48 protein-coding genes (1 of these 48 running past the window's edge) are annotated in these 57,671 nt (G+C 51.4%); 40 read left to right on the top strand and 8 right to left on the bottom strand.

Features of this window, described 5'->3' with window-relative positions; genetic code table 11:
• The 9 genes from DS743_RS07395 to DS743_RS07355 all read left to right on the top strand — a co-directional run.
• Positions 1–454, top strand: partial view of a LacI family DNA-binding transcriptional regulator gene (locus DS743_RS07395; RefSeq protein WP_002877817.1) — the end only. It extends 506 nt beyond the left edge of the window; the window shows 454 of its 960 coding nt (coding positions 507–960); its start codon lies off the left edge, out of view; the stop codon is at positions 452–454.
• A 118-nt stretch (positions 455–572) separates the two neighbouring features.
• Positions 573–2,228 (top strand): alpha-glucosidase, encoded by a 1,656-nt coding sequence (locus DS743_RS07390; protein ID WP_002877818.1) that lies wholly within the window; start codon positions 573–575, stop codon positions 2,226–2,228.
• 61 nt (positions 2,229–2,289) lie between these two features.
• Entirely contained in the window at positions 2,290–3,993 is a 1,704-nt protein-coding gene (locus DS743_RS07385) for a glycoside hydrolase family 13 protein (RefSeq protein ID WP_035184022.1), read from the top strand.
• Between the two features lie 93 nt (positions 3,994–4,086).
• Positions 4,087–6,363, top strand: a complete 2,277-nt coding sequence (locus DS743_RS07380; protein ID WP_035184020.1) for a glycoside hydrolase family 65 protein — start codon at positions 4,087–4,089, stop codon at positions 6,361–6,363.
• On the top strand, positions 6,348–7,013 hold the full coding sequence (gene pgmB / locus DS743_RS07375) for a beta-phosphoglucomutase (protein WP_003616652.1): 666 nt from the start codon (positions 6,348–6,350) through the stop codon (positions 7,011–7,013). Before DS743_RS07380 ends, pgmB begins: the two co-directional genes overlap by 16 nt.
• Before the next feature lie 10 nt (positions 7,014–7,023).
• Complete coding sequence (locus DS743_RS07370; RefSeq protein WP_003616654.1) at positions 7,024–8,130, top strand: ABC transporter ATP-binding protein; 1,107 nt, start codon at positions 7,024–7,026, stop codon at positions 8,128–8,130.
• A gap of 109 nt (positions 8,131–8,239) precedes the next feature.
• Entirely contained in the window at positions 8,240–9,457 is a 1,218-nt protein-coding gene (locus tag DS743_RS07365) for an extracellular solute-binding protein (protein WP_013438987.1), read from the top strand.
• A gap of 53 nt (positions 9,458–9,510) precedes the next feature.
• Positions 9,511–10,869 carry a carbohydrate ABC transporter permease gene (locus tag DS743_RS07360; protein WP_035184017.1) on the top strand — a complete coding sequence of 453 codons (1,359 nt, stop codon included), beginning with the start codon at positions 9,511–9,513 and terminating at the stop codon, positions 10,867–10,869.
• A gap of 2 nt (positions 10,870–10,871) precedes the next feature.
• On the top strand, positions 10,872–11,729 hold the full coding sequence (locus tag DS743_RS07355) for a sugar ABC transporter permease (RefSeq protein WP_013438989.1): 858 nt from the start codon (positions 10,872–10,874) through the stop codon (positions 11,727–11,729).
• Between the two features lie 151 nt (positions 11,730–11,880).
• Here the strand turns inward: DS743_RS07355 and DS743_RS07350 are convergent, their stop codons facing one another.
• A complete protein-coding gene (locus tag DS743_RS07350; protein WP_072544259.1) occupies positions 11,881–14,886 on the bottom strand; it encodes a glycoside hydrolase family 31 family protein in 3,006 nt (1,001 codons plus the stop codon).
• Positions 14,887–15,432: 546 nt separating this feature from the next.
• Between DS743_RS07350 and nagA the strand changes: the two genes are divergently transcribed.
• From nagA to DS743_RS07310, 8 genes are all read left to right on the top strand, one after another.
• The gene (gene nagA, locus DS743_RS07345) at positions 15,433–16,581 is read left to right on the top strand and encodes an N-acetylglucosamine-6-phosphate deacetylase (protein ID WP_035184011.1); all 1,149 of its coding nucleotides are present in this window, start codon (positions 15,433–15,435) and stop codon (positions 16,579–16,581) included.
• 137 nt (positions 16,582–16,718) lie between these two features.
• Complete coding sequence (locus DS743_RS07340; protein ID WP_225209097.1) at positions 16,719–17,594, top strand: hypothetical protein; 876 nt, start codon at positions 16,719–16,721, stop codon at positions 17,592–17,594.
• Positions 17,595–17,604: 10 nt separating this feature from the next.
• On the top strand, positions 17,605–18,051 hold the full coding sequence (locus tag DS743_RS07335; protein WP_035174904.1) for a hypothetical protein: 447 nt from the start codon (positions 17,605–17,607) through the stop codon (positions 18,049–18,051).
• Between the two features lie 137 nt (positions 18,052–18,188).
• On the top strand, positions 18,189–18,644 hold the full coding sequence (locus tag DS743_RS07330; protein WP_003611647.1) for a lactococcin 972 family bacteriocin: 456 nt from the start codon (positions 18,189–18,191) through the stop codon (positions 18,642–18,644).
• A 69-nt stretch (positions 18,645–18,713) separates the two neighbouring features.
• The gene (locus tag DS743_RS07325; RefSeq protein WP_003611650.1) at positions 18,714–19,340 is read left to right on the top strand and encodes an ATP-binding cassette domain-containing protein; all 627 of its coding nucleotides are present in this window, start codon (positions 18,714–18,716) and stop codon (positions 19,338–19,340) included.
• A 344-nt stretch (positions 19,341–19,684) separates the two neighbouring features.
• Positions 19,685–20,851, top strand: a complete 1,167-nt coding sequence (locus DS743_RS07320; protein WP_148129896.1) for a hypothetical protein — start codon at positions 19,685–19,687, stop codon at positions 20,849–20,851.
• Between the two features lie 7 nt (positions 20,852–20,858).
• Positions 20,859–21,578: a LytR/AlgR family response regulator transcription factor gene (locus DS743_RS07315; protein WP_003611663.1), complete on the top strand. Its 720-nt coding sequence runs from the start codon at positions 20,859–20,861 to the stop codon at positions 21,576–21,578.
• A gap of 13 nt (positions 21,579–21,591) precedes the next feature.
• Entirely contained in the window at positions 21,592–22,878 is a 1,287-nt protein-coding gene (locus tag DS743_RS07310; RefSeq protein WP_003611697.1) for a GHKL domain-containing protein, read from the top strand.
• Positions 22,879–22,941: 63 nt separating this feature from the next.
• Here DS743_RS07310 and DS743_RS07305 read toward each other — a convergent pair whose 3' ends face one another.
• Entirely contained in the window at positions 22,942–23,415 is a 474-nt protein-coding gene (locus DS743_RS07305; RefSeq protein ID WP_035184009.1) for a nucleoside 2-deoxyribosyltransferase, read from the bottom strand.
• Between the two features lie 172 nt (positions 23,416–23,587).
• Here DS743_RS07305 and DS743_RS07300 point away from each other — a divergent pair, with 172 nt between their 5' ends.
• Positions 23,588–24,067 carry a PTS sugar transporter subunit IIA gene (locus DS743_RS07300; RefSeq protein ID WP_035183996.1) on the top strand — a complete coding sequence of 160 codons (480 nt, stop codon included), beginning with the start codon at positions 23,588–23,590 and terminating at the stop codon, positions 24,065–24,067.
• Positions 24,068–24,108: 41 nt separating this feature from the next.
• Here the strand turns inward: DS743_RS07300 and tnpA are convergent, their stop codons facing one another.
• Positions 24,109–24,564 carry an IS200/IS605 family transposase gene (gene tnpA / locus DS743_RS07295; protein WP_003611630.1) on the bottom strand — a complete coding sequence of 152 codons (456 nt, stop codon included), beginning with the start codon at positions 24,562–24,564 and terminating at the stop codon, positions 24,109–24,111.
• A gap of 124 nt (positions 24,565–24,688) precedes the next feature.
• Between tnpA and DS743_RS07290 the strand changes: the two genes are divergently transcribed.
• Positions 24,689–25,978 (top strand): RNA-guided endonuclease InsQ/TnpB family protein, encoded by a 1,290-nt coding sequence (locus tag DS743_RS07290; RefSeq protein ID WP_035174909.1) that lies wholly within the window; start codon positions 24,689–24,691, stop codon positions 25,976–25,978.
• Positions 25,979–26,143: 165 nt separating this feature from the next.
• Here the strand turns inward: DS743_RS07290 and DS743_RS07285 are convergent, their stop codons facing one another.
• Complete coding sequence (locus tag DS743_RS07285) at positions 26,144–26,941, bottom strand: tyrosine-protein phosphatase (RefSeq protein WP_035183993.1); 798 nt, start codon at positions 26,939–26,941, stop codon at positions 26,144–26,146.
• 196 nt (positions 26,942–27,137) lie between these two features.
• On the opposite strand from DS743_RS07285, the gene DS743_RS07280 reads away from it, so the two are divergent.
• The 5 genes from DS743_RS07280 (at position 27,138) to phnE (DS743_RS07260) (ending at position 31,476) form a co-directional block, all read left to right on the top strand.
• Positions 27,138–27,611, top strand: coding sequence for a universal stress protein (locus DS743_RS07280; RefSeq protein ID WP_003611675.1), 474 nt, complete (start codon positions 27,138–27,140; stop codon positions 27,609–27,611).
• A 420-nt stretch (positions 27,612–28,031) separates the two neighbouring features.
• On the top strand, positions 28,032–28,973 hold the full coding sequence (locus DS743_RS07275; protein ID WP_035183991.1) for a phosphate/phosphite/phosphonate ABC transporter substrate-binding protein: 942 nt from the start codon (positions 28,032–28,034) through the stop codon (positions 28,971–28,973).
• A 117-nt stretch (positions 28,974–29,090) separates the two neighbouring features.
• Positions 29,091–29,861, top strand: coding sequence for a phosphonate ABC transporter ATP-binding protein (gene phnC, locus DS743_RS07270; protein WP_002877846.1), 771 nt, complete (start codon positions 29,091–29,093; stop codon positions 29,859–29,861).
• A 2-nt stretch (positions 29,862–29,863) separates the two neighbouring features.
• Positions 29,864–30,664, top strand: a complete 801-nt coding sequence (phnE, locus tag DS743_RS07265; RefSeq protein WP_003616679.1) for a phosphonate ABC transporter, permease protein PhnE — start codon at positions 29,864–29,866, stop codon at positions 30,662–30,664.
• The gene (gene phnE / locus DS743_RS07260; protein ID WP_141372465.1) at positions 30,664–31,476 is read left to right on the top strand and encodes a phosphonate ABC transporter, permease protein PhnE; all 813 of its coding nucleotides are present in this window, start codon (positions 30,664–30,666) and stop codon (positions 31,474–31,476) included. Before phnE (DS743_RS07265) ends, phnE (DS743_RS07260) begins: the two co-directional genes overlap by 1 nt.
• A 255-nt stretch (positions 31,477–31,731) precedes the next feature.
• Here the strand turns inward: phnE (DS743_RS07260) and DS743_RS07255 are convergent, their stop codons facing one another.
• A complete protein-coding gene (locus DS743_RS07255; protein ID WP_035183986.1) occupies positions 31,732–33,357 on the bottom strand; it encodes a peptide ABC transporter substrate-binding protein in 1,626 nt (541 codons plus the stop codon).
• 251 nt (positions 33,358–33,608) lie between these two features.
• On the opposite strand from DS743_RS07255, the gene DS743_RS07250 reads away from it, so the two are divergent.
• The 11 genes from DS743_RS07250 (at position 33,609) to DS743_RS07200 (ending at position 47,875) form a co-directional block, all read left to right on the top strand.
• A complete protein-coding gene (locus tag DS743_RS07250) occupies positions 33,609–34,094 on the top strand; it encodes a hypothetical protein (protein WP_003614491.1) in 486 nt (161 codons plus the stop codon).
• A 57-nt stretch (positions 34,095–34,151) separates the two neighbouring features.
• Complete coding sequence (locus DS743_RS07245) at positions 34,152–35,552, top strand: metallophosphoesterase family protein (protein WP_141372463.1); 1,401 nt, start codon at positions 34,152–34,154, stop codon at positions 35,550–35,552.
• A gap of 96 nt (positions 35,553–35,648) precedes the next feature.
• Positions 35,649–37,598 carry an asparagine synthase (glutamine-hydrolyzing) gene (gene asnB / locus DS743_RS07240; RefSeq protein ID WP_035183983.1) on the top strand — a complete coding sequence of 650 codons (1,950 nt, stop codon included), beginning with the start codon at positions 35,649–35,651 and terminating at the stop codon, positions 37,596–37,598.
• A gap of 33 nt (positions 37,599–37,631) precedes the next feature.
• On the top strand, positions 37,632–38,891 hold the full coding sequence (locus DS743_RS07235) for a carboxylate--amine ligase (protein WP_035183980.1): 1,260 nt from the start codon (positions 37,632–37,634) through the stop codon (positions 38,889–38,891).
• 365 nt (positions 38,892–39,256) lie between these two features.
• Complete coding sequence (gene nrdD, locus DS743_RS07230) at positions 39,257–41,467, top strand: anaerobic ribonucleoside-triphosphate reductase (RefSeq protein ID WP_035183978.1); 2,211 nt, start codon at positions 39,257–39,259, stop codon at positions 41,465–41,467.
• A gap of 71 nt (positions 41,468–41,538) precedes the next feature.
• Complete coding sequence (nrdG, locus tag DS743_RS07225) at positions 41,539–42,261, top strand: anaerobic ribonucleoside-triphosphate reductase activating protein (protein ID WP_003614463.1); 723 nt, start codon at positions 41,539–41,541, stop codon at positions 42,259–42,261.
• Positions 42,262–42,279: 18 nt separating this feature from the next.
• Entirely contained in the window at positions 42,280–42,837 is a 558-nt protein-coding gene (locus tag DS743_RS07220; protein ID WP_002877862.1) for an iron-sulfur cluster assembly protein, read from the top strand.
• Positions 42,837–44,153, top strand: a complete 1,317-nt coding sequence (locus DS743_RS07215; RefSeq protein WP_035183975.1) for a DUF438 domain-containing protein — start codon at positions 42,837–42,839, stop codon at positions 44,151–44,153. The genes DS743_RS07220 and DS743_RS07215 overlap by 1 nt, the downstream gene beginning before the upstream one ends.
• 99 nt (positions 44,154–44,252) lie before the next feature.
• Positions 44,253–45,473 carry an MDR family MFS transporter gene (locus DS743_RS07210; RefSeq protein WP_035183972.1) on the top strand — a complete coding sequence of 407 codons (1,221 nt, stop codon included), beginning with the start codon at positions 44,253–44,255 and terminating at the stop codon, positions 45,471–45,473.
• Between the two features lie 86 nt (positions 45,474–45,559).
• The gene (locus DS743_RS07205) at positions 45,560–45,898 is read left to right on the top strand and encodes a hypothetical protein (protein WP_002877868.1); all 339 of its coding nucleotides are present in this window, start codon (positions 45,560–45,562) and stop codon (positions 45,896–45,898) included.
• 24 nt (positions 45,899–45,922) lie between these two features.
• On the top strand, positions 45,923–47,875 hold the full coding sequence (locus DS743_RS07200; RefSeq protein ID WP_035183969.1) for a M13 family metallopeptidase: 1,953 nt from the start codon (positions 45,923–45,925) through the stop codon (positions 47,873–47,875).
• A 333-nt stretch (positions 47,876–48,208) separates the two neighbouring features.
• On the opposite strand, the gene DS743_RS07195 is transcribed toward DS743_RS07200, so the two are convergent.
• From DS743_RS07195 to DS743_RS07185, 3 genes are all read right to left on the bottom strand, one after another.
• Positions 48,209–50,230: a KUP/HAK/KT family potassium transporter gene (locus DS743_RS07195; protein ID WP_035183966.1), complete on the bottom strand. Its 2,022-nt coding sequence runs from the start codon at positions 50,228–50,230 to the stop codon at positions 48,209–48,211.
• 150 nt (positions 50,231–50,380) lie between these two features.
• Positions 50,381–50,794 (bottom strand): hypothetical protein, encoded by a 414-nt coding sequence (locus DS743_RS07190; protein ID WP_003614494.1) that lies wholly within the window; start codon positions 50,792–50,794, stop codon positions 50,381–50,383.
• 116 nt (positions 50,795–50,910) lie between these two features.
• The gene (locus DS743_RS07185; protein WP_035183963.1) at positions 50,911–51,858 is read right to left on the bottom strand and encodes a YfgM family protein; all 948 of its coding nucleotides are present in this window, start codon (positions 51,856–51,858) and stop codon (positions 50,911–50,913) included.
• A gap of 213 nt (positions 51,859–52,071) precedes the next feature.
• On the opposite strand from DS743_RS07185, the gene DS743_RS07180 reads away from it, so the two are divergent.
• From DS743_RS07180 to DS743_RS07160, 5 genes are all read left to right on the top strand, one after another.
• Complete coding sequence (locus tag DS743_RS07180) at positions 52,072–52,281, top strand: DUF1659 domain-containing protein (RefSeq protein WP_002877879.1); 210 nt, start codon at positions 52,072–52,074, stop codon at positions 52,279–52,281.
• Between the two features lie 59 nt (positions 52,282–52,340).
• Positions 52,341–52,577 carry a DUF2922 domain-containing protein gene (locus DS743_RS07175; RefSeq protein ID WP_003614496.1) on the top strand — a complete coding sequence of 79 codons (237 nt, stop codon included), beginning with the start codon at positions 52,341–52,343 and terminating at the stop codon, positions 52,575–52,577.
• 270 nt (positions 52,578–52,847) lie between these two features.
• Complete coding sequence (locus DS743_RS07170; RefSeq protein ID WP_035183960.1) at positions 52,848–54,050, top strand: glucosaminidase domain-containing protein; 1,203 nt, start codon at positions 52,848–52,850, stop codon at positions 54,048–54,050.
• A 20-nt stretch (positions 54,051–54,070) separates the two neighbouring features.
• A complete protein-coding gene (locus DS743_RS07165) occupies positions 54,071–55,609 on the top strand; it encodes an SLAP domain-containing protein (RefSeq protein WP_035183958.1) in 1,539 nt (512 codons plus the stop codon).
• Positions 55,610–55,720: 111 nt separating this feature from the next.
• Positions 55,721–57,559, top strand: a complete 1,839-nt coding sequence (locus DS743_RS07160; protein WP_035183955.1) for a monovalent cation:proton antiporter family protein — start codon at positions 55,721–55,723, stop codon at positions 57,557–57,559.
• Positions 57,560–57,671 lie beyond the last annotated feature (112 nt).

Here is a 57,671-nt window from a genome sequence, read left to right as displayed (position 1 = left end):
GAATGTGGTCTTTATCGGCATCGATGTCCGTGAGGCTTTTGAATTTTCCAGAGAAGCTGGTTATGTCAACACCATGCAGCAAAATAAGAAGATTCCCAGCGTCTTCCGGGTGGAAAACAGCTTAGCCGCGGCCCGGGAATTTATCCAGGACCACTTGGGCGAATTTCCCAAGAACACCTGCTTTGCCTGTGCCAGCGACCGGATTGCCATGGGGGTCATCCAGGCCCTGGTGGAGGCGGAAGCCAAGATTCCGGAAGACTTTGGCGTGATCGGCTATGACGGGGTCCTTTTAGACAGGGTGTCATCGCCGACGATCACGACCGTCAAGCAAAACCTCTGGCTGATCGGTGAGAAGCTGGCGGAACTAATTTTAAGAAAAATTGCCCAAAACGGCGCGCCGCAAGGGGAGGTCTTTATCGAACCGACCTTGAGCGAGGCCGAATCAACCAAATAGCAGCTGAAGCATCCTCAGGGATGCTTTTTTGCTTGGCTTTTGTTACCGATAACAGGCAGGCCAGTCTTGTAAGCGCTAACCCTCATATGGTTAAATTTTTACTGGAGGAAAAAGAAACATGACTAAGCAGGATGCATGGCAAAAGAAGGCCATTATTTACCAGATTTACCCGAAATCATTTCAAGACAGCAACGGCGACGGCATCGGCGACTTAAACGGTGTCCGCCAGCGGATCCCTTACTTAAAGCAGCTGGGCATCACCGCCGTTTGGCTGAATCCGATCTACCAGTCACCGGGCATTGACAACGGCTATGACGTCAGCGACTACTACAAGATTGACCCGGTCATGGGGACCATGGCAGACTTTGAAGCACTTGTCACCGATTTGCACCAGGCCGGGATCAAGCTGATCATGGACTTCGTCTTAAACCACACGTCTGACCAGCACCCTTGGTTCAAGGCCGCGGTCAGTGACCCGGCCAGCCCTTACCGGGACTACTACATTTTTGCCGGTAAAAACGGTGTCCGGCCGAACAATTGGGGCAGCTTCTTTGGCGGCAGCTGCTGGGCAGCAGACCCGGCCGGAACGGGCCAGTCTTATTTCCACCTTTTTGCCAAGGAAATGCCGGATTTGAACTGGAAGAATCCGGCTGTCCGCGAGGAAATGTTCAAGGCGGCTGAGTTCTGGCTCAAGAAGGGGGTCGATGGCCTGCGCCTGGATGCCTTCATCCACATCGCCAAGGCCGACCTGCGCCAGTCCTACCCAAGTGAGGACGATAAGCCGATTATTGCGGAAGACTTTTTCGCCAACCGGCCGGAAGTGCAGGAATGGCTGGCGCCTTTCTGTGCCCGCCTGCGGGAAGAATTTCCGGACCTCCTGCTTTTGGGGGAAGCAGCCAGCGCCAGCATCAACCTGGCGGTCGACTACACCGATCCTAAGCGAAATTTGATGGACTCAGTCATTACCTTCCGCTACTTTACGGAAAAAGAAGATTCCGTTAACCCGGACTTCAGCGGCCAATACCAACCAAAAGAGTTTGACTGGCTGGCCTTTAAGCAAAACCAAACCGTCTGGCAGCAGACCTTGTCAGCCGCGCCGACCCTGTACTGGAGCAACCATGACATGGCCCGCCTGGCCACCCGGGTCGCCAAGACCCCGGTCCAGCAGCGGTCTTTGGCCATGGCCATGTACCTGGAGCGGGGGATCCCGGTGATTTACTACGGGGAAGAATTAGGCCTGCACAATCTAGAATTTGATAATGCAGACCAGTTTGCCGATGAGACGGTGGCTGACTTCGTTAAGGAAGCTGGCGAGGCCGGGGTAGACGAAAAGACGGCCCTGGAAATGGCCAGCCAGACCCACAAATTGCCGGCCCGGGGGCCAATGCCTTGGGACGACAGCCAGTATGGCGGCTTTAGCACTGCTGAGCCTTGGCTGACGGGCAGAAGCCGGGACAAGGTCAGCGTGGCCAGCGAAGACGCGGACCCAGCCAGCATGCTCAACTTCTACCGGCAGCTGTTGAAATTGAAGCAGACGCCTTTGTTTACCAAGGGCAGCTACTACCTGCTGGATACCAAAGCAGACCTCCTGGTCTACCAGCGGGATTTAGGGGATGACCGGGCTTTAGTGGTCGTTTCCCTCAGCGCCAAGAAGGAGCACTTGACCCTGCCAGAAGAACTGACTCCGGTCTTAACCGCCGGCAGCATCAACCTGCAGGGCAAGGAACTGACACTGATGCCTTTTGCCGGGGTAGTTTTGCAAAAGAAAAAATAAGCAATAAAACAAGCAACAAGTAATAACCAACGTGATGATTTTTTAGCGAGGAAACAGAAAAATGCAAACAGCAGCAGTTAGACACAGACCTGAAAGCGAAGATTGCTACCTGGTGACGACGGAGACCATGAAGCTGCGCCTGCACACGGGCCGCGACGTCAAGGCAGTCTACGTTCACTATTGCGACGTCCACGAACCCTTGACCAACTTGAAAAAGCAGGCCATGGACCTGGCCGGCCACGGCCAAGTAAACGACTACTGGGAAACGACGGTGACCTTGCCTTTGCACCGGGCCCAGTACGTCTTTGAAATTCACGGTGAAGACGGCGAGGAATGGGTTTATGGTGACCGGGGCTTCAGAAAGAACGAAAAGGAAAGCTACGAGGACCCGAACAACTACTTCAAGCTCCCTTACTTCCACGCGGTCGACATGACCAAGAGCCCAGACTGGGTCAAGGAAACGGTTTGGTACCAGATCTTCCCGGAACGCTTTGCCAACGGGGACAAGAGCAATGACCCGGAGGGCGTTAAAGACTGGAATCCAAGCGACCACCCAGGCCGGGAAGACTACTACGGCGGTGACCTGCAAGGGGTGCTGGACCACTTGGACTACTTGCAGGACTTGGGAATTAATGGCCTGTACTTCTGCCCGATCTTCAAGGCCAGCTCCAACCACAAGTACGACACGATCGACTACCTGGAAATCGACCCGGACTTTGGGGACAAGCAGCTTTTTGCCCGCTTGGTCAACGAAGCCCACGCCCGGGGGATGAAGGTCATGCTGGACGCGGTCTTCAACCACATGGGCGACTCCTCCATGCAGTGGCAGGATGTCGTGAAAAACGGCCCTAATTCCCGCTTTGCCAACTGGTTCCACATCAACCGCTTCCCGGTTGAACCGTATGATCCAGCCGATCCAAGCTACGAGACTTTTGCCTTTGAAAAGCACATGCCGAAATTGAATACCGCCAACCCGGAAGTCGTGGACTACCTTTTGACGATCGCGACCTACTGGGTCAAGGAATTCGATATCGATGCCTGGCGGCTTGACGTGGCTGACGAAGTCGACCACCAATTCTGGAAGAAGTTCAAGGCCGCTGTTACGGCCATTAAGCCGGACTTCTACGTCCTGGGCGAATCCTGGCACTCCAGCCAGTCCTGGCTGAACGGGGATGAATTCTCCGGTACCATGAACTACCCATTCACCGGCCAGGTTGCTGACCACTTCCTTAAGGGGACGCAGGACGCCAAGACCATGACCGAATTATTGACTGACCAGCTCTTCTTATACAGAGAGCAGAGCAATTCAGCCATGCTGAACGTTTTGGACTCCCATGACACTGCCCGGATCAAGACGGTAGCCGGTGAAGATGAAGACAAGGCCCTGCAGGCTCTGGCCTTCACCTTCATGCAAACCGGTTCTCCGTGCATCTACTACGGGACGGAAATGGGCATGAGCGGGGACAACGACCCTGACTGCCGCAAGCCAATGGACTGGAGCCAGGCAGGCAGTCCGGTCTGGCAGGCAGTTCAAGCGATCATCGCCTTCCGCCGCCAGCACTGGGAAAGCCTGAGCAAGGGGCAGACCTGGCTGGAAGTTGAAGAAAACGGTTTGATCCATGTTAAGCGGACCGGCAAGGAAACGATCGAAGGCTGGTTCAACACGACTGGGCAAGCCGTCAGCTTAAGCGCGGAAGCCGCTTTGAGCCGGGGCTATGAAGCCGGCCAGCTGGCAAGCAAGGGCTATGTTCTGAGTGTGAAATAGAAGCTGTTAACGGTAACATAAAAACAAAGCTTGTTAGCGTTTGCATGTTAGCTGATAATGATTACAGAATGATTTGAGCGAGGAAGAACAGTGATGAAAAGAATTTTTGAAATTGATCCCTGGAAATTGACCAGTCATACCTTTTCAAAAGAAGACAAGCGTCTTCAAGAAAGCATGACTTCAATTGGCAACGAATACATGGGCCTGCGCGGCAACTTTGAAGAAGGTTACAGCGGCGACAGCCTGCAAGGCACCTACTACGCCGGCGTCTGGTTTCCGGACAAGACCCGGGTCGGCTGGTGGAAGAACGGTTACCCGGACTACTTCGGCAAGACTTTGAACGCCCCAAGCTTCATTGACCTTCCAGTGACCATCAACGGCCACAAGCTGGACCTGGCAACTGATAAAATCAGTGACTTCAGCTTGAGCCTGGACATGCATCAAGGTTTGCTCACAAGAAGTTTTATTTATGAAGGCAAGGACTGCCGGGTTCAATTTACTTTCACCCGCTTCCTTAGTTCCGTCATCAAGGAAGCTGCCTTGATCAAGGTCAAGGCCACTGTCCTCAGTGGTGAGGCTGACCTGCAGATTGCCAGCCGCTTGAACGGGAACGTGGTTAACGAAGACAGCAACTACGAAGAAGGCTTCTGGGATGCCTTAAATGAAGATGCTAACGGCCGCAGCATCCAGCTGCGGACCAAGCCAAACAACTTCGGCACTCCGCAATTCACGGTTCTCTTGAAGGAAGTTACCCGGGAAGACGGGGAAGTCATTTCCGGTGACGTGACGACTGCCAGCGGTGAAGTCAGCGAACTGTTCGCTAAGACTTTGACCAGCGGCCAAAGCTGGGAACTGGAAAAGGACGTCATCGTCATCACCAGCCGGGACGTGGCTGATGAAGAACAAGCCGCCAGGGCTGACGAATTGATGGCCAAATTGACCAGCAAGACTTTTGCCCAGAACCTGGCCGACCATGAAGCTGTCTGGGAAAAGCGCTGGGCAAGCTGTGACGTGACGATTGACGGTGATCCGGCCGCTCAGCAGGGGATCCGCTTCAACATCCTCCAGCTCTTCATGACCTACTACGGCCGTGACCCGCGCCTTAATATCGGGCCGAAGGGCTTTACCGGTGAAAAGTACGGCGGTGCTACTTACTGGGATACTGAAGCCTTCATCGTGCCAATGTACCTGGCCGTAGCGCCTAAGGAAGTTACCAAGTCCCTCTTGGAATACCGGCACGAACAATTGCCGGGTGCCTTCCATAACGCCCGCCAGCAAGGCTTGAAGGGTGCCCTCTTCCCAATGGTTACCTTCAACGGGATTGAATGCCACAACGAGTGGGAAATCACTTTTGAAGAAATCCACCGGAACGCGGACATTCCATTCGCTATCTACCAATACACCCGCTACACGGGCGACGACTCCTACGTCAAGGATGAAGGCATGGATGTCCTGGTTTCAACCGCCCGCTTCTGGGCTGACCGGGTCCACTTCTCCAAGCGCAAGGGCCAGTACATGATCCACGGGGTAACCGGTCCTAACGAATACGAAAACAACGTTAACAACAACTGGTTTACCAACACCATGGCCAAGTGGCTTCTGGGCTACACCCTGGAACGCTGGCCACTGGCCACTGAAGCAGCCAAGAAGCGCCTGCAGGTAACTGACGAAGAACTGGCCAAGTGGCAAGACATCGTCGACCGGATGTACCTGCCGGAAGACAAGGAGCTGGGCATCTTCGTCCAACACGACACTTACTTGGATAAGGACCTCAGAAGCAAGGACACCATCCCGGCTGACCAATTGCCACTGAACCAGCACTGGTCCTGGGACAAGATCCTGCGGTCACCGTTCATCAAGCAAGCCGACGTTTTGCAAGGGATCTACTTCTTGAACGACCACTACACCAAGGAAGAAAAGGAAAGAAACTACGACTTCTACGAACCAATGACGGTTCACGAAAGTTCCTTGAGCCCGTCAATTCACGCCATCCTGGCTGCTGAACTGGGCAAGCAGGACAAGGCGGTTGAATTTTACGAACGGACTGCCCGCTTGGACCTGGACAACTACAACAACGACACGGTTGACGGCCTGCACATCACTTCCATGAGCGGGAGCTGGCTGGCCATCGTGCAAGGCTTTGCCGGCATGCGCTACAACGAAGACGGCATCAGCTTTGCCCCATTCCTGCCGAAGAAGTGGTCCAGCTACAGCTTTAAGATCAACTACCGCGGCCGCATCTTGGCCCTGGAGGTTGAAAAGGACAAGGAAGTCAAGCTGACCCTTCTCTCTGGTGAAGACTTGCCAGTCAAGGTTTGGGACCAAGAAGTAACTCTGAAAGAAGGACAAAGCCAATGCTTAAAGGATTAATTTTTGACCTGGACGGGGTCATCACTGACTCAGCAGTCTACCACCTCAAGGCTTGGCAAGACCTGGCCCGCGGTATCGGGATCGAACTGCCGGAAGAATTCGGTGACAAGCTGCGCGGCTTGTCCAGAATGGATTCCCTGGAAATCATCCTGGAATACGGGCACAAGGAAAATGACTACAGCCAGGAAGAAAAAGAAGCCCTGGCAGCCAAGAAGAACGCGGCTTACGTGAACGCGGTCAAGAACATGACCCGGGCCGACATCTTGCCAAAGATGGACGATCTGCTCAAGCAGGCCAAGGGCCAAGGGCTGAAGCTGGCTCTGGCCTCAGCTTCCAAGAACGCTCCTTTGATCTTGAAGCAGCTGGGACTTGCAGACATGTTTGATGCCCGGGTTGACCCGGCTACCCTCAAGCACGGCAAGCCGGATCCGGAAATCTACATCCGGGCCCAGGAACTGCTTGGTTTGGAGAAGAATGAAGTAATTTCTTTTGAAGACGCGCCAGCAGGCGTAGCGGCAATCAAGGCGGCCGGCCAGTTCGCGGTCGGGATTGGCGATCCGATCGTTTTGAAGGGGGCCGACTACATCGTTGGTTCAACCAGCGCCTTAGATTTGACCGAGATTGAGAAAGTTTTTGAAGCAGGGAATTAGGTAAGAAAAAATGGTGAAAATCAACTTAAATCACATCTACAAGAAATATCCAAACGCGGATGACTACTCAGTTTCAGACTTTGACCTGCACATTGGCGACCATGAATTCATCGTCTTTGTCGGCCCGTCTGGCTGTGGTAAGTCAACGACCTTGCGGATGATTGCCGGCTTGGAAGACATCACTGAAGGGACTTTGGAAATCGGCGGCAAGGTCATGAACGACGTGGCTCCCCGCGACCGCCACATCGCCATGGTTTTCCAGAACTACGCCCTTTACCCGCATATGACGGTTTACGACAACATGGCATTCAGCTTGAAGCTGCGCCACTACGACAAGGCCGACATCGACAAGCGGGTCAAGAACGCTGCTGAAGTCCTGGGCCTGGCCCACTTGCTGGAACGGCGTCCAGCCGACTTGTCCGGTGGTCAAAGACAGCGGGTTGCCTTGGGGAGAGCGATCGTGCGTGACGCCCCGATCTTCCTGATGGACGAACCTCTGTCCAACCTTGACGCCAAGCTCCGTGTCTCCACGCGGGCGGAAATCGCCAAGTTGCACCAGAAATTGAAGACGACCACCATCTATGTTACCCACGACCAAACTGAAGCCATGACTCTGGCTGACCGGATCGTTGTCATGAACGCCGGCCGGATCCAGCAAATCGGGACGCCGAAGGAAGTCTACAACAAGCCAGCCAACCGATTCGTTGCCGGCTTCATCGGGTCACCGCAGATGAACTTCTTCAACGTGACCTACAAGGACGGTTACATCGACGACGGCCAGGGCATCAAGCTCGAGGTGCCGGAAGGCCGGGCCAAGGTTCTGGATGCCAAGGGCTACAACGGCAAGGCTATTGTGATGGGCCTGCGGCCGGAAGACATCCACATGGAAGAAGCCTTCCTGGAAACCTGGCCGGAAGCAGTCGTTTCCGCCAAGGTTGTCGTTTCCGAATTGCTGGGTGCAACCAGCCAGCTCTACATGAACGTTGACAAGACCGAATTCGTCGGCGTTGTCAACGCTCGTGACTTCCACAAGCCAGGTGACAGCGTCAAGGCAGGTTTCAACCTGAACAACGCCCACTTCTTTGACAAGGAAACGCAAGTAACGATTACCGATTAATTCCAGCAAATATCGGACGCTTAAGAAAAATTAATTCAGCTAATCAACTTGCAGCTAAAGGCTGCAAGGTGATGTAAAAAATAAACAATTGTTTGTTTAGGAGGAAAAAATGAGTTTCTTTAAAAAGGCTGCTTTGAGCAGCGCAGTAGTATTGGCTGCCTTGAGTTTGTCAGCATGCTCCAAGAGTAGCAGTAGTTCATCATCAACTGCCGATAAGAAGGCATCATTGACTTTGTGGGTAGACACTGAACAAGTACCCTACTACAAGGACATTGTTAAGGACTTCCACAAGAAGTATCCAAACATTACCGTTAAGGTTACCCAAAGTCCTAACGGTTCCGCTAACGCCAAGACTGACGTTGGTAAGGATGCTTCCAAAGCAGCCGACGTATTTGAAGTTCCAAACGACCAATTAGGCCAAATGGCAAACGCTGGTTACATCAACCCGCTGTCACCAAGTGACACTGCCAATATCAAGAAGAACTATGTCAGCCAGGCTTCCAAGGGTGTTACCTGGAAGGGCAAGGTTTACGCTTACCCATACGCTCAACAAGCCGACACGATTTACTACAACAAGTCCAAGCTGTCAGCTAATGATGTTAAGGACTGGGACACTTTGACTTCCAAGGGTGTTCTGGCTACTGACTTCACCAACGCTTACACCATATGGCCAATCTTCTTCTCAGCTGGCACTACCCTGTACGGGGAAAACGGTGAAGACCTAAAGGGGTCAACTTTCAACAGCCAAAACGGTGTCAACGCTTTGACTTGGATTGCCAAGCAAAAGAGCAACAAGGGCGTAATGCAAACTTCAAACGCTTTAAACCAATTGAAGAAGGGCAATGCTGACGCCATCATGGACGGCCCATGGAACGCTGCCAACATCAAGAAGATCTTGGGCAAGAACTTCGCTGTTGCCAAGTACCCAACTGTAACTGTCGGCGGCAAGAAGAAGCAATTGGAAGCCTTCTTGGGTATCGAAGGTTTCGCGGTTAACTCCCACACTTCAAACGCCAAGGCCGCTTCACAATTGGCTGCTTACATCACCAACAAGAAGTCACAATTGATCGCCCACGAAAAGGCTGGTCAAATCCCAGTTTTGAAGAGCGCTGTTAACTCAAGTGCCGTGCAAAACGACCCAGTTGCCAAGGCCGTTATCGAAATGGCGCAACCGGGCAACTCAGTTCTGCAACCAAAGCTGCCGCAAATGGCAACCTTCTGGGACGGTGCAGCTCCTCTGATCAGCGGTACTTACGACGGCAAGATCAAGCCTAGCCAATACAAGGCGCAACTTGCCAAGTTCTCAAAGAAGATTTCTCAAAAGTAATTTAATTAAGCAGTAACAACTTTAATTAAGCTTGAGAAGGAGAGTAATGAAAAATGTTTAAAAGAAAAGGACATGTTCCTCCGACAGCCAGCTACAAAGAAGTCTGGTCCAAGGGGGACGCGGCTGATAAGCTGTCCTTCTTCTTCATGGGCGTCAGCGCCCTGAAGAATAAGCAGTGGGCCAAGGGGTTCAGCCTGCTGATCAGTGAAATTGTTTTCCTGGTCTGGTTTATCTTTAGCGGGGTCAGTGCCCTCAGCATGCTGAGCAACCTTGGGGAAAACAAGACCAAGAAGGTTGTCTTTGACCAAGCGCAAGGCGTTTACGTGACCAAACAGCCAGACAACTCAGTCTTGATCCTCCTCTTCGGGATCATGGCCCTCTTCCTGGTCATCGGTTTCATCTGCCTCTATGTCACAAACTTGCGCTCAACCCGGGCCAACTACATCAAGAAGCGTGATGGCAAGCACATTGCCACCAACAAGGAAGAACTGGCCAGCCTGCTGGACTCCCGCCTGCACGCGACCTTAATGTTCATTCCTATGCTGGGGATTCTTTTCTTCACTGTTTTGCCAACTGTCTTCATGATTTCCATGGCCTTTACCAACTACGACCGCCAACACCCGATCGGCTTCTCCTGGACTGGTTTCCAGGCCTTCGGCAATGTTTTGAGCGGGGACCTGGCCGGGACTTTCTTCCCTGTCCTGGGCTGGACCCTGATCTGGGCAGTAGCTGCCACGGCAACCACCTTCTTAGGTGGGGTTCTCCTGGCCCTCTTGATTGAATCCAAGGGGATCAAGCACCGGAAAGTATGGCGGACGATCTTCATCGTGGTTTACGCCGTACCGCAATTCGTTTCCTTGCTACTGATCGCGCAATTCCTGGACGCGCAGGGGCCTTTGAACACCCTGTTGCAAAACTGGGGCTGGATCTCAGGGCCGCTTCACTTCATTGACAATGAAGCTGCCCCTTGGGTAGCCCGGCTGACGGTTATCATCGTCAACATGTGGATTGGTATTCCGGTTTCCATGCTGGTTTCTATGGCGATTATCCAAAACCTGCCACAAGACCAGATTGAAGCCGCGAGAATCGACGGGGCTAACGTCTTCCAGATTTTCCACAACATTACCTTCCCGCAGATCCTCTTTGTGATGGGTCCGTCCTTGATCCAGCAATTCATCGGCAATATCAACAACTTCAACGTTATCTTCCTGTTGACTGGTGGTAAGCCAATGAACAACAACTACAACGGTGCCGGCTCAACCGACCTTCTGGTCAACTGGCTCTACAACCTGACCTTCGGTCAGCAGCAGCGCTACAACGCCTCAGCCGTTCTGGGCATCTTGATCTTCATCTTGAGTGCGACGATTTCCTTGATCGCTTACCGTCACACCACTGCGTTTAAGGAGGGATAAAATTGAAGTCTTACTCTAACCAGAGAAAAGTATCCCTTTTCTTCAGATATTTATTGCTGACGATTTTAGCAATTTTGTGGCTGATCCCCATCCTCTGGATCGTTTTGGCCAGCTTCTCATACAACGATACTGGCTTTATCTCAACTTTCTTCCCTGAAAAATGGACCTTCCAGAACTATATCGGGATCTTTACCAACTCCCAGTTCCCATACCTGCACTGGATTATCAACACTTTGCTCGTGGCCATCATTTCCGCCACTCTGTCAACCTTCATCCAAATCACGGTTGCTTACGTCCTGTCCCGCTTACGCTTCAGACTCCGCAAGCCATTCTTGCAAATTGCCCTGGTTTTGGGCATGTTCCCTGGTTTCATGTCCATGATCGCCCTTTACTACATCTTGAAGGGGCTGAACATGCTGAACCTGGGCGGCTTGATCCTGGTCTACGTCGGTGGTGCCGGCCTTGGCTTCTACGTTGCCAAGGGTTTCTTCGACACAATCCCGCGGTCACTGGATGAAGCAGCTGAACTGGATGGTGCAACCAAATGGCAGATCTTCACTAAGATCGGCCTGCCGCTCTCCAAGCCGATGATCGTCTACACAGCTTTAACGACTTTCATGGCACCATGGGTAGACTTCATCTTCTCCGGGATCATCCTCTCAACTTCAGGTGACCCAAAGACCTACACGATCGCGTATGGTCTGTACAACATGCTTTCTTCTTCAAAGGGGAACGCGACGACCTACTTCGCCCAATTCGTGGCCGGCTGTGTCGTCATCGCTATCCCAATCACGATCCTCTTCATCATCATGCAGAAGTTCTACGTCAGTGGGATTACTGTAGGTGCTGACAAGGGTTAACGCACAAACCCGAACAACATTTTATTTAATCCTTGCCTTCTCAGCGAAAAGAATCTGAGAATATCTCGGATTCGATTAAAGAAAAACAGTGGAAGCTTCCTCACGAAGCTTTCCACTGTTTTTTTGTCTAAAAATATCAAAAAATTACGGCTTATTTAAGGGGCCGGTAGAAGTCGATGCCACTGGCGGCAGCGTAATCGCCGGTCGTTTCCAGAATGCTGAGGCGGACAGCCTTGGCGCTGACCCCTCTGAGGCCGATAACCTTGTTCTTGCAGTCGCTGTTAAACTGGTAATCAGTCCCGTAGCTGGTGAAGTTTTCCCCATCGGTGGAGATTTCCACCCGCATCCGCAAAGGCCGGCCATCCCGGCTGCTGGCTCTTGGCACGTAGATCAGCTTGTTTAATTCTGTTTGGTCCGGGAAGCTGAAGGTCAAAGTCAGCGGCTGGTCTTCGCTTGGTTTGCCCGTGCTTTGCCAGTCGGTTGCCATTCTCCTGTCCAGGAGGTTTTTCAGCTGGTGGCCGCTTGCGCTTTCCTGGTTGGAAGTGACTTTGACATTGGAGATGATAAAGTCCCGCGGGTCCTGCTTGGTCTTGACCTGCAAGAGGTCGGACCATTCGGATACCTTGTAGCCAGCTTCATAGCGCAGGCGCAACCGGTAGCCAGTGTTGGCGGCCAGGTCGGTAAAGGTGAAGATGTTCCCGCTGATCCCGGTGTAGAGCAGTCCGTTCAATTCAATCTGGACACTAGGCGTCCGCTGGGCCCACTTGACCGTCAAAGAGTGGGCACTGATCTTGTCCCGGTCGACTTCAACCTTGCCCGGCAGGGGCAGCGCGGCGTCGGTTATCTGGTGAACCAGCTGCTCATTGGCGAAGCGGAAGTTGTTGACCAGGATTTCCAGCTTTTCCTGCTTGATGTCCCGCTCCTGCAATTTGATGATCAAAGCCGGGCGAGGCGTTGCGCCCAAGTCCTTGAAGCCTTCCGGCCAGCAGAACTTGTTGTCGTAGTAGAAGCCTTCCTTGGCTCTTTGCAGGGTTTCCGGCGTGCCGTATTCAGTCAAGGTAACGACTTCCTCGTCGCCGGCCCGGAGCTGGATTTCATCTGGGTGCTGGTCACAGTATATATAAAAGAAGGTTTGCTCTTTAATGGCCATGTTCGGGTAGTAGCCGGTGGTCGGTTCGATGATCACGCGCAGCTTGCTGTCGGCCACATGGGTGCGGATGACGGTTTGGGCGCTGTTGTGCTTGTAGTCGCTTTGGTCGTTGTCGCTGTAGGTGCTGATGGTGGCGTCGCCTTGCGGGTAGAGAACGAAGCGCCGGCTACCCAGGTCGAAGATGCTGCCGCCTCTGACGAAGACGGGCAATTGCCAAAGGGGGTACTTGCGCTGGTTGTAGACCCGGCCGCCCATCAAGCGGTCGCCGGTAAAGAGGTCGATCCAGACAGTCTGCTTGTCGGGCAGGTAGATCCGGTCGCGGACGCTTAGGCCTTGATTGTCAGACTTGCCGTTGATGATTGGCGCAACAAGCAATTGGTCGCCTAGCATGAATTCATCAGCAAAGTCCCGGCCGTATCCAACCTGTTCATGCGGAAAGGCCATAAGCAGGGGCCGGACCAGGGGCAGGCCGTCCTGGGCCTGGCGGCTGAGGGCATAAAGGTAAGGCTTCAGCTGCTCACGCAGGCCGAGGTAGGCCTTCATGATCCGGGAGACCTTGTTGTTGAAGGCGAAAGGCGTCTTGCTGAGGGGGCTTTGGTCGTCAATAGCGAAGAGAAGCGGGGTAAAGGTCTTCCATTCCAGGTCGCGGACGGCAACTTGGGCATTTTCCGGGCCGTGCTTGCCGCCGGCAGCGGCCCCGATGAAGGGCAGGCCAGACAAACCAGCACCTAATAAGGTAGAGATTTGCGTTTTGATGCTGGACCAGTCACCGCTGACATCGCCGAAGGCCAGGGCAGCCTGGCTTTGGTAAGGAAGGAGGCTGTCGCGGATCAGGGTAAGGGGCTTGGCTTTCGGATTTTCCTTAGCCAGGTCGGAATTGACGGCGGTCAAGTCGCTGCTTGGGTCGTCGACCGCGGCAAATTCGCTGTGGTGGGCTAAAGGCTGGCCCTTTTCACTCCAGAAGCCTGGATGGCAGTTGCGGCTTTGGGCATAGCTGGCAAAGGCGGCAAAGTCATCGGGCTTAGCGGCAGTTTGGCTTTCGTAGTTGGGGATGATCCAGGATAACGGGAAGCCCCAGCGCTGGTAGCGGTCCAGCATGGCCCGGGCGGAGAACTGGTAGTCCTTTTCCCCGTTTAAGCTTGGCAGGTGGCCGCTGTTTTCCGTCTTTCTTGTGTAGTAGCGGTTGTCTTCAAAGCGGACTGCTTCATGGCCCTTGCCGTCAGCTTCTTGCCAGGAGCCGTCAAGGAAGTTGCCGAGGTGGCCGAAGGAGAGGGCGTAGCTGGGCAGCATGAAGGGCTTGCCGGTCAAATAATAGAAGCTGGACAGCAATTCTTGCGGAGAGTTTCCTATTATATAGTAGCTGTCAAAGACCGGGGTCCGGTGGCTGAGGATGGTGAGCTGGGAATTTTGCCGGCCGAAGTCATAGTGGCCAGTCGCGGTCGTGTTGCGCAGTTCGGCAAAGCCGGCGTTGGTCCAGAAGAAAGGCACGGCAGCCAGAACGCCGTCAGCCCCGGTGATACCGTCGGTCTTGATGGTGATTTTTTCACCCTTGTGGCTGAAGTGGCCGTTTTGGACCCCGCCGCCGTAGTAGTATTCGTTTTGCCCTTGCTTCAGGATTTCGATGCTGTGCTTGCCGCTCAGTTCGAGGGCGGAAGCCTGGACCATCCGCGGCCGGTGGACAGACTCGTCAAAGATGCTGAAGCTGCCGGTTTTCTGCTGGAAAATCAACTTGCAGCTGCCGGTGGTGATGATGAACATGTCGCTGGTCGCGTGGGCCGTGGCCCGGGCGAAACATTGCGGGTCGGGCTCAATGCCTTTGACCAGCATGTCGTCAGTTTCGTCAAATTCTTGACTTGGATCCAGCCAGTAGCGGAAGATGCCATTAGCGATCAAGTAGACGCGGGCGATCTCGCCGGTCGCGTAATGAAGCTCATAGTAATTTTCACGCTTATTGACGCCAACCAGTTTTCCTAATTGATGTCTTGAATTTTGCAGGTCTGCAGTCATAATCTTTTTCCTTTATGTCATGAAATATCTAATCTAATTATAGCCAAAAAGCCGGTAAATTGGAAAAAATAGCCTATACCAGTTTGGGTAACCAGGAGACAGACAATTACCTTGTAGAAAAGAAGGAGTTTATTGCTCCTTAAATTATCTGGCTAACAAATATTATGAAGTCTTAAATTGTGACGACTTTCAAAAATTATATTTTAGTAATGCTAAAAACGTGCTGGATTACTACTGGTGTAAACAAAAATGTGATACAAATGGTGTAATGGCACGATATAAATGGTGTAACTAACTACGGAAGAGCTGGCTGATCATCCTGCTTTTGATTTTGATTCGACTGGGCTTTTACCTATGCTTATCTTTGGGTTAGATGAAGACCTGGTCCGGTCGCAGGGCTTTTTCTTCAAAGAATCCAATAGCTGATCTTTAACTGCCTGAAACGGGCAGTTTTATTTTTGCTCATTTTTTAGCAAAGCATTGACTAAAAGGCTTACAGAGTTAAGAATAATAAAAGGAAAAAGATTGTTTTACTAAGGAGAAAAAATGCGCTATTACATTCATGCTGATCAGTTTTACCTGCCAAATGGCCGGGAAAAAGGCGGCTATTTAGAGATTGTTGATGGTAAATTCGGGGCCTACCTGCCAGAAGGCAGCCAAGTGCCGGATGCGGTGGACTACACTGGCTTTAGCGTGGCAGCGGGCTATGTCGACACCCACATCCACGGTTCTGTTAAGGAAGACGTGATGAAGAGTGACTGGGAGGGAATCAACCGCCTGTCTGAAGCCTTGCTGAGTGCCGGGGTAACCAGCTGGCTGCCAACGACAGTGACCGCGTCCAGTGAGCAATTGGCTGAAGTCTGCCGGATGCTGGCTGCTCACCAAGGAGAAGAGAGCGGGGCTAAGATTCAAGGAATCCATTTTGAAGGCCCATTTTTTACGGGAGAACACGCGGGGGCGGAAAATCCAAAATACATGATGGATCCAAGCCCGGCAGAACTGGACAAGTGGCTGGAAGCGTCAAAGGGGATGCTGAAGAAGATCTCTCTTGCCCCAGAACGTCCAGGAACGCCAGCCTTCGTAAGCTACGCTGTCAGCCGGGGAGTCAAGGTAGCCCTGGGCCACTCTAGTGCCAGCTATGACCAGACTAAGGCAGCTGCACAGGCTGGGGCAACGATTTTTACCCACACCTTTAACGGGATGCCGGACTTCTCTCACAACCAGCCAAACATTGCCAACGCGGCCATGGCACTGGAGAACATGGACAACGAACTGATTGCTGATGGTCACCACGTCACGCCTAGCGCCATCAAGGCCCTGCTGGCGGCTAAAGGCAAGGACCATATTGTTTTGATCACTGATTGCATGGAAGCCGGGATGATGCCGGATGGCGACTACATGCTGGGGGAACTGCCGGTGTACGTCAAGGACGGGATGGCACGCCTGAAGGAGGGCGACAACCTGGCCGGCAGCGTCTTGCAACTGAAGGACGGGGTGAGGAACCTGGTTGACTGGGGATTGGCTGGCAAGGAAGAGGCTGTGTTGATGGCCAGCTATAACCCGGCCCGCAGCCAAGGCCTGCTGGACAAGTGCGGGGCGATTCGTCCAGGCCTGCCAGCTGACTTCTTGATTCTGAAGGATGACATGTCCCTGGTGAAGACCTACTTGAATGGGGAAATCCGCTGGGAAGAATAATATCGAAGCTCGCTGCTGGTCAGCGGGCTTTTTTGCTGCCATTCACCGGCATAGATGACCATTCATCATCATTTGCGGTTTTGGAACTGCTTTTAGGGATAGAATTGCGGTGTTGAAACAAAGGAGGATTAAATCAAATGAGAAGAAAATTGAAGAGAAATATTGTAGTTGTCTTAGGTGTTCTACTGTTGCTTCAATTCAAGGGTACGGTTAAAGCAGATGTTGGAACTAGTAATAGTGATAATGAGTTTGTGAAAGCGTATTCTATTGGGCGTAGTAAAGGAATTCTTACAGACGATAATATGACGGAATCAGACTTTGTCAACCTGTGCAAGAATACAGTTTATCCACGATATCTAAAGTATAGCTATGAATATCCGGGTATGTCTTTTGAAGATTACTTGGCTGAAGATAATTATGAAGTTCCTGTTCAAACAACTGAAGATAAACCTATTGTTATCAATCATAAATCTTCAACGGCCTCAACTAATAAAATTAGTTTGTTGGGTGTATCCGCAAATAGAGATTATAAGATGAAGGCTGGTGATATCTTGGTTTGTTATGGGACTAGTTCTTCTAGTAATTCAATTCCAAATCATGTTGGCCATGCTGCCATTGCTAGCTCTTCTAGCCATATTTTAGAGATGCCAAATATTTGGTCACATGCGACTCATGTAGGAAAGGCGAGTTGGTTTGCTAAGCATATAAAAGGAAAAGATTATGTTGCGGTTTACCGAGTGAAGAAACATCCGCATTATGCTGAAGATGCAGCTGGATACGCATACCATGATATGTATATTAACAACAATCCTAAATACCTACTTTCTCCTAATCTATATGATAGAACAACGAGCTACTGTTCCAAGTATGTCTACTGTGCATGGTATTATGGTGCAACTAAGGATTCTGTAAAGCATTACAATACAGGACATTATGTTTTGCCTCACAGTTTCATTGGTAATTGGAAAGGTTCTTTCGTAGCATCATATGTTTATAAGGTAACTGAGTACTAAGGTGACAAAAATGAAAAAGAGAAGCTTCTTACTTCAAAATATTGTACTTGTTCTGATGAGTGTGTATTCAATTATGATGTCGATAGTGGCAATTAATAGCAATTATTATAATGGACAAGAGCTACTTAGCCTAGCGGCATATATACCATTGCTTTTATTTGTACTTGTGGACATTACTGCCTTTTTTGAAGAAAAAATTCCTTTTAAATGGTTGTTTTTGTTGGCTACTTTAAATCTTATATCAGTATTTAGCTTTACCGGTGCAAAAATAACGACCTTTTTCAGCTCTCCGTCTCTACTTTCTTATTTGGTTAATAGCGTTTCTGTCTTTTGCTTATATTTGTTAGAAAAGCCAGCATATTTTGGAAATGATACTAAAGCAAATTTACGATATATTTGTTGGTCAATGCCTGTACTTGATCTGGTCATAAATATTTTTATTATCTGCTTTGATTAGGAAGAAAAAACGCGCTGCTGATCAGCTAGCTTTTTTTGCCATTCAACGGCGCAAACGACCATTCATCGGCATTTGCGGTTTTGGAACTGCTTTTTGGGATAGAATTGCTGTGTTGAAACAAAGGAGGATTCAACATAATGAAGAAAAAGTTATTAGTAAGCACTGTGTTGGTCAGTGTGATTTCCTTTATGTCTGTATCACCGGCATTTGCAGCTACAGCTGTTGACAGCGATGTGATCAAGGAGAATATTTCAGTTGACAATGAGAATTGGACTCAAGGAATGGTTGAAGAGCAATGGACAGCAACTCATTCATCACCATTGTTCCCATCACTTTATTTGTCAATTGGTAAGCATGTTCGCTATCCTGCTGAAGGGGGGAAGTGGACATATGGATTTTGGAATGCAAAAGTACACTCTGAATACAAGGTAAACAAGAAGCATGGGTCAACAGTCGTGTATATTGATAGAAAAGGAAAAAAGCACAAACAGCGGTCAATTAATACGGCTGCTGGCAAAACATCCATTGCCGAAGTTTGGGCAATTAATCTGCCAAAGACCATTGATCGATACTATTACCGAATAGTCAAATAGTAAAAGTCTGGAAACATCTTCTTGAAGTAACTAGATGTTTCCAGTTTTTATTTAGGAGGATATAGCGCAATGAGAGGAATAAGCGTTTATGCCGATCAGATTACAGCACAAGCAGGAGACAAGCTGCTGTTTCAAGATTTGTCTTTTCAAGCAAATGGTGGGCAAGCAGTTGCCCTAATTGGCCAGTCCGGCGCTGGTAAGACCACTCTGCTCAACCTGCTCGGCTTGTTAAGCCTGCCAAGCAAGGGAAAAATTCTGATCAATGGCGAGAATGCCAGCAGCTGGCCAGAAGGGAAAAGGGAGAGATTTTGGCGGGAAAAGGCAGCCTTTCTCTACCAAGATGCTGGAATCATCAATGAAGAAAGCTTGCTGTACAACGTTTCGTTGACTAAGGTGAAAAAAGGCCAGGAACAAGCCTTGCATTGCTTAAAAATACTTGGCTTAACGCAAGCTTATGAAAAAGCAGCCGTGCTTTCTGGTGGGGAAAAGCGGCGTCTGGGTTTGGCCCGCCTTTTATACAAACAGGGTCAGGTGGTCTACGCGGATGAGCCGACCGCTTCTTTGGACGCGGCCAACCGCCAGCTGGTCACTGACTTGCTTTTAAAGCAGGCCCAGGCAGGCGCGCTCGTCTTTATCGCCACCCACGATGAAAAACTGGGGCAAAAGTGTGACGCGCGAATTTGCCTGGGGGAATGACCATGCGTAATAAAATAAGTATTGCTGCTTCCTGTTTGCTCCTCTCCCTTGTTTTTCTGTATTCTCTTGGCCCCGGCCGCGATGCAGTAGACCGGCTGCCCTTGATCTGCAGTCTACTTTTATACGTTACAAGCCTGCTTTTGCCTTTGCAGCTTGGCTATCGTAAAGATGCCATTCGCCTGCTGGCCGGAATCAGCAGGTTGGAAATCTGCCTGGATAATTTTACCTGTCTCTTTGTTTGGAGCCTTTCTGGCAGCCTGCTTGGCATTTTGCTGTTTGGTCTGATTTTTCGTAAAAAAAGTATTTTAGGCAATTCTGCTCTTTTACTGTTGATTGAACTGGTCTTGATTTTCTGTTCACTCCTGCTGATGAAGCTGCCGGACAAATTTTGTGTCAGCCGCGGTTCTGTAAAAAAGCAAGGAAAAATCGCCCTGCGCTGCCTGCAGGTCTCAGCCTTGCTGCTGTTAGCCTGGTCCCTGCCGCAAGCGGCCTTGTTGGCCAAGAGTGCCTATGAAAATTACCAGTCAAAGGAAAAATGGCAGCAAGTTCCAGCCGCAGTCAGTTTTGATGATGACGGCCGCTTGGACCAAAGAGATCATTACCCGGCTGAACTCGCGCTCATCAAAGATGAAGAGCGGCAAGGCAACGCGGTTTTGTCCTTAATCATGGATGACCAGATGCAAACGTCAAAAGCTGAATTAGGGGGATATGACCACATTGTTTTCGTCAATGACCGGGCTTTAAAACTGGCCGGTATCAGCCACCAGGACCTAAAGGAAGTTGCCCTAGCCGATTTGCCAGCAGAAAGTCGGAATTTTTTGCGTAGAATCTTGCCACTTAATACCGCAAAGCGGCAAACCGTGCCGAAAGGGATGCACTTGTTGACCAGCCGGAAAAAGCTGGCCGCTTTAAATGAAACGCAAGATTTTCAAATTTGCCGCAAGCCCTTGCTCATCTACAGCAAACGGCCCAGCCAGATTTATGACATGCATGGCTTTTTATATCCAGCTTTGTCGACAGGCAATCTCTTCTTTATCCAGTCAGATAAGCTTATTCCTGCCTTAAAGCGGCGCGGCTTGACAAAAATTTACTCGCCAGAACCCTTCCGCTTGAAGCAACTCGCTCAAAGCAAGCTGGAGCTGGCCAAGCTCTACTTAAAGAGCTGCTTGTGGCAGCTGCTGAACTGCATCTTGCTCTTGTTTTTGCTAGCCAGCATCTTAAATTATCAAGCTGGAGCCTGGGTTCAGCTCAACCGGTCCAAGGTTTTCGCCTTGTTTACCAGCGGGCATAAGTGGAGAATAATTTTTACGCCTGCTGCGGTGGCGGCTGCCTTAGCGCTGCTTGTTTGTTTTCTGGTCACGGCCATCTTGCTTGTTCTTTACGCTGCAAGTCCTGCCGGCTTGCTGATCTGCCAGTTTTCCTTTATCCTGCTGTATACTTTGGTATATGGAAAGCTCTTGAGCAAAAAGAGCAAAACTGAAGTTAAACGGATGATTGGCCGGAAAGGATAGATGAGGGATGAAAGAGGAGCTGGGCCTGCGGATAGCGGTTTGCGACGATGAGGAAAAAGAACGCGCGAGCTTGCGGCAGTTGCTGGTCATGGAGTTAAACGCCGCACATGTCGACTGCTACGCGAGCGGGGATGACCTCCTTGAAGCAGGGAAAAAGTACAACTTGATCTTCATGGACATTGAAATGCCTGGTACAAGCGGCATGGAGACGGCCCGTCGCCTGCGCCGTGACAAGCGCGGCGATTTGCTGGTCTTTTTAACTGCTTATGACCGCTATATGCCTTCCGCCTTCGAAGTCAAGGCCTTCCGCTACCTGCTCAAGCCCTGGAAGAAGGAGAATATTGCTTTGGTTTTGCGGGCTGCTTACCAAGAAATCCTGGCCAGGCAGCTGCTAGCAGTTCCTTTGCCGGACAAGGCAATGACCGCTCTGCCCTTAAATGAAATCCGTCTGCTGGAAAGTTTGGGAGACCAGAGCTGCATCTATACGGCTGACCAAAAAGTAATCAGCCCAGAACCCTTGAAGTATTGGGAAAAACAACTGGACAGTGCCTTGTTTGGCCGGGTGAGCAGGCAATACATCGTGGCTTATCAGCATATCAGTGATCTAAAGCATAATCAGCTCTACCTTGCCGGCCTAAAGCAGCCAATCCTGCTTCCCCGCCGCCAGGTCAAGGCTGTAGAAGCTGCCTGGCTTGACTACCTGCGCTTTTATGCCCAGCCGCTGTGATTTTGGAGGAAATATGAATTTGTTTATCGATTCCGTGACGCTTTTGAACACGGCTTTTATCCTGCTGCAGTTCAGCAAGCTCTATCTGGCTTTTGCCTATCTCTTTGCTGAGAAAATCAGGCCGGTCTGGCTGCTGGGGATTTACGTTTTTGGTCTGGCGGCCTACTGCCTGGCCGGTCCCCAGCTGGGCTTGTTGAATGAAGCTTTGGTCTATGCCTTGCTTGCTTTGGGCCGGACTTTGCTGGGGCCGTTGAAAGAAGGAGACCTCAGCCAGCTGGGCAGCTATGCGATTTTAAGCCTGCTGGATCTGAGTCTAAAGCAGCTGATCCGCCGGCAAGAAGTGGGCGCGGCTGATCTTGTTTTTGAAGCTGCCATAGCTTTGACTTTCGTTTACTTGTTTTTGGCGCCTAAGGTCAAAAATGTTTTTGACAGCTGGCCGGACAAGGACAAGTGGCTGCTTGTTTTCCTGGAAATTCTGGCTTTGGGTGCGGCGAGTCTGACAGCAGGCCGCTTTCAAGCCTATCTTCGCCTGCAAAAGCAACTGCCAGTGCTAGAGGCCTGCCTGGCCGGGGCTGCCGTCTGGCTGGACATGGCTCTTTTGCAAGGACAGTTTAGGGTTTGGAAATTAAAAGGCGAGATGAGTGAACAAGAGCAGCTTCTCCAAGCTGAGGAAAACTATTATGAATCGCTTTTGGCCCGGGAGAAAGAAACCAAGAAATTCCGCCACGATGCCCGCCAGCACTTGGTCAGCTTGCAGGGCCTGGCTCATGCCGGCCAGTACCAGGAACTGACGGCCTATATTGACGACCTGGTTGGCAGCAGCCAGATGACCCGGCGATTGATCGATACTGGCAACAGCGGAATCAATGCCGTGATTAGTGACCTGGCCGCCCGGTATCCGCAGGTTGAAATCAGCTGGACCGGGGTGATTCCCGGCAACTTAGCCTTGCGGCAGCTGGATCTGTGCATCATTGCCGGCAATCTTTTGAAAAACGCCTGCCAGGCAGCCTCACTGGCGGCAGACCACCAGGTTAAGGCAGGGCTGAAGTTTTCCGGGAAAACCATGCTTTTAACCGTGCTTAACCAAACAGAGAAGAAGGTCAAGATCGGGTCAGAAAGAGATAATGTTGTAGCAAACGGCCGGGTAGGGATTGGCTTAGGCAAGGTCAAATCCTTTTTGGAGCCTTACCATGGCCGCCTGCGGCTAACTTTTAGCCCGCAAGCGCTGGCCAGCGGCGGGGGAGAATTCAGAGCTGAAGTCTTGGTGCCAAATGCTTTGGAAGCACCCCGGGAGTTTTAGAAAAAAGAAAAGCCTGTCTTCCAAAATTGCGGAAGGCAGGCCTTTTGTTAGATATAGTTGTTTTTAGTATACGGCACCTTCGTAGAAGTCGAAGCGCGGCTTGTTGAAGTTGAAGTCCTTCAGCTGGCTCATCTTGATCACGTTGTCGCTGACGCCCCAGCTCATGAGGTTGATCGGCTTGCCGTAGTCTTCGTCCGGGATGACCAAAAGGACGTACTTGCCTTGGCTCAAGGCGTAACCCAGTTCCATGCCCAGGCCGACGTCTTCTTCGTCAGGGATGTAGACACCCAGCATGATGTCGTTGGTCTTGATCCCGTTCAAGTCGTTGTTGTAGGTGGCCGTAGCCCAAACCTTGTCATGCAGGTATTCCGGGTGTTCATCAACCCGGATACCCTTGTACTGGTTGTCCAGGGGAACGTAGCTGTTTTCCAGGTCAATCGTTGGGTTTTCCTTGAGGGCTTCCATGGCTTCCTTGTAGGCTTTGTTTTGGCGGTCAGTGAACCAGCCGGCACCGAAGTAGATCGTCTTTTTTGGCATATCTTGTATTCCTTTCATGTCCGCTGCGAGATATTGCGTTTTTTTCCTAAAATAACTTTACCATTTTCCGCCCCAGCTGACTAGTCAAAAATTAAGCATCAGCCAAGTTGCCCAACGGCAGAAAGCTTATAATAAAAGTAGTTGTATTTTTGAAAAAAGGGGTGGACTAAAAGTGACTGAAGAACTCTTAAAAGCGGAAAGCTGTTTTGTTTTGCGGGCCGAAGACCGGGCTGACATGTTTGCCCAAGTCTACAAAAAGCTGCTGGAGCAGGGGCTGGTAGCGGCCGGCTTTTTAGACCAGGTGGTGGACAGAGAAGAGGACTTTCCGACCGGCCTGGCCAGCTGCAATCTGGCCCCGGGTCTCCCCAACCTGGCTTTTCCGCACACGGAAGGCTGCTTCGTCAAGCAGCAGCGGGTCGTTCCCATTAAGCTGCTGGCCCCGGTCAGCTTCAAGAGCATGGTCGATCCTAGCCGCGAATTGCCAGTTGGCTTTTGCTTCATGCTGCTGGACCAAAAGGCGGACGGCCAGGCTGAACTTTTAGCCAGAACCATGACCTTCCTCAGCCAGGCTGAACCAGCAGCCCTCAGTTGGATTTTTGCCCAGACTGATCCTGCCGGCTTGTACTCTGCCCTGCGGGAAGAGGGCTTTTAATGATTAATTCACTGGATGGCAGGCCCGGAAGTCCACCTATTTCAATGGGTGGATGGATAGGGTTTGCCATCCTTTTTTGCATTGTAGATCTGATCGTTGATATATCTTTCTATGGTGTCTTTGGACATATTGCCTACAGTCCCAATGTAATAGCTGGATGACCACAAGTTGCCGCCCCAACATTTGTTTTTCCGTACGTCTGGGTGGTCTCGCAAAAATACGTATCCAGTATGGCCCTTGAGAGCTTTCACTACTGAGCTGATAGATTTTGACGGTCTGAAGGAGATCATTGCATGGACATGTTCTGGCATAACTTCTAGTTTCTCAATCTGGATATCATTGCTTGTTGCCGTATCGATAATCAGCTCTTTCATCTCACTTGCCAGTTCGCTAGTCGTGAAGATCTGATTGCGGTATTTAGTGCACCAGATCAGATGATAATGGCAGTTGTAAACATAGCGTTTTGTATAGACAGCATCTTTCATCTTCTCAGTCATTGTCTTACCTCCCATGCAGCTAAACTACAAGCTTTCTTAAACCTTTATTTCAGTCATTGACTGGCTCTGCATGGTATAATTATAGCAAGAAAAGAGGTGAGAAAAAATGGCAAGAAAGCAATTGATGATCTCCATGTCGGATCTTCCTTATCATCTTGGAATTAAGATGAGGATCTACCCAAGCTCCCAGCAGAAAAGAATAATTGCCATCAACTGTGGCGTAAGCCGGGCTGTATACAACAAGCTGATTGCTATAAATTCTGAATTGTTGCATCTTAGAAAAACTGGCATCTATATCCAAACAGTAGCTGAAAGAATTGAGACACTAGAACTGCGGAAAAAGAAGCTGTCTAAGTATTATTCCTATATGTCTGTCAATGACGTTGACAGCTTAGCAGTAGCCCAGGCTAAACTTAACTACAATGCGGCTTGGAATATGTTCAAAAAAATTCACTCTTCCGGCGTTCCCAAATACCACAAGAAAGGCGTAAGCGACAGCTATCAAACTTCTTGTACCTACACAACCGAAAACAAGAAAAAAGGAAACTGTACGCCTTTCTCCGGATCAGTTAGGTTCCTGGACACAAAGCACGTACAATTGCCTAAGCTAGGAAGAATTAGAATAAGTGGATCAAGCTATCGAAAAATTCTTGCGCATAATCCAAATTTCCGGATTGGGACGGCAACGATCAAGTATGATACTTCTGGCTACTATCTCTCTCTTCAGATTGGGGACGTGGCGCCTTTTATCGATCCAAAGCCAAAAACAGGCAAGATCACAGGCATTGACTTGAATACCGACAATTTCTTGACGGACAGCAGCGGTAATGTTATTGACAATCCCCGCTACTACCGGAAATCATTAAAACGGCTGAAAAGCCTGCAAAGGCGGATGTCAAGAAGACAAGTGCGGGCAAAAAAGGAAGGCCGCAAGCTAGCTGAAAGTCGGAATTATCAAAAGTCCCGCCTGCAAGCAGCCCGCCTGCACCAGCACGTCAAAAATCAAAGAGAAGACTTCTTACAGAAATTGAGTACTGCATACATCAATAACCACGACGTAGTAGTGCTTGAGGACTTGAGAGGAAAAAACTTGATGAAAAATCATGCCTTGGCAATGTCAATTGCCGATGTTGGCTGGTACAGCTTCCAGAGAATGCTTGAATACAAAGCAGATCTCTATGGCAAGAAGTACATTGAGATCGACAAGCGCAATACCACTCAGCGCTGCTCTAATTGTGGCAGCATCATGGGGCATAACGGCTATCCAAAGCTTACCTTGAAAGACAGAGAATGGGACTGCCCAATCTGCAAAGCCCATCATATCCGGGACTATAACGCAGCTAAGAACATTCTGGAAAAAGGCATAGCCAAGTTAGAGGAAGAAGAATATTCGATCATTCCTTATAAAAGCTAAAAGAAAAGAGCCTTAGGCAACCCGAGGCTCTATAATATAAATCTGGTAATTAGGGATCCCTGCACCAGCAAATCCCCGTATCTGATTAGTGCAAGCAAAGAGGCAAAAGCCTCTTGCGACTTGCAAGCCCTAGACTTTAGTCTGGGGTTGGTTGACTTCTGGCGCTTATTTCTCCAAGTATATCGTCCGCAAATCCAACAGGTCAGCATTAGAGAGGCCGATCTGCTGGTGCAGGTAGGCATTGATGCTGCCGTAGTCCCGGTTGATGACATTCAGCAGGTACTTGAAGTAGTCCGGCTGCACAGTCTGCAAATCGCGGAAGGTTGCCAGGAGGCTGTCATCAGCTCCGGCGGCCTTTTCCTTGGCCAAAAGCTGGCTGACGAAGTCCTTGATTACTTCATTAGTGAAGAGGTAGTCTTTTTCAATGGTTTTCATCGGTACGCCCAAGGCCGTCAAGATCAGGATTGCCCCGAAACCGGTCCGGTCTTTCCCAGCCGTGCAGTGGAAAAGCACGCTCTCGCCATCTTTTTCATTAGCCAGGAGAACTTCAAACAGGTGCTGGTAGGCCTTGTTGGCGTTCTTCCCGGTTGCCATGTTCTTGTAGGCCCACAGCATCCGCTGGTAGCCCCAGCCTGGATCCTGGCTTTCTCTCGCCATGTCGGAAATGCTCATGGTGGAGTTGGTCAAGTCCTCATCGAAAACCGGGTCGGCAAAGTACTCAACGCCCGCGATCTTCCGGTCCGGCTGCTTGTTCCTTTCAAAACTGGTCCGGAGGTCGATGTCATATTTAAGGCCGTAGTGGCGCAGGTATTCCTGGTCTTCCTTGAGCAGGTCGGCTAAATGCCCGCTCCGGATCAGCTTGTGCATTTTGATCTTTTTGCCGGAAACGGTCTGGTAGCCGCCCAGTTCACGGAAGTTCCGGCCGCCTTTAACGTCCAGCAATTGCTGTTTTAATGAAGTCATTTGTCGAATCCTTTCTTATTTATTTGTCTGTATTTTCTTTTTATTGTTGTCTAGCGGTTGATTTTTTCATCACGCTTAAAAAATGCTTCCCTGCAAGTTTAAGATGTAACAATTTTGCGAAAGCGCATTACTAAACCGTGACTTATGTTAAAATATAGATAAGCGAAATACGTAGATAGTACGGGAGATGAGCACTATGACTGAAGAAAAAATCAAAATTTTGGTACCTGTCGATGGATCTGAATCCGCTGAACGTGCTTTTGACAAGGCCGTGAAGATTGCCGCCAACAACGGCTACCACGTTGATGTTTTGAACGTGATCGACACCCGGCAGTTCATGGGCGAAATGCAGGACACCTTGATCTCAGGCGACACGATCTACCAAATGACCCAAGACTCAGAGGAATACCTCAAGAGCCTCAAGCAATGGGCCCACGACAACCTGGCCTTTGACGACATTGACTACCACATCCGTTACGGCAGCCCGAAGAGAATCATCTCTTACGACTTCGTCAAGGACCACGGCAACAACCTGATCGTGATGGGCGCCACCGGTTTGAACGCCGTTGAGCGGATGCTGATGGGATCAGTTACCGAATACGTCAACCAGCACGCCATGGCCGATGTCTTGATCGTCAGAACTGACGTCAACAACATGCCTGCCAAGTAAGTTGGCTGATAAAAGTATATCTTAAAAAGTGGACGTTTGGAACAATTTCCAAACGTTCTTTTATTTCCCGTTTATTTAATTTGAATTTTACTTTTGTTCGGATTTAAACCGATTAAGTTAGTAGTTTATGTAATTTTTCGCTATTTCATTAACCTTTTGCTGGCAAAATTGGACCGGATCAATTAGTTGGGGTAAAAAAACCGAAAAACGCTTGCCAAAACCCGAATATTTCTGGTAGAATTGTTCCAGAACACAGAAGCGAGATTCGCCTTGCTGTCGTTCCGATGAGATGTATGAGCGTGAGAGCCGGCCCGTTGTGGAGGCTTTTGTGTGGACTTTTCTCTGGCTGCTTTCAAGCTCATCCCTTATGCTGCTGTTGTACTATTTTAACTTTCATTAACCATTTTTCAGGGGGAAATAATGAAAAAGTTCAAGAAAGCATTGTTTGGTGCTTTAACTGTTGCTGCTGCCGTGCTGGCAACTGCTTGCTCTTCAAGCAAGTCATCTTCTTCATCAAAGGGCTACACTCCATCAAAGTCACACCCTTTGACGATCCAGTTTGTTCCTAGTCAAGCTGCTTCCACTTTGGAAGCCAAGGCTAAGCCGCTTGAAAAGATCCTTTCCAAGAAGCTTGGCGTTCCGGTTAAGATCTCAATGTCAACTGACTACAACACGGTTGTCGAAGCCATGAAGTCAAAGAAGGTTGACGTCGGCTTCCTGCCACCGGATGGTTACGTTCTGGCCCACAAGCAAAAGGCTGCTGACGTTCTGCTTCAAGCTCTCCGTTACGGGGTAAAGCAACCAGGCGGTAAGGCAACCAACAAGCTGGTTAAGTTCTACCGGTCAGAAATCCTGGTTAAGAAGGGGTCAAAGATCAAGAGCTGGAAGGACTTGAAGGGCAAGAAGATTGCCGTTCAAAACGCTACTTCTTCAGCGGGCTACATCTTCCCAATCGCTGAATTGAAGGAAAAGGGCCTGGACTTGACTAAGAAGGGCAACGCCAACCTGGTAACTGTAACTGGCCACGACCAAGCCGTGCTTGACGTTCTTAACGGGGACGTTGATGCTGCCTTCACTTTCGAAGACGCACGTAACACTGTTTTGGCCGACCAACCAAACATCATGAAGAAGGTTGTTCCAATCTACTTTACTACGGGCATCCCTAACGACACTATCTCAGTTCGTTCAGACATGAGCAGCTCCTTCCGCAAGAAGCTGTCCAAGGCCTTCGAATCTCTGCGCAAGGACAAGAAGAGTTTGAAGATCATTGAAAGCATCTATAGCCACGAAGGCTACACCCCTTCAAAGGACTCAGACTTCAACATCGTCCGCAAGTACGACAAGATGGCTGCTACCAAGTAGTCATTGATATCACAAAGATTATCAACTGAATACTAATAGTGAAATCGTGCCCCGCTTTAACGTAGGACACGATTTTCAATGAAAAAGGAAATTTAGTTATTTAAGGAGTTATTATCCATGGCAGAACAGCCGATGATCGAAATGAAGAACGTTACCAAGGTCTACGACAATGGTACCGTTGGTTTGAAGAACATCAACCTAAAAATCAACAAGGGTGAGTTCGTGGTAATCGTTGGTCTTTCCGGTGCCGGCAAGTCCACTCTGCTCCGGGCAATCAACCGCCTGCACGACATTTCTGAAGGCGACATCTTGATTGACGGTGAGTCAATCACCAAGGCCAAGAGCAAGAACCTGCGCCTCATGCGGCGCAAGATCGGGATGATCTTCCAAAGCTTCAACCTGGTTAAGCGCTCCAGCGTTTTGCGGAACGTTTTGGCTGGCCGCCTGGCTTACTACCCAACCTGGAAGACTACTTTCAACCTCTTCACTGACGAAGACAAGCAAAGAACTTATGAAGCCCTGCAAAGCGTCGGCATGGCTGAAAAGGTCTACTCCCGGGCTGACGAATTGTCTGGTGGTCAGCAGCAGCGGGTGGCTATCGCCCGGGTGCTGACCCAAAGACCGGAAATCATTCTGGCCGACGAACCAACTGCTTCTTTGGACCCGAAGACTTCCCGCCAGGTTATGGAAGACTTGAAGATGCTGAACGAAAAGTTCGACATGACGGTCGTAGCCAACCTGCACTCAATTGAACTGGCCAAGGACTTCGGCCACCGGGTCATCGGTGTCCGGGCCGGGGAAATCGTTTATGACGGCAAGATGGAAGACACGCCGCAAAGCGTCTTCGACAACATCTACAACGGCGGCAAGGGTAAGGAGGAAGACTAACAATGTCAGCCACTGACCGCGACATGTTAAAACTTCCAAAAAAGAAGTTTAAGATGTGGAACTGGGTCTGGGTCATCTTGATGGTCCTGGGTCTGGTTTTATCTGTTAACAACACGCAGACCAGTCTGCCGGAATTTTTCGCCAACTTTGACCAGTTCGCGGAAATCTTCGTGCAGATGGCTCAGCCGGACTGGTCATATGCCGGCACTGCCATTCCTTACCTGGTGGAAACGATCAAGATGGCCATCATCAGTACGGTTATCGGGTCCCTCTTGGCCTTCGTTTACTCACTTTTGATTGCCAGAAACATTGTCCATAACCGGGCAATTACCGGCGTTCTGCGCTTCATCATGAACATCATCAGAACGATTCCTGACCTGCTCTTGGGTTCAATCTTCGTTGCTGTCGTTGGTATCGGCCCGGTTGCCGGTATCCTGGCCTTGACTGTCTTCACCTTCGGTGTTGTGGTCAAGCTCTTCTACGAAGCCATCGAAACTATTGATCCAGGTCCAAGTGAAGCCATCAAGGCAGTCGGGGGCAACGGGATAAACAATATTATGTTTGCCGTTATGCCGCAGATTCTGCCTTACTTTATCAGCTACGCCCTGTACGCTTTTGAAATCAATGTCCGGGCATCCACGATCCTCGGTTACATCGGTGCCGGTGGTATCGGTCTGCAGCTGAAGAACACTTTGGACATGTTCAACTACAACCAAACGGGGATGATCATCCTGGTTGTCTTCCTGGTTGTTTTGGTCATCGACTTTGTTTCAACTAAAGCAAGGGAGGCTTTGATGCGCTAATGGATACGACAATGAAGAAATTACCACCAAAACCAGTGACGGCCAAGTCCAGAGCTATTAAGTGGGGCGGCTGGATTATTTCCATCGCCATCATTATTTGGTCCTGCACGGGCATCGACTTCGGCGGGATCAAGCCAACTGCCGGCCAGATTACCGGGGCGATGTTCAATGGTCTTTTCCACCCGGACTGGTCATACGTTTATAACGGCAGCGGGGAAGACCTGGTTTCCCAATTGTGGCAGACCTTGTGTATTGCCTTCCTGGGGACTTTTATCTCCGCCATCATTTCAGTTCCTTTTGCCTTCTGGGCAGCCAACACCCGGCACAAGAAGTTCTGGGTATCTGAAAGCGGGAAGATCGTTTTGACTTTCATCAGATCTTTCCCGGAAATCGTTCTGGCCTTGATGTTCATTAAGGCCGTTGGCCCGGGCGCTCCAGCTGGTGCCCTGGCCTTGGGTCTGCACTCAGTCGGGATGCTGGCCATGCTGTTCTCAGAAGCGATTGAAAGTTTGGATGATGGTCCAGCTGAAGCGATTACGGCGGCCGGCGGGTCTAAGTTCAACGTTGCTGTTTTCGCGACCATGCCTGACTTGATGCCAGCCATTGTTTTCAATACCCTTTACCGTTTTGACGTGTCCGTACGGTCCGCTTCTGTTTTGGGTCTGGTTGGGGCCGGTGGTATCGGCTATCCTTTGATCATCGCCTTGAACTACCGGCAATGGAGCCGGGTTGGGATCATACTTTTGGGGATCATCGTTATGGTTGTGGTCATCGACTGGATCTCTGGTGCCATCCGGAAGAAGTTGGTCTAAAAATATATTTGAATAATAACTCTTTGAAAAGCTGTGGCGGTTGCCACGGCTTTTTTCTTTTTTAAGAGAGGTCAACAATCAAGCCATCGACTTTAATCATGGCGCTATTACTTTGATAGTGACAATCATCATTACTTGCTTCTTACTATTGTTGCCTTCCTTAGGCAAAAGAAAGAGGCTCGCGTAAGCCGCGAGCCTCTTTTCTTTATTCTAGTCTGTTGTCTATTGTTTGTTGTCTGTCGCTATTGCTGCTTGTTACTTCAGGTAAGCGTACTTGAAGCTGTAGTTTGCCCCGGCGCCGTTGTAGATCACGCCCTTAACGCTCGGCTTGACCATCCAGGCTTCAACTGGGTGGTAGAGTGGGGTAACCCCTTGTTCTTCCAGCAGGATCTGTTCAGCCTTGGCCAGATCCTTGAAGCGGGTGCTGGTTGAGCCAGTCGTCTTGGAAGCAGCCACGTACTTGTCGTAAGTCTTGTTTGACCACTTGCCGTAGTTGTATGAAGCCCCGGTAGTCTGCAGGTCAAGGAAGGAAATTGGGTCAGCGAAGTCAGCGTTCCAGCCAGTTGAAACAACATCAAAGTTGCCGCTCATCATTTTGTTCAACCGGGTCTTCTTCGGGATGCTTTGCACTTGCACATCGATGCCCAAGTTGTTTTCCAGTTGGCTTTGAACGAATTCAGCTGCCTTCTTGGCCGTGTCATCGTCGTCGCCCAGCAGGGTGAAGGAGATCTTCTTCTTGCCGGTTTCTTTCAATGCTTGCTTGTAAAGCTTCTTGGCTTCCTTAACGTTGTAAGTCGTGGCCTTTTCAGTAGCGGCATTCTTGACCGTGTCCGCGTAGTCCTTGCCGTTAACCGTCGTCATGCCTTCCGGATCAAAAGTCGTGGCTGGAGTAGCCGCCCCGCCCAGAGTTGAAGCAAGTTCCTTGCGGTTGATGGCCATGGAGATGGCGAGACGCAGGTTCTTGTTCTTGAATTCTGGGTGCTTCTTGAGGTTGTAGGACAGGTATTGGGTCGTGGACATCTTGCGTTGGGTGTAGCCGGTCTTGCCCTTCAAAGACTTGGTGGCTTGGGCGTCCAGGAAGGCAGCGTCAAGCTTGCCGCTTTGGTAAAGGTTGTAGTCAGTTGCCGGAGTCTTTTGAACGCTGAACTTGATCGTGTCCAGCTTGACGCTCTTCTTGTCCCAGTAGGTTGGGTTCTTGACCAGCTTCCAGCTCAAGTTGGACCCGGTCCAGCCAACTTGCTTGAATGGACCGTTGTAAACCATGTACTTGGACGCGGTCGCGTACTTAGAGCCGAACTTCTTGACGGCATGTTCATTTTGCGGGAAGAAGAGCGGGAAGGCCATCAACAGCTTGAAGTATGGGATCCGCTTTTCCAAAGTAACGGTCAGCTTGTACTTGCCGTCAGCCTTGATGCCCAAAGCTGCTGGCTTCTTCTTGCCGGAAACGATCGCGTCGGCATTCTTGATGCCGCTGAACAAATAGGCATATTCAGAGGCGGTCTTCGGGTCGATGGTTCTGCGCCATGAATAGACGAAGTCCTTGGCAGTTACCGGATCACCGTTGGACCACTTGGCGTTCTTTCTGATGGTGAAAGTCCAGGTCTTGCCGTCGGCACTGTTCTTGGTGGAAGTGGCCAAAGCATTTTGGACCTTGGCGTTCTTGCCCAGAAGGTAAAGCCCTTCTTCAACGTTGTTGATTTGTTCATATGATGCCTGGTCGGTTGCCTTGGATGCATCCAAGGTCGTCATTTCGGCGGTATTCATCCAGGTAAGGGTCTGCTTCTTGGCACTGCTTTGTGAGCTATTTGACCCGCAGGCGGCCAAAGTAGCCGCGCTAGCTAAGATTACGGCTGAGCTGGCTAAAAGTTTCTTGCTTCTCATATTGTTTACCTTCTTTTTCTCGTAAAACTCATATATTACGACACAGCTTGATAGATGCAGCTAAACTGCTGATCTGAGAGATATTATTAATTATAGCAAATAAATTAAAAAATGCCAGGTGCACTTTAATATTTTTGTCATCAGCCGTGAACTTTCACCATTATATGGAAAAAAGCGCTTTGCCCAAGTAAAAAAAGCTATTCCAGACCGACTTTTTGCTATAATTAGGGTAAGATTGCAAGGAGGACAACATGGAAAAATTAACTACCATGGAGCTGGCTGACGAGTTAGCTGAAGCTCAAGACAAGATTCTTAACGGTGAAGCAAAGCTGGATACCGGCCGGGTTTACCAGGCCATCGATGATTTGGGCGTCTTGAACGATCCCATCAGCAATTACTTCGACCGGACCGAAGATGAATACTATGAAACTGAAAGTGACCACTACCTGGCCTTGACTAATCTGACTGGCAAGCTGGGCGACCTGCACGACCGCATCTTGACCAACCACGTGGACGGTTTCGTTGACAAGGACGAAATCAACCTGACCTACAACCACGAAAATGCCTACGTAGAAGACAATTACGTGCCAAGAACCGACCTGCACGTTTTGGTCTACGGGCTTAAGGTGATCGGGGCGGTTGAAGCCATCGCCGCTGCCGACCTGCGCAACGTCTTGTCCAAGGATGCCGTGCTTTCCTTGGGCCTGGCAGCACACGCATTAGCAGAAAATCTATAATTGAGAGCCGGGGGAGGCCCGGCTTTTTGTGATTTTAGGCTTTTTGGAAGGGTAGAAATGGACCTGTTTAAATACACAAAGCGAATTATTGACAAGGCAGTTGGGGCTTCCAAGCTGCACGCCGTGCAAAAGAATGACGGCGAGCTCCTGGATCCCATGCAGAAGTATCTGACGGTAGGGGAGTACCATGTCGATGCTCGCGACGCCACGCCTGACGGCCGGCCGTTTACCTTGACGGTCTACCAAGATGACCAGGGCATCCTGCACCAGGCACTCAGTCCGGAAAGCACTGACAGCCTGGCCGCTGAATACGACCGGAAATTCGTGCCGGAACTGAACCGCTTCAAGGCTTTCCGCAGCCGGAAAACGGGCCGGCGCTATGTCGTGGAAGACTACCTGGCCCGCTTTGTCAGCGACGTGAAAAAGGAAATCCGGGAAGGAGACGACTCTGTCAATATCGGGGTCATTACCGACACCCACTTCAAGAACGTTGACAGCCTGGACTTCTATGGCTGGAACGGCTTGATGCATGTCAAAGAGTTTTCCTACCTGGACCAGCTGGATATTTTGGACCTCAAATGCCACCTGGGCGACTGGATCGACGGCTCTGACGCCGGCCTCATCAGCGAAAGCGAACTGATGAAGCTGCGGGACTCCTTTAAGTCCAGCAAGGTGCCTTACCTCATGATCAAGGGCAACCATGACGAAAATGACAAGTTTGACGAGCACCATGACTTGAAGGCCAGCTTCCCGGAGCGGGAGTTTGAGAAGATTATGTGGCCGGAGATGTACCGGCAACGGGAATTGGGCTATGTTTCCCGCCAGCATGGGGTGGCCTGGTTTGACCAGGGCCATGTCCGGGTGATCAGTCTGAATACGTCAGACATTCCCTACATTTTGGATGAAAAAGGGCAGAAAAAGTACGATGCTAAATTGACCCTGGGGGTACGGGAAGACCAGGTGCAGGAACTGATCGAAATCCTGCAGCAGTCAAGCGGCAAGCAAGTTATCCTGCTCAGCCACGCCAACCCGATCAACCGGAAGGGCGGCAATGCCTTGAAGTACAACGGGCGGTCCCTGCATGAACTCTTGGTGGCCTTCAACCAGAAGGAAAAGGGCCGGATGCACTCCAGCAAGGACGTGCCGGCGGAATTCCGCTTGAGCAACGACTTTGACTTCACCGAGGTCAAGGATGCCCGGATCATCGCCTACTTCTGCGGCCACCGGCATGTGGAAGACCAGTACCGGATCAACGGCATCCAGTACGTTCTGTTCAACTGCTCAGCCTTGATGGGACCCAACCACCAGCTGACGAACAAGTATAACAAGAACTTAAACCGGAAGATGGACCACCAGAATGAATTTGCCGGCTATGTCGTCAACGTGGACCTTTTAAGACGGCGGATCAAGGTCTTTGGCTATGGGGCCGCGACCAGACGGAGAATTTTTTTCATTTAAGTAAAGATTGACAAGGACTCTGTAAACATTAGAGCCCTTGTTTTATAATAAGAAGTTGACTTTATAGAAACTAACTAGAATTAAGGAGGAGAAAACATGTGCGGAATTGTCGCCTTTTACGATCCAGAAATCAATAACAAGCAGGCGGCCATCGGCAAGATGATGGCTACCATCCAACACCGGGGACCAAGCAGTGACGGGATGTACACCAACGACAAGGTGGCCCTTGGTTTCAGAAGACTGTCGATTATCGACCTGCGGGGCGGTAGTCAGCCAATCTACAACGAAGACTGCAGCCGGGCGATCATTTTCAACGGGGAAATCTACAACTTCAAGCCCTTAAGAGAGGAACTGATCAAGGCGGGCCACACCTTCTCCACCAAGGCCGACACTGAAGTCATCCTGCACGGCTATGAAGAATGGGGGATGGACGGGATCCTTAAGCGGGTCCGGGGGATGTTCGCCTTCATTATCTGGGACGACAATACCCAGACCATGTACGGGGCCCGGGACTTCTTCGGGATCAAGCCGATGTACTACCAGGACGTGGACGGTCACCTTTTGGTCGGCTCAGAATTGAAGAGCTTTTTGCCCTTCCCTCATTTTAAAAAGGAACTGAATACCGAAGCCGTCAAGCCATACCTGATGAACCAGTACAACGACCTTAAGGAAACCTTCTTCAAGGGCGTCTACCGCTTCCAGCCAGGTCACTGGTTTGAATACAAGGACGGCAAGATGAAGACCCACCAGTACTGGGATGCCGAATACAAGGACAACAACCTTTCCTTTGAAGAAACAGTCAAGAAGATCAACGAAGACTTGAAGGAAACGGTTGACCTTTACCGCAACGCCGACGTTAAGGTCGGGGCCTTCCTTAGTGAAGGGGTTGACTCCAGCTTCCTGACGGCCCTTTTGGACCCGGATGAAGTCTTCTCCATCGGCTTTGACGACAGCACCTACGATGAAGCTTCCAAGGCCAAGGCCCTGGCCGACATCAACGGCTGGCACTTCTACGCTGACAAGGTCTACTCAGAAGAAGCCATGCGGGACTTCCCGGAAATGCAGTACCACATGGACGAACCAGACGCCAACCCGTCAATCATTCCTTTGTGGTACCTGTGCAAATTGGCCAGAAAGCACGTGACTGTTGCCCTGTCCGGGGAAGGGGCCGATGAGCTTTTTGCCGGCTATGTCAACTACGGGATGCACACCCACAACAATGTCATCAAGGTCTTTACCGACAAGCTGAAGAAGCTGCCAAAGGGTAAGCGGGTTAAGCTGGCTCATAAGATCAAGAAGATGCCAAACTTCCCGGGCAAGGTGCACCTTTACACCAACCTGGCTGAACCAAGCGAATTCTACGTGGGCCAGTCAGTCATCTACGACATGGACTACCCGACCATCTTCACTTCCAAGGACGCTAATGCTGTCTTGCAGCCGAGCTACCGGAACAAGCTGACGGTTAACGGTAACTACCAGGAAGACTTCAAGAAGGTCAAGGACCTGGACAATGTCAAGCAGATGCAGTACATCGACCTGCACCACTTCATGCTCAACGACATCGAGCAGAAGGCTGACAAGATTTCCATGGCCCACTCCCTGGAACTCCGGGTGCCTTACCTGGACGTGAAGATCGCCAAACTGGCCAACTCTATTCCAAGCAAGTACCTGGTCAACAAATACGACACCAAGTACGCCCTGCGCAAGGCCTCAGAACAGGTCCTGCCGGATGAATGGGCCAAGCGGCCGAAGCTGGGCTTCCCGACGCCAATTAAGCAATGGCTGCAGGAAGAGCGTTTCTACAAGCAGGTCAGAGACCTCTTCAGCGAAGACTTCGTCAATGATATTTTTGAACAAAAGAAGATCCTGGACCTACTGGATGAGAACTACAATGGGGACGGTTCTCACCGCCGGCAGATCTGGGCAATCTACACCTTCCTGGTTTGGTACAAGCTCTTCTTCGTTGACTACGAGGAAACCGTGCGCAAGTACCAGCACGTGCAGCCGGAAGTGGCCAGCTTGATCTCCCAGGGCAAGCTGCTCTAATCCAAAAAGAAGAGAAAGAGAATTTAATTACTAATGGCTAAATTTACACCAATTTTGCTTGGCAGCGACATCAACGTCTACGGGATGGCGCGGTCTTTTAACGAAGCATACGGCATCAAGGTCCAGGCTTGGGCGGCAACGCAATTGGCGGCCACCCGCTATTCCAAGATCGTGGACGTTGAAGTGCACCCTGGTTTTTCCGAAGACCCGGGCTTCATGGAAGTCATGCAGGAAAAAATCAAGGAATACAAGAATCATGAAGAGCCAGTCATTCTGATTGCTTGTGGGGACGGCTATGCAGAACTTTTGGCTAAGCACAAGCAAGAACTGGAAGGGACCTTCGTCGTTCCTTACATCGACTACCAGCTTTTGGAAAAGCTGATCTCTAAGGAAGGCTTCTACGAAGTCTGTGAAGAATACGGCCTGCCTTACCCGAAGACCAAGATCATCAAGCTGGCTGACTACCAGGATGGGTCATACGCCGACGTGCCTTTTGCCTTCCCGGTTGCCTTGAAGCCGGAAGACCCGGTTTCCTGGCTGGATGTCCAGTTTGAAGGGCGGAAGAAGGCTTTTGTCATCAAGGACCTGGCTGAATTCAAGGACATTGTGGGCAAGATCTACACCAATGGCTACAAGGAAGACTTGATTCTGCAGGACTTCATCCCGGGCGACGACTCCAACATGCGGGTCTTGAACGCCTACGTGGACAAGAATCACCAGGTCAAGATGATGTGCCTGGGCCACCCGCTTTTGGAAGACCCGACTCCGCAGTCAATCGGGAACTACATGGCTATTTTGCCGGCCTATGATGAAAAGCTTTACGAGACCGTCCAGACCTTCCTGGAGAAGATCAACTATGTCGGCATGGCCAACTTCGACATCAAGTACGATGCTCGCGACGGCCAGTACAAGTTCTTTGAAATCAACCTCCGCCAAGGCCGGTCCAGCTTCTACGTGACCTTGAACGGCTACAACCTGGCCAAGTGGTACGTTGACGACTACGCTGAAGACACCTTGGCCGGCCAGGAGACCGTCTATGCCAACAAGCTGGAGAGCAGCCACATGCTCTGGCTGGGCGTGCCGGAGAAGATCTTCAAGGAATACGCGGTCGACAACGAGGCCAAGCAGGCGGCCTTGAAACTGATCGATGCCGGCCAGGTGGGGACGACCGTCTTCTACGACCAGGACAGCTCCTTTAAGCGCTGGCTCTTGATGAAGTACATGTTCCACAACTACTACAAGCGCTTCAAGACCTACTTCCAGGTCAACAAGGGCCAGTACTTCGATAAATAGCCAATACTTTTATAAGCTCTTGATGAAAATCAAGGGCTTTTTTCATCTTTTTTAAATTCTTGAAGGACTTTAGCAAAAGGCTAAAAATATTTGCTCAAGCAAAATATTCTTTTTTTAAAAATATACGGGCTCCAAGTCCCGTGACAACTGAATTCTCTCCTGTCATTTAACAGAAATGGGTCTTTGTATAGACCACAATATCTGGTATTTTGTGCTATGCTTATCTCATGAACTAAACAAGATGTGGTGGTTATCCACACTTAATCCACAGGATAGTCTGGTTCTTGTGAGTAACTCGCTTAAACAGCCCCAGAGGCTGGATGTAAAAAGGCAAGGTATTTTTGAGAGATAAGAGGTTGATTGTCATGTTAAAGCCAGCGGCAGAAACTGTGAGCCTGAATTTCGCTAATGCGCCAAAGAAGTTCATCAAGCGCGATGGCGCCCCATTTAAATTTGAACAATTCAAGCTGGAAATGGTTCTGGATGAACTTGGCCTGGAAGACAGCGAAATCAAGGCTGCCGTTTTGAGCAAGGTTTACGCCAAGCTGGCCACCTACACGGTTGACGCCGTTCAAGTTCACGCTGCCTTCAGAGCCAGCTTGAACGAACTGGGCTATCTGAATGAAGCCGAGGAATACGAAGCCAAGCGGCAGGAAGACGAAGCCGACTGGCGGGCAGAAACTGACACCAAGCAGCGTCTGGCCAAGCTGGTCGACAAGGACCCAAGCATCGTCCACGAAAATGCCAACAAGGACTCTGACGTCTTTGCCACCCAGCGGGACTTGACTGCCGGGACTGTGGGCAAGACGGTTGGTCTGACCATGATGCCTCAGCACATCGCCAAGGCCCACCTGCGGGGGGACATCCACTGGCACGACCTGGACTACACTCCTCTTTCACCAATGTCCAACTGCTGCCTGATTGACTTTGACTACATGCTCAACCACGGCTTCAAGATCGGCAACGCCTTCGTGGAAGTACCGAACTCCATCCGGGTGGCCACCAGCCAGGTAGCCCAGATCATCACCAGCGTGGCTTCCAGCCAATACGGCGGCTGCTCTTTTGACCGTTGCGACGAAGTCCTGGCGCCTTTTGCCGAAAAGGACTACAAAAAGCACCTGGAAGAAGGGCGTGAGTTCATCGACGACGAAGACAAGGTAAAGGCTTTTGCCAAGAAGCGGACCCAAAAGGACATTTACGACGCTATGCAGAGCCTGGAATACGAGATCAACACCATGTTCTCCAGCCAGGGGCAGACTCCTTTCACCACCTTGGGCTTTGGCTTAGGGACCAACTGGATTGAAAGAGAAATCCAAAGGGACATCCTGCAGGTCCGGATCGAAGGCCTGGGCCGGGAACACCGGACGGCCATCTTCCCGAAGCTGGTCTTCAGCTTGAAGAAGGGGCTTAACCTCCACCCAGGCGACCCGAACTACGACATCAAGAAGCTGGCCCTGGAATGTGCTACCAAGCGGATGTACCCAGACGTTTTGAGCTACGACAAGATCATTGACATCACTGGCTCCTTCAAGGCCCCGATGGGCTGCCGGTCCTTCCTGCAAGGCTGGAAGGATGAACAGGGCCGGGAAGTCAACTCCGGGCGAATGAACCTGGGCGTGGTTACCTTAAACCTGCCAAGAATCGCCATGGAAAGCCAGGGCGACATGGACCGCTTCTGGGAAATCTTCAATGACCGCCTGGAACTGGGCCGGCAAGCCTGCGAATACAAGGCCAAGAAGGTCACTGAAGCTAAGCCAGTCAACGCTCCAACCCTGTATGAATACGGCGCCTTTGGCCAAGGGGTTGGCGATGACGGCGACGTCAACGACTTCTTCAAGAACGGCCGGGCCACGGTTTCCCTGGGCTACATCGGCCTTTACGAAGTCGGCACGGTCTTCTACGGGCCAGACTGGGAAAAGGACCCGGAAGCCAAGGCCTTCACTTTGGAAGTGGTCAAGAAGATGCATGATGCCTGCGCCAAGTGGGAAAAGGAAGACCCGAACCACTACCACTACAGCGTCTACTCCACCCCAAGTGAAAGTCTGACTGACCGCTTCTGCCGCCTGGACACGGAGAAGTTCGGCAAGGTCAAGGACATCACGGACAAGGAATACTACACCAACTCCTTCCACTACGACGTCCGCAAGCACCCGACCCCATTTGAAAAGCTAGACTTTGAAAAGGACTACCCATACTACGCTGCCGGTGGTTTCATCCACTACTGCGAATACCCGAACCTGAAGCAAAACCCGGCCGCTCTGGAAGCTGTCTGGGACTGGGCTTACGACAGAGTCGGCTACCTGGGTACCAACACCCCGATCGACAAGTGCTACGAATGCGGCTTTGCCGGCGAGTTCAAGTCAACCGCCAAGGGCTTTGAATGTCCGCAATGCGGCAACCACAACCCGGAAACCTGCGACTGCGTCAAGCGGACTTGCGGCTACCTGGGCAACCCGCTGAAGCGGCCAATGGTCCACGGCCGGCATGAAGAAATCGCCCACCGGGCCAAGCACATGAGCTTGGGCATGGTCAGCGAGGAAGCCAGCCTGGAAAAGCAGAAGAACAGCCAATACTAAACGAAAAGAATTATACTAATAGGCAGGAATCATTCCTGCCTATTTTTTATCGAAAGCAAAGGAGAAGCGAGATGCCAGAGAAAGACAAGAATCAGCAAGAAGGCCCTGACGTCCGGGACAACCTGATCCGGATCAGCGTCGGCGGGGAAACGGTCTTTGTGGACGCCAATCAGTACAAGGCTAAAAATGCCGGCCAGACGGCCAAGCCCCGGAAGATGAAGCGCCAGCCCAAGAATCCCAAGCCGGGCGAATGGATCTCAGAAGACTACAGCAAGCATAAGATTGCCGACTACAAGCCCTTCAACTTCGTTGACGGGGAAGGGGTCCGCTGCTCCTTATACGTGTCCGGCTGCCTCTTTGACTGCCCGGGCTGCTACAACCTGGCCGCCCAGAACTTCAACTACGGCCGTCCCTACACCCAGGAATTGGAAGACCAGATTATCGCGGATATCGGCCAGTCCTATGTTCAAGGGCTGACCTTGCTTGGCGGGGAACCCTTTTTGAATACCTGGGTCTGCAACCGGATCATCGACCGGGTCCGGGCCGAATACGGCCACAGCAAGGACATCTGGTCCTGGTCCGGCTATACCTGGGAGGAACTCTTAAAGGAGACCCCGGACAAGGTGGAAATGCTCAAGAAGCTAGACATCCTGGTTGACGGCCGCTTTATGGACAACTTGAAGGACCTGACCCTGCAGTTCAGAGGGTCCAGCAATCAGCGGATCATTGACGTGCAGAAGTCCCTCAAGACCCCGGACCTGCACCCGGTCATCTGGGACAAGCTGCAGAGATAGTTTTTTAGCGAGGAAAAAATGAACGAAGAAAAACGCGCCTTGGTTAACCAGGTCATCGGTCAGCTGCAGACCGTCATCGACCCGGAGCTCCTGGTCAATGTGGTCGACCTGGGCCTCATCTACGGAGTCGACATCGATGATGAGGGCAACTGCCTGGTGACCATGACCTTGACCACAGCCGGCTGCCCCTTAAACGACTACCTTAACCGGGAAATCCGCCAGGCGGTGGGCCAGCTGGCCGCCATCAAGCAGGTGGACATCAAGCTGGTCTGGTACCCGGTCTGGACCCCGGACCGCTTAAGCGAGCAGGCGAAAAAGCAGCTGGGCATCAAGGAAGAGCCGGCTCCGGCGGCTAAGGAGATCAACCTCCACCAGCCGATCAAGACTTTCGCTGACCAGTATCCGGAATTTACCGAAGATATGGCCGAGATCGGCTTCAACCGGATCAAGATTCCGGGCATGCTGGACACGGTGGGCCGGCTGATGACCCTGCCGATGGGCTGCCGGGCCATGGGCTTTGACTTGGAAGAGGTCAAGGAGAAGCTGCGCTTGAAGGGATACGAGGTGACTGAGTGATGACCATGTCTTTAAAGGAGAGGCAGGAGAAGCTGCTGGAGATCTTGCGCCTTTTGCGGGACAAGGGGGACTTTGACCAGGCCAAGGCCATGTTCAACGAGGCTTTTTCTTCAGTCTCAGTCAAGGAAATCACGGAAGCTGAGCGGGCCTTGATCGCCGGTGGCCTCAACCCCCAGGAAATCCAGAACTTGTGCACGGTCCACGCGGAAGTCTTCCGGGGATCGATCGGCGAGCAGGAAGCAGGGGAGGCTTTTGCCCGGCCCGGCCACCCGGTCCAGACCTTGAAGCAGGAGAATGTCGTTTTGACCTCTCTGGTTAACGATGCCCTTTTACCAGACCTGGCCAAGTATGAAGCAAAGCCAGCCCCGGAACTTTTAGCCAAAATCAAGCAGGAGCTGGCAGACCTGGCCCAAGTAGACAAGCACTATACCAGAAAAGAAATCTCCATGTTTCCCTTGATGACCAAGTACGGCATCACAGCCCCGCCCCAGGTCATGTGGGGGGTAGACGATGATATCCGGGCCTGGATCAAGGAGGCCCGGCAGGCGGCTGAAACGGGCGAGGCAGAACTTTTGGCCAAAAAGATCAAGCAGGCGGCCAAGGAAGTCACCGAAATGATCTTCAAGGAAGAGGCGATCATGCTGCCGCTCTTGACGGAAGTGGCGACGCCGGCCGACTGGCTTAGGGTCAAGGAAGACGAGCCCCGGGTGGGCTACTGCTTGATTCCCAATCCGCCAGCCTGGCGGCCATCCGCGGCCGAACTGGCTGAGAAAAAGGCAGCCGACCCGGCGGCGATCGCCAAGTGGAATGACCAGATCGGGGCTTTTGCCGGCCAGCTGGGCGGCAATGAAGCCGAAAACTACCAAAAGCTGGTGGAAGTCGAGCAGGCGGAGGAAAAAGCCCGGCCGGCCCTGACGGAGTCCTTTATTGAGTTCGCGGAAGGCAGCCTCAGCTATGAGCAGCTCTCGGCCGTCCTGGACCTTTTGCCCCTGGACCTGGTCTTTGTGGACAAGGACGACGTCATCCGCTACTTTGGCGGCAGCTGCGGCTTTTATCCCCATTCGAAAAACGACCTGGGCATGAACCTGTTTAGCATTCACATGCCAAAAAGCGTGCCCAAGGTCAAGGCCATCGTGGATGACCTGAGAAGCGGGAGAAAGGACAAGCATGCCTTCTGGTTTGAAGTCCGGGGCCGCTTCGTCTATATCCAATACCTGGCGGTCAGAAACAAGGCCGGGGAATATCTGGGCGTTTTGGAAGTCTTGCAGGATATTACCGACCTGCGCGCATTGCAAGGAAAGAAGAAAGAGTTGTAGAATTATAATAAAGAGAGAAGCCATGGCTTGCTGAGTCGTGGTTTTCTTATTGCCTGGAGTATTTTTAGCAATTAAATTTAGAAAAGGAGGAATGGATAAATGAAAACTAAACACGGACAGAGCCAGTTGCCGGAAATCGCGCTGCCCTGGCTGGTCGTGGCTGAACTGGCTACTTGGATCGGGGCCAGCTTCATTTGGCCACTGACTTCCGTTTACCTAAACAAGCGGTTGGGGATCAGTCTGTCGGTAATCGGGATCGTCCTCTTCTGCAACTGCGTGGCCAACATGCTGGGGTCAACCATCAGCGGCCGGCTTTTTGACCGGCTCAATCCTTATCCTTTGATTACGGGCGGGATGCTGCTGGATGCTTTGGTCCTGTTGGCCATGGCCTTCTTCCATGGCTGGCCGGTTTACTGGGTCTGGCTGGTCTGCACGGGCTTTTTAGGGGGCTGGAACGGGGCCCTGGTCAATTCCATCGCCACCAGCCTGCGCAAGTATCCGGGCCGGTATGTCTTCAATATTCTATACTTCTCCCAGAACCTGGGGGTGGTAATCGGGACCTTGGTTGTCGGCTACCTTTACGACTACTCAATTGAGCTGCTCTTTATCATTGCCAGCTGCCTTTTCTTGATCGGGACTTTAGTTGCCTTCTGCAAGTTTAAGCCGATCGTGGCCTACCATGCCCGCCGGCAGGAGCAGAAGAAGACTGGCCAAACCCCGCTGAAGGCGGAAAAGATGCCAAAGGCCAACTTCTGGATGACCATGGGCTTCTTCATCACCCTGGGGGTGACCTGGCTGATGTACATGAACTGGGAGTCCAACCTGTCCGTTTACATGGTCAGCCTGGGGATTCCTTTCCACCTTTACTCAACTTTATGGACGATCAACGCCGGCATCATCGTGGTCGTGCAGCTGATTTTGGTCCGCTTCCCGCGGATCTTCAAGAGCATCTACCAGCAGATCTACTTCGGGATCTTCATGTTTGCCGTGTCCTGGCTGACCTTGATTTTCGCCAAGACCTACCCGGGCTTCGTCTTGTCCATGTCGATCCTGACCTTGGGTGAATCGACGGCCTTTTCCGCCATTCCGGCCTATGTCAACGACATGTCGCCGTACTCCAGCAAGGGCAAGTACCAGGGGATGACCCTGGTGGCTAGCGGGATCGGCCGGGCCTTCGGGCCGCTTTTCGGCGGGACCTTGATCGACCTCTTCGGCTACAAGACCATGTTTGTAGTCGCCAGCTGCGGCATCCTCCTTTGCCTTTTGGCCCTCTTGCCGCTGAGAACAAAGCTGAAGGACCAGGTGCAGTTCTTCAAGTAGGAATTTTTAGCATTTTTTTGCACTTTGGTTGAACAGGGAAGCAGTTAACGGGTAAAATAAGAGGATAGTGAGAAAAGGAGGAAAACATGCTTAAGGTTTACGGGACAAAAATCTGTCCGGACTGCATCGCCTGTGAGGCCAGTTTTAAAAAGTACGGCATCGGCTACGAATTCGTTAATATTTTCGCCACCATGCCGGATTTCAAGGAATTTTTGCGCTTGCGGGATGCCAGTCCCGCCTTTGCTCACGCTAAGGAGCAGGGCAGCGTGGGGATTCCGGCCTGCGTCAAGGAAGACGGGGAAATTTTTACCGACTGGGAAGGCTTCTTAAAGGACCAGGGCTTAGAGCCAATCTGGCCCGAAGCAGCTGACCAGGCCAAGGCTGAAATCGCGGCCCAGTGCGACCTGCGCCAGCACAACTGCTAGTTGAAAAACAAGGAGGAAGAAATATTGAACAATAAATTTGCCGTCCGCGGCGGCAGCGGCGACACGACTGTCGTTGACAAGACTGCCCGCCCGCAGGACAACCTGTATTTGGCCGTTAACTCTGACTACCTGGATCAGCTGGAAATCCCGGCTGACCGGTCCCGGATGGGGAGCTTTGACCAAATCGCTGAAAACGTTGAAAAGACCTTGATGGCTGACTTCGCGGCTTTTGCCAGCGGGGAAAAGGAAGTGCCAAACCTGCCGAACCTGGCCAAGGCCGTTGAACTATACAAGCTGGCCAAGGATTTTGACAAGCGGAACGCTGACGGGGCAGAACCAATCCAGGCTGACTTGAAGAAACTGGAAGGCTTGAACAGCTGGAATGACCTGCAAGGCGCGGCATCTGCTTTGGCCAAGGAAGGCTTTGACCTCCCATTCTCCTTCTCCGTTGACGCGGACATGAAGAACACCAAGGTCAACACGGTTTACTTCGGCGGTCCCCACATCTTTTTGCCAGATACGACCACTTACGAAAGCCCGGACGCGGAAAAACTCTTGGGCGTGTTAAAAGAACAGACCCTCAAGCTCTTCCAAATGGCCGGGGTAAGTGAAGAAAAAGCCGCTGAATATGTAGACGGGGCCCTGGCTTACGACCAGCGCCTGGCCAAGGTGGTCAAGTCCAGCGAAGAATGGGCTGACTACCCGGCCATGTACAACCCGATTTCATTGGCGGACTTCAAGAGCAAGTTCACTAGCTTTGACATGGGCCAGTTCCTGGCAGGCTTCCTTGGTGAAGAACCAGAAGTTTTGATCAACACGGAACCCCGCTACCTGGACCAGGTAGAAGGTCTTTTAAACGAAGCCAGCTTCAGTGAAATCAAGGGCTGGATGCTGGTTAAGTTTATCAATGACGTGGCCTCATCTCTGTCGCAAGAATTCAGAGAAGCCGCCTTCCCGTTCAGCCAGGCTTTGACCGGCCAGCCGCAACTGGCCAGCGGGATTAAGCAGGCCTACCGGATTGCCAACAGCACTTTCAGCGAAGTTGTCGGCGTCTACTACGGGCAGACCTACTTCGGGGCCGCCGCCAAGGAAGACGTTTTGGGCATGATCAAGCGGATGCTGAAGGTCTACGAGGACCGGCTGGCCAAGAACGACTGGCTCTCCCAGGCGACTAAGGACAAGGCCATCACCAAGCTGCAGGCCTTGATCTTGAAGGTCGGCTACCCGGACAAGATTGAAGACATCTACAACCGCCTCCAGGTTACCCCGGCAGAAGAGGGCGGCAGCCTTTACAGCAACCTGCAGGCCGCCAGCCAGGAAAGCATCAAGTACAGCCTGGAGAAGCTCCACCAGCCGGTTGACCGGACTGTTTGGCTGATGCCAGGCAACCTGGTTAACGCCTGCTACGACCCGCAGAGAAACGACATCACCTTCCCAGCGGCCATCTTGCAGGCACCATTCTACAGTGCTGACCAGAGCCGGGCAGCCAACTACGGCGGGATCGGGGCCGTGATCGCCCACGAAGTTTCCCATGCCTTCGACAACAACGGGGCCCAGTTCGATGAATTCGGCAACATGAAGAACTGGTGGACCGAAGCTGACTACAAGGAATTTGCTGACCGGACCAAGGCGGAAATCGCCCTCTTTGACGGGCTCAAGTTCGGCCCGACTACTTTGAACGGCAAGCAGATCGTGTCCGAAAACATCGCTGACCAGGGCGGCTTGACCGCGGCCATGACCGCCTGCAAGGAAGAAGGTCAAGGCCTGGAAGACTTCTACGCCAACTGGGCTAGAGTCTGGGCACAAAAGTCCCTGGAAGCAGCCATCAAGATGATCGTTTCCGTTGACGTGCACGCGCCAGGCCCTCTGCGGGCGAATGTCCAGGCCCAGTGCCAGGACGAATTCTACGAGACCTTTGACGTCAAGCCGGGCGACGGGATGTACCTGGCTCCGGAAGACCGGGTCAAGATCTGGTAGTTTTTCATAAAATTTCATAAGCAACAAAAAAGCAGTCATTCTATCAATGACTGCTTTTCTGCTGCTGTGTGTTTGTCTAATATATGTGTCTAAAAGAGGAAAAGAAAAAGGAAAATTAATTCCTATAGGAGAAGCAATTTCTTGCTTCTGACTATGGTTATATAATAACGGCCCTTTGTAAAAAAGCTGTGATCAATCTGCTTTGCTTCAATGAAAAAAAGTTTGTAATTTTCTAGAGTATTTAAGACTTTCTAAGAGCAAAAACGGCAAGCATTCGATCGCTTGCCGTTTCTTTATTTGCTAATTACTTCTTTTTGTCCTTTTGCTTCTTGTCTAGCAAGGTGTCTTGCTGTAGTCAACCGGAGCAACCCGCTTGATTCTTGCAGGCTCTTGCTTACCAAGGATCAAAGGCACGCGTTCGATGACCGTGTCCGCGAATTCCAGGCCGAACCATTGAGCCGGGTTAGGTGACAGGTTCTGCAGCTGGACGCGGGCCTTGACCAGCCACTTCTTGTAAGAAGACAGGGTGGTCGAAGGTGAGATGACGTCGTTGACGATGACGAACTTGAAGTCGCCGACGTCCCGGCCAGGAGTAGTCGTGTATTCCTGCGGCTGGGGCTCGATCGTGTTGTCCTTGATCAAGTCGTGGACGATCTGGCGCAGGTAGACGTTGACACTAGTCTGCTTCTTGAAACCAAGGTAGAGCTGGATGTTGATCACGTTCTTGGTGCCAAAAGTGTTGACCGCGTATTCAGCGGTAAACGGCTCGTTGGTCACGTTGACCGTGACGAACCAGTAAGCCCGGGCCCGCTTAGGCCGCTTGTCCAGGATTGAGTAGAGGACTTCCCGCTTGATGAACTTGTTGTACTTGACGTTGGCCATGTAAACCAGGTTGTCAGCGTAGGTCGGGTAGTTGTCGTCGTGGCTGAGGTTGGTCAGCATGTCCGTGTATTCATCCAAGCGGACATAGGCATTGACGGCTTCGTTTTGGTCCCGGACCTTGTTGCCGAAGTACCAAACGACCATGACGGAAATGATCAAGAGGGTGATCAACAGTGATACGTAACCGCCGTGGGCGAACTTGCTCAGACTGGACCCCATGAAGAGGACGTTGATAGTACCGAAGAAGATCACGAAGAGTAGGTTGGCCGGGTTGTGGCCCTGCTTGAGCAACATCCATTCATAGCGCAGGATGGTGGTCATCAGCATGGTAATGGTGATGGACAGACCGTAGGCTGCTTCCATGTGGTCTGAGGTTCTGAAGAAGAGAACCAGGGCGATGGTGGTAATGCCCAGCATTTTGTTAACGGCCGGGATGTAGATCTGCCCTCTTTCATCAGATGGGTAGAGGATATTCATCCGCGGCAGGAACTTCAGGTTGATGGATTCAGCCACCAGGGTGAAGGAACCCGAGATCAAGGCCTGGGAAGCGATGATCGCTGCCAGGGTAGCCAGAACGATTGACGCCAGCCGGATGTTTTCCGGAATCATGGCGTAGAAGGGGTTGATTTCAGTGGCTGAGTTCAGGTTGGTGTTGTTTAAGATCCAAACCCCTTGTCCTAAGTAGTTCAGGGAGAGGCAGACGAAAACAAATGGCCAGGAGCCGAGGATGTTCCCCTTGCCGACGTGGCCGACGTCGGCGTAAAGGGCTTCAGCCCCCGTGGTGGCCAGGAAGATGGACCCTAAGATCGCTAAGCCCGCCTTGTTGTAAGGACTAAAGAGCAATTTAATCGCGTAGTAAGGGTTCAAGGCCTGCAGGATCCACCAGTTGCCGCCGATGTTGATCAAGCCCATGACGCCCAGGAAGGCGAACCAGACAAGCATGACTGGACCGAAAGCCTTTCCGATGATGCTGGTCCCCATCCGCTGGATGGAGAAAAGCACTAGCAAAATAATAATAGTAATGACCAGGACCGTGGTCTGGTTGCTGATCGGGACGTTGCCCTTGCCGAATTCCAGCCCCTTCAGCCCTTCAATGGCAGAGGTAACCGTCACGGCCGGGGTCAGAGTCCCGTCGGCCAGGATAGCGGCTCCGCCGATCAGGGCTGGCCAGACCAGCCAGGCAGCCTTATGTCTGATCAAGGTGTAAAGGGCGAGGATACCACCTTCGCCGTGGTTGGTTGCCTTCAAGGCGATAATCACGTTCTGCACCGTCGTGAGCATGGTCACGGTCCACAGGATCGCGGAAATGGTTCCGATGATCAAGTCCCGGCTGACCGTATTGAGCCCGCCGTTGCCGGCGATTACGGATTTCATGACATACAGGGGACTGGTCCCGATGTCGCCGTAGACAATCCCAATCGCGATCAAGAGGCCGGAGGCCGTCATGCGATTGAGTTTATTTTCTACTTCCATAGCACTTATATACTCCTCAAACTAAAAAGTTTGTGATACACAAAAACAACTGTAAAGCTTTTGTTTAGATTTAACAGGTAAAAAAAAGAATGCCAGGAGACATTCTCTTTACTGTAATTTTCTTATATTTGGAGTAAAGTTTCAAGCCCTTTAGGACAAACTGCTTTCAATCTTCGCGCGAACGCCTTCGTACCAGTTGCTCCAGTCTTCGTAAGTAGTCATCGCTTCCGGGTCAACGCCGGTTTCTGCGGTCATCTTGTCGAGGATGGCTTGGAAATTGTGGGCGTGATCGATCAGCACATGCTTGACCAGGTTCTTGCGGGAGAATGGCTGGTTGAGCAGGAGGTAGTGGTTGATGTTGACCATGTTGTGGTCTTCGTCAAATTCACTGATGATTTCCAGGTCGTCGCGTTCGAAAGAAGAAACGTAGAAGTTGGCGAAGTTGACCAGGTAAGCCGGCTGGTCGGCAACTTCGCGTGCTGGCATGGTTACGCGTTCTGGTTCAGGCATCACGATCTTGAACATGTCTTCATTGCTGCGGATTTTCTTTTCTTCTTCTGCCAAAGTTGTAGCTCCTTTTTAAATAAAAGTCTATAAAGTCAATAGTAATTTTAACGGCTTTAAGGCCAGAAAGCAAGCGCCAGACCCCCATAAATCAAGGCCTGGCGCTGATTTATTTCTTATTTGCCTGACTTCAGGTAGCCCTCGACGTCATCCTTGGTGATGGAGTCGATGGTGGTGTGGCCCTGCTGGTAGGCGTAGTTGAACAGGTTGATCAGGTCCTGCGGGCTCCAGCCGGCAGTGCTTTCGCCCAGGTTGTCAAGATGGGTGCGGATCTGCTGGACGTCCCGGCTGGTCACGGTGCTGCCGCCGACCTTGTCATTGTTGCTGGTCCCGGACCCTTCAGCCTGGTTGCTGGAAGAGCTGGCTGAGCTGGAAGCGGCAGAAGATGAGCTGGAACTGGATTCCTTGCTGCTGGACTTGCTGGAAGAGTCTGAAGAGGATGAGCTGGAGCTTTCAGAACTGGAGCTGGAGTCTTCCTGCTTGCTCTTGGCTTCCTTGAGCAGGTCCTTGACATTAGACCGGACCTTGGCGTAGTAAGCCCCGTTGATGTAAGGTAGGTCTAAGATGCTGCTGTAGGTGGAAGCGGCGCTGTCGTAGTCGCCGTCTTCCATGGCCTTGGCTGCCTTGTTTAAGAGCGGCTTGATTTCACTGTCGTAGTTGTCCTTGACGGCCTTGAGCTGTTTAACCAGCTTTTTGGCCTGGCTGGTCATGACACTGTAGCCGCCATTTTGCTCCTGGGCCTTTTGGGCCAGGTTCAAGGCGCTGGCGTACTTGACGGTCGTCTTGGCCAGTTTCACGGAGTCGGCTAGGTTTTCGGCCTGGGCCTGGTAGTTTTTGGCTTGGGCAGTTGCCTTAGCCTGGTAGGCCTGGTCAAATTCGTCAGCGGCCTGGCTGTACTTCTTGGCTTTTACGGCCTCTTTGCCGGCCTGCATGTGGCTGGAGTAGCTGGAACTTGCCGTCTGCTCCTGGCTCTGCTTTTGCTGGCTGGAGTAGAAGTAGGCGCCAGCCCCGCCCAAGGCGAGTACGGCCACCACAACGATGGACCAGATAGTCGATTTTTTCATAAATAACCTCCTCGTTAATCTTCCCAATTATATCAGATCAGCCATCTGCTTTAGGCAGCCAGTCCAATTTGTAATTGTTCCTTAACAAAAAGTGGCCGACATTTGCTTCTTGAAACGTTAGTATCAGTGCAGGCCCAAGGCGCCGGGGCCGGCCGGAGCGAAGCCCGTTGCTTCGCGGCAAGATTGATTTTTTACAGAAATAGGAGAGAAAAAATGAACTTCACTTTAGCTGACCAAAGCATTCAATACACCTTCAAGGCCGAAAAGTATGACAAGGGGCAGATGCAGCGCAGCCTGCAAAACGTCAAGCTGGATGCCAGCCCGGAAAGCCTGGTCAAGGTGGGCCAGGCCATCAGCAAGCTGCAAGGCGATGAACTGGCTGCCTTGACCCTGGTCCAAAAGCACAATTTGACCTTGGCCTAACTCTTTGACGCGGAAACTTCAGATAAAGAATTTTTGAGTAAGAAACAGGAGAAAAAATCATGACTACGACTACCGAATTGCAATTAACCTTTAAGTCCAGTGCCGGCAAAAAGAAGAGCCTGAACCTGCCATACGCGGTCAAGGGCTTGAGCGCGGACGTGGTCCGGGAGGCCGCGGCCGCCATCGCCGGCGAGGGCGTGTTCGTCAAGGAAGGGGAGGTCCTCTATGCTGAGCCGCTGGCTGCAAACTATATTGAACGTACTGTTACGGGTGTGTTTGACGATAGTAATCATTAGACAGATCTGGCCGCTTTAGCCGGATGCGAAATTTATACCCAAGAGGCGGCCTGGCCGCCTCTTTTCTTTTTATGTTTTATGCAGCTTTGCCCCTGCCTTTTGGTATTTTCTTTCTTAGCTCGGAAAGGGGGAAAAAGCAGTTTTTTCCTATAAGAATTGTAATTGCTTAAGAAAATTGTTACTTTTACTTTACAGAATGCGCGTTCGATTGTAACTAGAGCGCTGAGCACATACAATAGAGGCTACGATTGAATTATTAGGAGGAAATTAATGAAGAGAAGATTTTTGACTGGACTTGCTACCGCAGCGATGCTGACTTCCGTCGCCGTTCCAGTGACCAACAACATGTTTCTCTCAAATCAGGCAGTTGAGGCATCAGCTACCAGCGATGCCTTTTTAAGCAAGGTCAGCCTGCAGGCGCAGAAGACGTCCAAGAAGTACGGCGTCTACGCCTCTTTGATGCTGGCCCAGGCCGCCTTGGAATCTGGCTGGGGGACTTCAACTCTGTCTACCCAGGCCAACAACTTCTTTGGGATGAAGGCTACTGGCTGGACCGGGGCAACCTATAGGGTCAAGACGGCCGAACAGACTTCCAGCGGCAATACTTACTACATCACGGCTGCCTTCAGAAAATACATCAGCTACCAGGCTTCTTTTGACGACTACGGCTTGAAGATGCGGACGACCTTGGACAATTACGGCGGTTTGCGCTACAGCAAGACCTGGCTGGAAAATGCCTCAAGTCCTTCAGCTGCCGCCAAGGCCATCAAGGCAGCCGGCTACGCGACTGACAAGAATTACGCGTCTAAGCTGATCAACCATATCACGAGCTACAACTTGACCAAGTATGACCCGGTTTACAGCAGTGATGTATATACGGTCAAGGTGGCCAAGTCTGGCGCAACCTACCTCTACCCGACTGATCACTCTGTTTCACCAAAGAAGTCTTACGTGACTGCCGGCCAAACCGTAACGGTTACCAAGACCTACACTTACTACAATGGCAAAAAGCGGATGTACCTCAAGGGCTTGGGCTGGATCAACGGGGAAGACTTAAACACTGGCAGCTCCCAAGCACCAAGCGCGGACACCAGCGCGACTGTTTCCGGACAGATGAAGATCTTGATGCACTCAGCCGCAATTTACACCAGTACCGGGGCTAAGAGCAGCGCCAAGAGCGTGAAAGCTGGCAAGAGCATGATGACTTACGGGTCAGTCACGATCAATGGGGCCAAGTACTACCGGGTTAACTCAGCCAGCGCTGACCAGTTTATCAAGGCCAGCAACTTTGACGGCTCCCCCCGCAAGCTCAAGCACAATGCCTACCTTTACAACAGCAAAGGCAAGCGGGTTGGCAAGAGCAAGTGGCTCAAGGGCAGCAGCCACACCGTTTATGGCGGCAGCGTGAAGATCAAGCACAAGCAGTACTACATCGTTGGCCTTAACCAGTATGTCAAGAAGGGCAACTTTTAAAAAGACAGGGAAGAAACTGAATGAGATTTAACAAAATTTTGACGGTAGCAGCCGTGGCCAGCCTTGGCCTGACGTTTGTTTTCAGTCAAGGGAAGGCCGTGGAGGCCTCAATCAACAGTGAAGCCAAGACCAAGACTTACAGCGGTACCAAGTCCCTGGAGACCCTGCTTAAAGCCGCGGGGCTGACTTACAACCAATTCAACAGCGTGGCTAATGGCAAGAAGTACGGCAGCCGTTTTGGCTACCGCAATGGGGTTGGCAAGCCTGAAGGGGTGGTCGTGCACGAAACGGCGACCCCAGGTGCCACGGCCTGGGATGAAGGCCGCTATTTCAACAACAACTGGATGACAGCCGGTGCCTATGTTCACGCCGTGGTCGACAATAACCAGACCATCCAGCTGATGTCAACTGACTATGGTACCTGGGGGGCAGGCCCAATTGCCAACGTCCGCTACATCCAGATTGAACTCTGTGAAGTTTCAACCCGGTCCCAGTTCGTGCAGAGCGTGGCCAACGATGCCTACTACATCGCCACCCTTTTGCACCAATACAACTTGACTCCATCCCGGGCAAGCAAGAGCGGGACAGGTACTATTTGGTCCCACAATGAAGTTTCTCAGTACCTGGGCGGGACCGACCACGGGGACCCGGACAGCTACTTTGCTAAATGGGGCTACTCCATGAGCGACTTCTACAGCTTAATCACTTACTACTACAATAAGCTGGGAACTAGCAGCAACAGCGGTTCAAGCAGCTCCAGCCAAGCACCAGCTACCCAGCCAGTTTCAACCAAGACGGTTAAGCTGATGCGGAACTCTTACAGCTACGATGCTTATGGCAAGAAGCTGGCTGTCAAGGCTTTGAAGGCCGGGCAATACCTCAAGGTCTACGGGTCAGCTGTAACGATTGGAAGCAGCAAGTACTACAAGTACGCTAACGGCAAGTATGTCAAGGCTGGCAATATCGACGGGACCAGCCGGCCTTTGACTGGCAATTCCTGGACCTACACTATTTCCGGCAGCCGGGAATGGTCCACAGCTAAGCTCTTAAAGGGGAGCAAGGTCACGACCTACGGCAGCCAGGTTAAGATCAAGGGCAAGGCCTACTACATGACTGGCTTTACCAGCAATAACGTGGCCAAGTATGTCAAGGCAGTCAATTTCCAGCCTAAGCCAGTGGAAGTCAGCACGAGCAAGCGCTTGATGCGGAATTCTTACAGTTACAGCGCTGCCGGCAAAAAGTTGCCAGACAGCATGCTGAAGGCTGGGCAATACCTCAAGGTCTACGGGTCAGCTGTAACGATTGGCAAGGCCAAGTACTACAAGTACGCTAACGGCAAGTATGTCAAGGCTGGCAATATCGACGGGACCAACCGGCCTTTGAAGCACAATGCTTACGTATACACGGTCAAGGGGACCCGGAACTGGAGTGAAGCCAAGCGCCTGAAGGGCAGCACGGTTACTACTTACGGCAGCCGGGTCAAGCTGGCTGGCAAGTACTACTACATGGTCGGCTTCTCCGGCCAGACCGCCCTGTACCTCAAGGCTGGCAACTTTTAATTGAAGACAAGAAACGGATTTGGGCCTGGCCCAGGTCCGTTTTTTCTTACTAATTTGCGGGCTTATTGTATAATTAGAAAAACTGTAATTAGTGAGGAGATACTTTTTAGCATGGAAGGACTATCACTGTTTTTAACGGTCTTCTTGGCCCTGGTGATTCCGATCGTCATGGCCCGCTTGCGGGTGACGACGGTGCCGACCGCCGTGGCCGAGATCATCGTCGGGATCTTGATGGGCAAGAGCTGTTTGAACCTGATTACCCAGACTTCCCAGCTGACTTTTTTGTCCAACCTGGGGGTCATCGTCTTGATGTTTTTGTCAGGGATGGAAATCGATTTTGACTTGCTGAGCCCGAAAAAGCACACCCGAGCCCGGAAGTCAGAGAGCGGCAAGCAGGTCAAGCCCATGGTCGTGGCTGCCTTCGCCTTTGGCGGGGTAGCGGTGGCCTCAGTTTTGCTGGCTTTGGGGATGAAGGCCCTGGGTCTCTTTAACGACGTGGCCCTGGCTTCGATCATCTTTATGACCGTGGCCTTAGGCGTGGTCATCGCTACCTTAAAGGAAAAAGAAATCCTGGGCCGGCCGATCGGGCAGACGATCTTGCTGACGGCGGTCATGGGGGAAGTTATTCCCTTGCTGCTTTTGACCATCTATTCCACCGTTAACGGCGGGGATGCCCGCAAGCTCTGGCTGATCATCCTCTTGTTTGTGGCCGCGATTATTCTTCTGCGCCGCTTTAAGCGGCCTTACCTGTGGTTTGCCAAGGTGACCAAGGCCACAACCCAGTTGGACGTCCGCCTGGCCTTCTTCCTGATTTTTGCCCTGGTGACGGTGGCAGAGCAGGTTGGGGCGGAAAACATCCTGGGGGCCTTTTTGGCCGGGGTGGTCATGAAGCTGCTGGAGCCAACCCAGGCGACCAAGGACAAGCTGACTTCCATCGGCTACGGCTTCTTTATCCCGATCTTCTTCATCCGGACCGGGGTCAACCTCAACTTGAAGCTGCTCTTCGCCAACCCGCAAGCCTTGATGCTGCTGCCGGTTTTGGTCATCTGCTTCTTCTTAGCCAAGCTGCCGGTTACTTTGACCTACATGCGGGCCTTTAACAAGCGGAATGCTTTTGCCGGGGGCTTCTTAACGGCAACGACGATCACGATCGTTCTGCCGACCTTGCAGGTAGCCCGGAAGCTGAACGCCATCACGGCGACTCAGTCCAGTGCTTTCATTTTGGCGGCGGTCATCGTCTGCATCGCCTGCCCGATCGTCTTCAACTCAACTTTTGCCTTGACGCCGGAAGACAAGATCAAGGAAAAGGTCGTGATCTTCGGCCTTAATGCCGTGACCATGACCGTCTACCAGGACCTGCACGACTCCTGGTATTCAGTTCAGGTTCTGACCTGCCGGAAGGAAAAATACGACACCTACAAGAGCAAGGTCAAGAATTTGAAGCTTTTGCCTGACCGGAAGCTGGATACTTTAGAAGCAGCCGGGGCCTTTGACACCGATATCTTCGTGGCCACCTTCACTGACGACCAGGCCAATTTGGAAGTGGGCCGGGCAGCCAAGCAGGCCGGAGTCAAGCGGGTCATCGTCAGCCAGGGCAAGGTCGTGGCTGATACGGTCGACCAGCTCAGAGAGGAAGGCATCGAGCTTTTTGCCTTCAACAACCTGCATGGGGCCATGCTCCGGGCCTTGATTGAATCACCAGCCGTCTACCGGATCATCACGGACACCAACAATGCCCTGTACGACGTGGTAGTCAGAAACTCGGCCTACACCGGCCGCCAGCTGATGGACTGGGACTTCGTCGACCAGATCACCGTTTCCCGGATCCGGCGGGGGGACAAGTGGATTTCCCCGCACGGGTCAACCGTGATCGAGCCGGGCGACGAACTGATCTACAGCGGCCCTTGGCGGGAAGCCGACCGGATTCACCAGCTTTTGAGCCGGGAATAGAAAACGACTATATCAAAAAAACGCTCTGCCAGCCGGCAAAGTGATATGACCCCCGAAATTAGGACACTAATTTCGGGGGTTATTTTCATGACTAAATACACTAAAGAAATCA

The organism is Lactobacillus leichmannii, from assembly GCF_024701915.1.
GTDB lineage: Bacteria > Bacillota > Bacilli > Lactobacillales > Lactobacillaceae > Lactobacillus > Lactobacillus delbrueckii.
This window is presented reverse-complemented; position numbering and strand designations above follow the sequence as displayed.

What these genes read in the sequence shown, in the direction of transcription:
- DS743_RS07365 (WP_013438987.1), top strand. Translation starts at nt 8,240, where the DNA reads ATGAGTTTCTTTAAAAAGGCTGCTTTGAGCAGCGCAGTAGTATTGGCT.
- DS743_RS07170 (WP_035183960.1), top strand. Translation starts at nt 52,848, where the DNA reads ATGAAGAGAAGATTTTTGACTGGACTTGCTACCGCAGCGATGCTGACT.
- DS743_RS07195 (WP_035183966.1), bottom strand. Translation starts at nt 50,230, where the DNA reads ATGGAAGTAGAAAATAAACTCAATCGCATGACGGCCTCCGGCCTCTTG.
- tnpA (WP_003611630.1), bottom strand. Translation starts at nt 24,564, where the DNA reads ATGACTGAGAAGATGAAAGATGCTGTCTATACAAAACGCTATGTTTAC.
- DS743_RS07205 (WP_002877868.1), top strand. Translation starts at nt 45,560, where the DNA reads ATGCTTAAGGTTTACGGGACAAAAATCTGTCCGGACTGCATCGCCTGT.
- DS743_RS07250 (WP_003614491.1), top strand. Translation starts at nt 33,609, where the DNA reads ATGGAAAAATTAACTACCATGGAGCTGGCTGACGAGTTAGCTGAAGCT.
- DS743_RS07275 (WP_035183991.1), top strand. Translation starts at nt 28,032, where the DNA reads ATGAAAAAGTTCAAGAAAGCATTGTTTGGTGCTTTAACTGTTGCTGCT.
- nrdG (WP_003614463.1), top strand. Translation starts at nt 41,539, where the DNA reads ATGCCAGAGAAAGACAAGAATCAGCAAGAAGGCCCTGACGTCCGGGAC.
- DS743_RS07390 (WP_002877818.1), top strand. Translation starts at nt 573, where the DNA reads ATGACTAAGCAGGATGCATGGCAAAAGAAGGCCATTATTTACCAGATT.
- asnB (WP_035183983.1), top strand. Translation starts at nt 35,649, where the DNA reads ATGTGCGGAATTGTCGCCTTTTACGATCCAGAAATCAATAACAAGCAG.
- DS743_RS07335 (WP_035174904.1), top strand. Translation starts at nt 17,605, where the DNA reads ATGAAAAAGAGAAGCTTCTTACTTCAAAATATTGTACTTGTTCTGATG.
- DS743_RS07175 (WP_003614496.1), top strand. Translation starts at nt 52,341, where the DNA reads ATGACTACGACTACCGAATTGCAATTAACCTTTAAGTCCAGTGCCGGC.
- pgmB (WP_003616652.1), top strand. Translation starts at nt 6,348, where the DNA reads ATGCTTAAAGGATTAATTTTTGACCTGGACGGGGTCATCACTGACTCA.
- phnE (WP_141372465.1), top strand. Translation starts at nt 30,664, where the DNA reads ATGGATACGACAATGAAGAAATTACCACCAAAACCAGTGACGGCCAAG.
- DS743_RS07245 (WP_141372463.1), top strand. Translation starts at nt 34,152, where the DNA reads ATGGACCTGTTTAAATACACAAAGCGAATTATTGACAAGGCAGTTGGG.
- DS743_RS07310 (WP_003611697.1), top strand. Translation starts at nt 21,592, where the DNA reads ATGAATTTGTTTATCGATTCCGTGACGCTTTTGAACACGGCTTTTATC.
- DS743_RS07325 (WP_003611650.1), top strand. Translation starts at nt 18,714, where the DNA reads ATGAGAGGAATAAGCGTTTATGCCGATCAGATTACAGCACAAGCAGGA.
- DS743_RS07255 (WP_035183986.1), bottom strand. Translation starts at nt 33,357, where the DNA reads ATGAGAAGCAAGAAACTTTTAGCCAGCTCAGCCGTAATCTTAGCTAGC.
- DS743_RS07215 (WP_035183975.1), top strand. Translation starts at nt 42,837, where the DNA reads ATGACCATGTCTTTAAAGGAGAGGCAGGAGAAGCTGCTGGAGATCTTG.
- DS743_RS07305 (WP_035184009.1), bottom strand. Translation starts at nt 23,415, where the DNA reads ATGCCAAAAAAGACGATCTACTTCGGTGCCGGCTGGTTCACTGACCGC.
- nrdD (WP_035183978.1), top strand. Translation starts at nt 39,257, where the DNA reads ATGTTAAAGCCAGCGGCAGAAACTGTGAGCCTGAATTTCGCTAATGCG.
- DS743_RS07380 (WP_035184020.1), top strand. Translation starts at nt 4,087, where the DNA reads ATGAAAAGAATTTTTGAAATTGATCCCTGGAAATTGACCAGTCATACC.
- DS743_RS07160 (WP_035183955.1), top strand. Translation starts at nt 55,721, where the DNA reads ATGGAAGGACTATCACTGTTTTTAACGGTCTTCTTGGCCCTGGTGATT.
- phnC (WP_002877846.1), top strand. Translation starts at nt 29,091, where the DNA reads ATGGCAGAACAGCCGATGATCGAAATGAAGAACGTTACCAAGGTCTAC.
- DS743_RS07385 (WP_035184022.1), top strand. Translation starts at nt 2,290, where the DNA reads ATGCAAACAGCAGCAGTTAGACACAGACCTGAAAGCGAAGATTGCTAC.
- DS743_RS07370 (WP_003616654.1), top strand. Translation starts at nt 7,024, where the DNA reads ATGGTGAAAATCAACTTAAATCACATCTACAAGAAATATCCAAACGCG.
- DS743_RS07290 (WP_035174909.1), top strand. Translation starts at nt 24,689, where the DNA reads ATGATCTCCATGTCGGATCTTCCTTATCATCTTGGAATTAAGATGAGG.
- DS743_RS07220 (WP_002877862.1), top strand. Translation starts at nt 42,280, where the DNA reads ATGAACGAAGAAAAACGCGCCTTGGTTAACCAGGTCATCGGTCAGCTG.
- DS743_RS07360 (WP_035184017.1), top strand. Translation starts at nt 9,511, where the DNA reads ATGTTTAAAAGAAAAGGACATGTTCCTCCGACAGCCAGCTACAAAGAA.
- DS743_RS07235 (WP_035183980.1), top strand. Translation starts at nt 37,632, where the DNA reads ATGGCTAAATTTACACCAATTTTGCTTGGCAGCGACATCAACGTCTAC.
- DS743_RS07285 (WP_035183993.1), bottom strand. Translation starts at nt 26,941, where the DNA reads ATGACTTCATTAAAACAGCAATTGCTGGACGTTAAAGGCGGCCGGAAC.
- DS743_RS07280 (WP_003611675.1), top strand. Translation starts at nt 27,138, where the DNA reads ATGACTGAAGAAAAAATCAAAATTTTGGTACCTGTCGATGGATCTGAA.
- DS743_RS07315 (WP_003611663.1), top strand. Translation starts at nt 20,859, where the DNA reads ATGAAAGAGGAGCTGGGCCTGCGGATAGCGGTTTGCGACGATGAGGAA.
- DS743_RS07180 (WP_002877879.1), top strand. Translation starts at nt 52,072, where the DNA reads ATGAACTTCACTTTAGCTGACCAAAGCATTCAATACACCTTCAAGGCC.
- DS743_RS07185 (WP_035183963.1), bottom strand. Translation starts at nt 51,858, where the DNA reads ATGAAAAAATCGACTATCTGGTCCATCGTTGTGGTGGCCGTACTCGCC.
- phnE (WP_003616679.1), top strand. Translation starts at nt 29,864, where the DNA reads ATGTCAGCCACTGACCGCGACATGTTAAAACTTCCAAAAAAGAAGTTT.
- DS743_RS07340 (WP_225209097.1), top strand. Translation starts at nt 16,719, where the DNA reads ATGAGAAGAAAATTGAAGAGAAATATTGTAGTTGTCTTAGGTGTTCTA.
- nagA (WP_035184011.1), top strand. Translation starts at nt 15,433, where the DNA reads ATGCGCTATTACATTCATGCTGATCAGTTTTACCTGCCAAATGGCCGG.
- DS743_RS07210 (WP_035183972.1), top strand. Translation starts at nt 44,253, where the DNA reads ATGAAAACTAAACACGGACAGAGCCAGTTGCCGGAAATCGCGCTGCCC.
- DS743_RS07330 (WP_003611647.1), top strand. Translation starts at nt 18,189, where the DNA reads ATGAAGAAAAAGTTATTAGTAAGCACTGTGTTGGTCAGTGTGATTTCC.
- DS743_RS07350 (WP_072544259.1), bottom strand. Translation starts at nt 14,886, where the DNA reads ATGACTGCAGACCTGCAAAATTCAAGACATCAATTAGGAAAACTGGTT.
- DS743_RS07165 (WP_035183958.1), top strand. Translation starts at nt 54,071, where the DNA reads ATGAGATTTAACAAAATTTTGACGGTAGCAGCCGTGGCCAGCCTTGGC.